This is a genomic window from Paenibacillus glycanilyticus NBRC 16618, assembly GCF_004000805.1.
Taxonomy (GTDB): Bacteria; Bacillota; Bacilli; order Paenibacillales; family Paenibacillaceae; genus Pristimantibacillus; species Pristimantibacillus glycanilyticus.
The window spans coordinates 1-57,472 of the sequence record NZ_BILY01000027.1 but is presented as its reverse complement, the minus strand read 5'-3'; the positions used below and the strand labels follow the sequence as shown (position 1 = coordinate 57,472).

The following is a 57,472-nucleotide window of genomic DNA, read 5'->3' as shown; positions in this document are numbered from 1 at the left end:
GAGCATTTACCGGTTCCGTCTGGCGGAGCCGAATTTGTTCATGAGCAAATACAAAAATTACGGCGCGCCCGGGGGTGACGGTCTTCGCATCGATCTGGCCCGCAACTTCCGGAGCCGTCTTGAAGTCGTTGACGGAGTAAATGACGTGTTCCGCGCTATCATGAGAGAAACGGTCGCGGAGATGGATTACGACAAGCGTGCCGAGCTGGTATGCGGGGCTTCCTATCCAGAACCTGACAGGCCCGGGCGATTTGCCGTCGAGCTTGCGGTTATCGACAAAGCGGGCTCTTCGGACGAGGAGGATGGGGCGGCTTCAGCCGCGGATTCCGACGAAGAATCCGAGCAAGGAGCCGAATCGGCGGAGGAGCTGCAGACGGCTCAGCTGGAGGCAAGGCTTATTGCCCGCCAGATCCGTTCCCTTCTTGACGGGGGCTTCCGGGTCTATGACGGCAAGAAGCGGGAAAGCCGCCCGATGGAATGGCGCGACATTGTCATTTTGCTGCGGGCTACGCAGGCTTGGTCTCCCGTCATTATCGAGGAGCTTCAAGGTGCGGGTATTCCCGCCTACGCGGAGCTGAGCAGCGGGTATTTCGACGCGACGGAAGTAGAGACGATCCTTTCCTTGCTGCGGGTCATTGATAATCCGTATCAGGATATCCCGCTCGCGGGCACTCTCCGATCGCCGATTTTTGGCTTGAATGCCGAAGAGCTGGCTCTTATCCGGATCGGAGCGATGCACGATACCTACTATGACGCGGTGCTGCAGGCGGCGGGCGATCTTCTTTTGCCCGATGAGCTGAGACGCAAGCTGTCGCTGTTTCTTGACCGGCTGGACAGATGGCGGAATGATGCCAGACAAGGCTCGCTGGCGGATTTGATCTGGAGCATTTACAGGGAGACCGGCTATTACGATTTTGCGGGGGGTCTTCCCGGAGGCGTGCAGCGTCAAGCGAATCTTAGGGCGCTTCATGACCGTGCCCGCCAGTATGAGGCTACCTCCTTCCGGGGCTTGTTCCGCTTCCTGCGCTTCGTTGAGCGGATGCGGGACAGCGGCGGTGATCTGGGTACGGCCAGGGCGCTTGGCGAACAGGAAAACGTCGTGCGCATTATGTCCATTCATAAGAGTAAAGGACTTGAATTTCCCGTCGTATTTGTGGCAGGCTTAGGCAAGAACTTCAATCAGCAGGATTTGCGCAGCGCATTTCTGAAGCATAAGCAGCTTGGGTTCGGTCCCAAATTTATCGACCCGGAGAAACGCGTCAGCTATCCGACTCTGCCGTTCCTCTCGATCAGGCGGCGTATGCGGATGGAAATGCTTGCCGAGGAAATGCGTATTCTATACGTTGCCTTAACCCGTCCAAAGGAGAAAATGTTCCTGGTCGGCACCGTGTCCGATGCCGCTGCCAAACAGCGCCGCTGGCAAACCGCCGCGGATGCCAAGGGATATATTCCGGATTTCCGGTTAAGCTCGGCGTCTACGTTTCTGGACTGGCTGGGTCCGCTCGCAGCCGCGGCCTTTAATCAGCTGCCGGATGAAACGGTGCCGGGACAGGAGGATTCAAGGCTGCTGCAATGGCGCGCGGGCGTGGTAGATGCCGCTATGCTGGGGCTTGAAGCGGCGATTGGCGTCGAGGAGCGTACGGAAGAGGATCAGGCCAGGGAGGACCGCCTGCAAGGGGTATTGTCATTAGCTCAGCTTGATCAGGTGGAGCGGGATGAAGAGCTTCGCAATCGGCTGGAGTGGCGTTACGGCTATCGCGCATCTACCCTTGTGGCAGCCAAAACGTCGGTTACGGAGATGAAACGGCTGCATTCGGAAGCGGTGGAAATGCCGGAGGACAGCGCAGCATTATACCCGGCCGATGCCTTAATCGAGAGCCAGCAAGAAGAAGGCAGGAAGAGCGGCAGCGGAGGCAGTTATACTTTCCGGTTAAGACGGCCGCGGTTCATGGAAGAGGCCGCGCTTACGGCTGCCGAGAAGGGAACGGTAAGCCATCTTCTGATGCAGCATTTGCCGCTAACGGGAGACGTGGACGTGGCCCGGCTGGAGTCGATTCTGAGCGATATGGTATCGCGCAAGCTGCTGACCGCAAGGCAAGCAGAGTCGATCGATCTTCCGGCCGTGGCAGCCTTTTTCGATACGGAGATCGGAAAGCGGCTTGTTCTTGCCAAATGGGTAAGGAGAGAGGTTCCGTTCAGCTGCATGTTCCCGGCGCAGCGCGTGTATCCGGGACTGGCATCCGATATGGCCGGCGAACCGGTTCTGATTCAGGGCGTTATTGACTGTCTCTTCGAAGACGAGAACGGCATTGTCCTGCTTGATTATAAAACCGACCGGATCTATATGAAGCAGTGGGAGCAGGCGGCGGAGCGACACAGATTCCAATTGGAGCTGTATGCGGAAGCTATCCAGTCGGTTATCGGCCAGCCGATTGCGGAAAGCCATGTATTCTTTTTTGATGGCGGCCAGGCAGTAAAGTTATAAAGACGTTAGGCTATCGCATTCTTTTCTGCGGGAGGGCAGCAATCCTGTCCTTCCGCGGAATAATGACTTCTGTTAACGACTTGGAAGGATGAACAAGAGATGGAACAGGATAAGGAACAATCAAAGAAACGGTCTTACGCAATGCCGATCACTTTATTGCTGCTTGTATTCAGCCTTACGGGCAACGTGTTTCTATACTCGCAATCGCTGCAGGGCGGCCAGGATGACAAGTACGAGAAAGGGTTGGATGTAATCGGAGCCGCTAAGAAAGCAACCTCTTATTATGAGGCTGTGCTTGATGATGCGGCTGCTATTCTGGAAGGGAAAACGTCAGAGGCGGGCACTGTGATCCGCGATGCGGCCGGCGTGAATGATTTCTTGCAGCTAGCGGGCAGCTTTGATGAGGATCATCCCTTTGATTCCGGCAAAATCTATGCTTATATGATCGACGTTGATCATTCCCTATCTTACATAAAAGAGCAGGACGGACCGCTTACAGCGCAGGAATCCGCGTACTTGAAAGCATTGCAGGATCTCTATTCGAAGCAGCTGGCGATCGTCAAGCAGTTTAACGTCGACGCGGACAAAACGCGCAGCGGAGCGATTCAGATTGGGGCGGGAATCGGATGGCTCGATATTGCCAAGCAGCTGGAGCAATCTATCGAAGAGCAATCTAGCATGAAATTGTCCGCCCAGTAGCCAAAAGCCCAGTTCTGCATACGATAGTAGCAGACGGGAGGCTGACAAGGATGGAGAAAAGCAAGAAGGAAAAAGGGAAATTGACAGAGGTGAAGCCGGCTGCGTCCAAGCCGGCTACGATTGCTCCAGCAAAGGCAGAGAATCAGGCACCGGCCGTGCAGGCGTCGGTAACGGCGCCGCAGACCCAATCGCTGAAGGATCACTGCTCCGCGCATACCCACCGCTATGTGCTCGCGCAGACACATGACGGATGGTGTATCGACGGCATCGTTGAATACGTGGATGACCAGTATATATGTCTGGCAGTCCCGTGCAGCGGGTCCATGGGCTGGGACAGCAGAGCATTTTTGCCGTACCCCGGTCTATATCCTTACCCTTACTACCCGAGAGGACGCTTCTACCGCCAGGTATTGCCGCTGGCCGGGCTCCTCGCATTGTCGCTATTGCCATTTTACTAAGAGTAAAGGGCTATATCCGGCTCAGGAGCGCGTTTGCGTTCCGGCCGGCATCCTCCGATTGGACGAGCATGCCATTTGTTTGTTATAATTATTGGCATAGTATGGAATGAAGGGAGGGGCATATTTGGACTGTATTTTTTGCAAAATTATCGAAGGCTCCATTCCTTCGACGAAAGTGTTTGAATCCGAGAACGTCATTGCGTTTAAAGATATTCAGCCCGCGGCTCCTGTACATATATTGATTATTCCCAAAAAGCATATTCCTACGATGAACGATGTTGCCGAAGAGGATGGACCGGTCATTGCGGAATTGTTTGCGGCTGCTCGGGAAATCGCGAAGCAGCAAGGAATTGCCGAGTCGGGTTACCGGCTGATTAATAATGTGAACAGCGACGGCGGACAGGTTGTTTATCATCTCCACATCCATTTATTGGGCGGGGAGAAGCTAGGTGCACTAGTAGGAAATAGTGTAAGTTGACACTTCATTTTGTTTTGTCTTATAATGAAGTGTGATAAACCGTGTTTATGTTTAATGCTCTGGACGGTCTGTTTCGGAGGGAGGGAAAACTGGTGTCTGAAACTAAAGTTCGCAAAAACGAAACTATTGATGCTGCGCTTCGCCGCTTTAAACGTTCCATCGCTAAAGATGGTGTTTTGGCAGAGGTGAAAAAACGCAAGCATTATGAAAAGCCAAGTGTAAAGCGCAAGAAGAAGTCCGAGGCTGCGCGTAAGAGAAAGTTTTAGGAGGATCCTTCCATAATGAACCTGAGCGATAGATTGAACGACGATATGAAGCAAGCCATGAAGAATCAGGACAAGTTCAAGCTGACTACGATTCGCATGATTCGTGCGGCTATAAAAAATTTGGAAATTGATTTGAAGCGTCCTCTCGAGGATGCTGAAGTGGTAGATATACTTAGTCGTGAAATCAAACAACGTAAAGATTCCCTCCAAGAATTTAGCAAAGCCGGCCGAGATGATCTGGTTACAGATCTTTCAGCAGAAATTGAAATTATTAGTCAATACCTTCCCGTACAGCTGACCGAAGAAGAGATAAAAGCGATTGTAACGCAGACCATCCAGGAACTCGGTGCTTCTTCCAAAGCCGAGATGGGAAAAGTCATGGGTGCGCTTTTGCCAAAAACAAAAGGGCGCGCTGATGGTAAACTAGTAAATCAATATGTACAACAATTTCTGCAATAACTATATGTTCGGACGAAAACACCCCTTTCGAGGGGTGTTTTTGCTTTATTTATGACAATTTTGAAACATAATGTTCATATAAGCGTATTAACGGTTACTGATTGAAAAGGAGGAGCGACACTTTGCAAACGAAACGATGGCGCATTGCAGCTGTCATTTGGCCTCTTCTGATGCTTGTTTCGATGCTGCTGGTTACGGCAGGAGGGCTGGCAACCGGCGGTAAAGCCGCGCATGGAGCGGAAGGGTCAGAGCTTGGTCCCGCGGTGTACGTTGTGCCGGTGAAGCAAACGGTGGAGTCCGGACTTAAATCGTTTTTGGAGCGGGCATACAAGGAAGCGGCCGAAGCAAAAGCGGAGAGAGTCATTCTGGTGATCAATACGTTTGGCGGAGAGGTAACCAGCGCCGAGGAGATTGGCGAGCTAATCCGCAAAAGCAGCGTTCCTACCACTGCTTACGTAGAAGGTAAAGCGGTTTCGGCAGGGACTTATATTGCGCTTAATGCGCAAAACATTGTAATGGAACCCGGGAGCACGATTGGCGCAGCGGCAGTCGTTAACGGCTCCGGCGAACTTATCGACAACCCGAAGGTCGTTTCCTTCTGGGTGAAGACGATGAGGGAGGCGGCTGAGCTAAACGGACGTGACCCGGATATTGCCGCCGCGATGGTGGATCCAGGCGCGACATTACCTCTTCCGGATTTGAAACAGGTGAAGCAGTCCGGCCAGATTCTGACCTTGACTGCCGATGAAGCGCTTAAAGTCGGCTATGCCGAATACAAAGCGGAGTCCGTGGATGACGCGATCAAATGGCTGGGGCTTGAAAACCGGGAGCGAATCGAGCTTAATCCTTCGATTGCGGAGAAGCTTGCTTCCTGGCTGGTAAATCCGATCGTCATGACCGTGTTATTTATCTTGGGCATTGCCGGTATTGCGATCGAGCTGTTCGTGCCGGGCTTTGGAGTTCCGGGCATTGTAGGCATATTGTCGTTCGGCCTGTATTTCTTCGGCCATTACATTGCGGGGTTTGCGGGGATGGAGTCCGTTGTGCTCTTCATTGTCGGCATTGCTCTGTTGTTGATCGAGGTCTTTGTGCCTAGCTGGGGAATTCTCGGCATTCTCGGCAGCGCCTCGCTGATCGCCGGCGTGTTGACAGCGGCTTCAAATCCGATGACGGCATTTATTTCGCTCGTTATCGCTTTGGTGGCAGCGGCCGTAATCCTGTACTTTGTAGTCCGCAAATACAAAGACCGGGGGATCTGGAACAAATTTATTTTGCGCGAGAAGCTGACGACCGAGCAAGGTTATTTATCCGCCGAAACCAAGGAGGATCTGCTAGGCCAAGAGGGGATTGCGATAACGCCGCTCCGCCCGGCAGGCACGATCCAGATTGGGGATAACCGGATTGACGTTGTGACTTCCGGCGAATTTATCGCTTCAGGCAAGACGGTAAAAGTAATAAAAACCGAAGGGACTTGGGTTGTGGTAAGAGAGGTCCTGTAGGATAATAAGAAAAAAATGACATGGAGGGTTATACCCAATGGACGGAATGGTATCTGTTTTAATTATTGTAGTGGTTGCGATTATTGCCCTATCGGTATTCCTCAGCTTCTTCCCGATTATGCTGTGGATTTCCGCTCTGGCATCGGGCGTACGGATCGGCATTATTACGCTTGTTGCAATGCGCCTTCGCCGCGTAACGCCTAGCCGGATCGTGAACCCGCTGATTAAGGCGACAAAGGCCGGTCTAGGGCTTACGATTAATCAGCTGGAGAGTCACTTTCTCGCCGGCGGTAATGTTGACCGTGTCGTTAACGCCTTGATTGCAGCACAGCGCGCGAACATTCCGCTTGTCTTCGAGCGCGCCGCAGCCATTGACCTCGCGGGCCGCGATGTACTGCAAGCCGTGCAAATGAGCGTAAATCCGCGCGTAATTGAGACGCCTATCGTAGCCGCGGTAGCAAAAGACGGCATCGAAGTGAAGGTTAAAGCCCGCGTGACGGTACGCGCTAATATCGAACGCCTCGTCGGCGGTGCCGGCGAAGAGACGATTATCGCCCGCGTCGGCGAAGGTATCGTTACGACGGTTGGTTCTTCCAATTCGCATAAAGACGTACTCGAAAACCCGGACATGATCTCCCGTACCGTGCTTGGCAAAGGTCTTGACGCAGGTACGGCCTTCGAAATCCTGTCCATCGATATCGCGGACGTAGACGTAGGCAAAAACATCGGCGCGCATCTGCAAACCGAGCAGGCTGAAGCAGACAAGCGGATTGCGCAGGCGAAAGCCGAAGAGCGCCGCGCGATGGCCGTAGCGCAGGAACAAGAGATGAAGGCCCGCGTCGTAGAGATGCGCGCGAAGGTCGTGGAATCCGAATCCCAAGTGCCGCTCGCGATGGCGGACGCTTTGAAATCCGGTAAAATCGGCGTAATGGATTACATGAACCTTAAGAATATTGAAGCCGATACCCAAATGAGAAATACGATTGGCAAGCCGGACACTCCTAACGATAAAGACAACTAAGGCGCTTAAGCCGTGTCTAGCAAGGAGGTGCTGGCGTGAAAATTATAAGTTTTCTTCTCGAGAACATCTATTGGGTGATCGTGGTGGGCGGGGTGCTCTTCTCGATGTTCGGGCGTTCGGGCGCCAAGAAGCGTACGAACCGGATGCCGAGCTTTGGAGGAAGCAACGAGCGCGAGCCGCATAGGCCGGAACGTCGTCAAGATCTGGTATGGGAAGAAGAGGATGAAGAGGAATATCAGCCTCAGAAGCCCGTAATGGCTGGCTCCCCCCTTCAAGGAGAAAGGGGAAGCTCTGGGGAAGTCAACAGGCCGCAAACGCTGGAGCGGGCGATTCAGGCGGCACCAAGCCGGCCGGCGGAACCGCCTCGAGCGCGGCTTGCAGCGGCTAACAAGCCTCAGGCGACAGCGGCTCCAGCTGCAACTAGCCATACCGAAACGCCGAATCCCAAAGCCGACGAGCTGCGCAAAGCGGTCGTATGGGCCGAAATTTTAGGTCCTCCGCGTTCCAAGCGCCCATTCGGCAAATAGAACTAAAAACCGTAACAGCCGGGTAACGATGCGATCATGCATCGCTGCCCGGCTGTTTTTTTATCGCAACGCTCCTCCATATATCTCATAAATCGTTCCAACGTCGCATATTTTGGTACAGTACAATAATGTGCACTCGCGCGGCGGAGGGGGACAATGGATCAGCTATGGGCCGTATAAACCGTAAATTTCGAAAATGGACTGCCGATATATTGGATTTGCCGCAGGATGTGGTCTATGATCTGCCCCGCATGACGATGATCGGCGACCGGCAGCTTTATATCGAGAATCACCGCGGCGTGCTTCATTTCTCCAGCGATAAGCTGAGACTTGCCTTAAGCAAAGGCGAGCTGGAAGTAACGGGAACCTCGCTTGTCATACGTACGATCTGGACGGAAGAGGTATTCATAGAGGGTCAAATTAAAAGTATCGAAGTTAGGGATCAGGAGGGATAAGCATGGCGGGTCAATGGCTGCAGTGGGTACGCGGTGTCGTTACGGTGCATATCAGGGGCGGACAACCTGAACGGCTTGTGAACAGGGCTCTCGAAGGGGGGCTCGAGCTGTCTTCCATTCGTTGGACAAGCGGTGGGAAGCTGGAATTCGAGCTGTCGGTAGGCGATTTTTTCCGTCTTCGCCCGTTTCTGAAGGAAACAGGCTGCAGGGCGCATGTCGTCAAGCGGGAAGGGATGCCCTTCTGGCTGGTCCGCTTTGAGAAAAGAAAATTTTTCGCGATCGGGATCGGCCTGTTTTTTGTGGGCATCTATTTGCTTTCTTCCCTTGTCTGGTCCATTGAAGTGAAAGGGAATGTCAAGCTGACCGAGGAACAGATTCTGACCGCTGCCAAGAAGGAAGGAATCTTTCCGATGCAATGGTCGTTCAAGCTTAAGGATAAAGATCTGTTATCCAAGGAATTGGTAACCGATCTTCCTGGAACAACCTGGGTTGGCGTAGAGAAAAAAGGGACAAGGATCGTTATTCAGGTCGTGGAATCCACGGAAGCGGAAAAGGCAGAGCTTCAGAATCCGCGGCATTTGGTTGCTTCGAACGACGCGGTAATAACGGAAATCTATACAGAGAAGGGACGCCCCGTCGTCAAGAAAAACATGAAAGTCAAGAAGGGCCAGACCTTAATTTCGGGAACGATCGGAGGCGGTGCGTATACGCAGTCGGTTGTGGCGAAAGGCAAGGTGCGCGGCCTCGTATGGTATGAATTTAACGTGGCTTCCCCCCTGACGCAGGAGGTCAAAGTATACACGGGCGAGAAGAAAACGAAATGGTACGCGGTAATAGGAAGCCGTGCGCTGCAAGTGAGCGGGTACGGGAAAAATCCGTTTGATACATCCGAAAACGTTTTGGTGGAGGAACAGGCGACATGGCGCGGTTTGAAGCTGCCGTTCGGACGGCTTAAGAAAACGATTATGGAGGTCCGCACCGACGAGAGGGAGCTGACCGAAGAGGAAGCGAAAAACAACGGAATGCTCCAGGCGAAGGCCGATGTCATGCTGAAAGCAGGCAATGATGCGGTTATATTAAAGGAAATTGTTTTGCATGAAAAGACGGACAATGGTAAAGTTTATATGAAAGTTCTTTTTGAAGTGGAGCAATCAATCGTAGAAGAGATGCCACTAGTCCAGATGCAAGGAGAATGAGGTTGTTGCAGAGTGAAGCAAAAGTAGTCAAAATTCCGCTCCAAAATGCAGTAGAGGGCTTGGCCGTATTTGGTCCCCAAGATAAGTATCTAAAGCTAGTGCAGCAGCAGATGGAGGCGACTCTGTCGTCCCGAGACGCGGAGATTGTGATTTCCGGCCGGGCACAAGAGGTGGAATCGCTAGAGCAGTTGTATAACGTGCTGCTACAGCTTGTCCGCGGCGGATACACTCCGTCCGAGAGAGACATTACTTATGCGCTTGATCTTGCGCGCAGCATGCAAGCGGAAGAATTGCTCGATTTGCTTAAAGCTGAAATTACGACGACTTACAGAGGCAAGCCGATTCGCGTGAAGACGATCGGACAGCGGCACTACGTGAAGACAATCAAGAAGCAGGACATCGTATTCGGGATTGGCCCTGCCGGTACCGGCAAAACCTATCTTGCGGTTGTTCTCGCCGTAGCGGCGCTTAAGGAAGGCTCTGTTAAAAAAATAATGTTGACCCGTCCTGCGGTTGAAGCCGGCGAAAATCTGGGCTTCCTGCCAGGCGACCTGCAAGAAAAGGTAGATCCTTATTTGCGCCCGCTCTATGACGCTCTGCATGACGTATTGGGTCCTGATCAGACGACAAAGGCGTTTGAGCGCGGAACCATCGAGATCGCTCCGCTGGCTTACATGCGCGGACGCACGCTCGATGATTCGTTTATTATTTTGGACGAAGCGCAAAACACGACCCCGGAGCAAATGAAAATGTTCCTGACAAGGCTCGGCTTTGGCTCGAAAATGGTGATTACGGGCGACGTGACGCAGATTGATTTGCCGCGGGGCAAAAACTCCGGGCTTATCGAAGCGCAGCGCATTTTGAGAGATATTGAGGAAATTGGTTTTATTCATTTTTCCGAGCAGGACGTCGTTCGCCATTCCTTGGTTCAGAAAATAATCGTGGCATACAACTGGGACGCTGAAAACAAAGCATAGAGAGGAATGTCCGCTCGATGAATCAGACTCAGGCCGGAAAACAAATTAACCTTCAACAGACAAAATCGGCTGGCTGGAAGCAGAGCACAGCAGTGCGAGCCCTGCTCTTATTTTTGTTTGTGCTGCTGTTTTATTTCAGTCTGGCTCCCCATCTGGTACCCGAAACTTACGATATCCAGGTGGATGCCCCTAGCGACAAGGATATAGCAGCCCCGCATCAGATATTCGACAGCAAGGCTACGCTGGAAGCGCAGGAACAGGCTGCGAATAAGATCGATTCCATCTATTCCAATGTTGCTCTGCGCAACGAACAGCTGATCGATCAAATTTTTATTCGGATTGAGCAGCTGAATCTGGATGATCAGGTGACGGTACAGAACAAGGTTGAAATTTACCGGAATGAGATTCCCGGCAAATATGATGCGTTTGTCGATAATTTCGTCAAAATGAATATGGGCACCGGCAAGTACAACGACTCGCTACTCGAAGAGATGTCGAAGGTAATCAAGGAGCAGGTATATACGATTCCGGAAGAGACGTTCTACAAGCTCCCGAATCTGACCCTGGATCAGCTGGAGGAGATGCGCTCCGTCGGGCAGGATGTTGTGCGCAAGCTGATGAGCGAGCAGCTTCGCGATGCGGAAACGGCGCGCACGAAGGTTGCGGAGCTGGTGAACGCAAGCTCGCTGACCAACCGTACCAGCCGCGAAATTGTGCAGGAGCTGGCACGTTTTACGATAATGCCGAACCGGTTCCTCGACCAGCAGGCAACCGATGAAGCCAAAATTCTCGCGAAGCAGAACACGCCGCAGGTTGTCATCAAAGAAGGCGATCTCATCGTGAAAAAGGGCGAGATCATCACGCCCGAGATGTATGAGCTGCTGAAGGAATCCGAGCTTCTGCAGGACAAGCGCAATTATTGGCCGCAGCTTGGACTGCTGCTGATGTCCGTCATGATCGTGGTTGGCCTGTATACATATATACACCAATACGGAAGCAACGACACGACCAAGCCAAGCTACAGCAATACTCATCTGCTGATGCTGTGGCTCATTTATCTGATTAATATTATTACGATGCAGGTTATCTCCCTTACGCAGACCGATTCCGCGCCTTATGCCGGTTATTTGGCTCCGGCTGCGCTTGGCACGATGCTGATTACGCTGCTGCTGGATGTGCATCTGGCGCTGATCAGCTCTGTTTTGTTCGCGCTTTGCGGAAGTATTATACTAAATACGCAAACCGGTCAAATTTTCGACTACCAATACGGATTTGTTATTATCGTCGTTTCCCTGGCGGCAATATTCTCGATTCACCGGGCAAGCCAGCGGTCTACCATCCTTAAGGCGGGCATTATGGTCAGCTTGTTTGGTTCGCTGGCCGTATTGTCGCTGATGTTCCTGAAGGAGCAGTTAGAGCAGGGGCCGCTCGTGTATTCTCTTGCTTTTGCGTTCGCAAGCGGACTATTAACGGCGATTCTCGTTATCGGGCTTATGCCATTCTTTGAAATTACGTTTGGCATATTGTCCGCGCTGAAGCTCGTAGAGCTGTCCAATCCGAATCATCCGCTGCTGCGCAAGCTGCTTACGGAGACGCCGGGAACGTACCATCACAGCGTAATGGTAGGCAATCTTGCCGAAGCGGCTGCCGAATCTATCGGAGCAGACGGCCTGCTTTGCCGCGTAGGTTCTTATTATCACGATATCGGCAAGACGAAACGGCCAAGCTATTTTATCGAGAATCAGACGAATATGGAAAACCCGCACGATACCATCGAGCCTAAGCTGAGCAAGTCGATCATTGTCGCCCACGCCCGCGACGGCGTCGATATGCTGAAGGCGCAGAATATTCCGAAGCCGATCCGGGATATAGCGGAGCAGCATCATGGCACAACCTCCTTGAAGTTCTTCTACTTCAAAGCAATTAAGCAAGCGGAGGAGCAGGGGCTAACCGTGAATTTCACGGAGGATGACTACCGTTATCCGGGTCCGAAAGCGCAATCGAAGGAAGCGGCAATCGTTGGTCTTGCCGATTGCGTGGAGGCGGCTGTCCGCAGCCTGCGAAGCCCTACGGTCGAACAGGTGGAAGCGATGATCCAGAAGATTATTAAAAGCCGCGTAGATGACAATCAATATAATGAGTGCGACCTGACCATGAAGGAGCTCGACAAGATCGCCCATTCTTTGAAAGAGAGCGTTATTGGCATATTCCACTCGCGGATTGAATACCCGGAAGACGTAAAACCAAAGGAGCGTTAACGAAGCATGAGCTTGCAATTGGACTGGAGCAACGAACAAGACAAAATGGAGATTCCCGATCAATGGGTCGAGAGGCTGGAGCAGCTTCTGCAGATTGCCGGCGAAATGGAAGGGCTGACGGATGGCGAAGTGACGTTGACCTTTACCGACAACGAGCAGATTCACCAGCTTAACCGCGAATACCGCAATATCGACCGCCCTACGGATGTTTTGTCCTTCGCGATGCAGGATGACGGAACGGAAGAGCTCGATATTATTTTCGAGGTGGAGAGCGAGGATGAGATTGATCCCATCTCCGGCATGCTTGGCGATATCGTGATCTCGGTTGAGAAAGCGCAGGAGCAAAGCGAGGATTACGGCCACTCCCTGGAGCGGGAGATCGGCTTCCTCTTTGTGCATGGATTCCTTCATTTGCTCGGTTATGATCATATGGACGACGCGGGCGAAGCCGAAATGACGGCTAAACAGGAAGCCGTTCTGCAGAAGGCAGGTCTGTCGCGTTAATGCTGAAGTTTATCCGCAGCCTGTCCTTTGCTTGTTCGGGAATTGTCTTGGCTGTCCGGTCTCAGCGTCATATGAAGATTCACACGGCGGCAGCCGTTGCCGTGTGTCTGTTAGGGGCGTTCCTGCCCCTGACCCGGCTGGAATGGGCGGTGCTTCTGTTAACGATATCTGTTGTGTTCACGCTGGAAATGGTGAATACGGCGATCGAAAAAACCGTTGACCTGTCTAGTCCCGGCATTCACCCGCTTGCTAAAGCGGCAAAGGATATTGCTGCCGGTGCCGTGCTGGTTGCCGCATGCTGCGCGATAATGATTGGGCTGCTCATTCTTGGGCCGCCCTTATGGCATTTTCTCATGGATTAATAGAAAGAATAGGAGTTGAGGCTTATGGCATTCGAAGGATTATCGGAGCAGTATTCGAACTTGCTTGAAGCAGCGAAGGAGGCCATGTCGCGGGCATACGTGCCGTACTCCAATTTTCGCGTAGGCGCAGCGCTGCTGGATGAAAGCGGCCATGTCCACTCCGGCTGCAACGTGGAGAATGCCGCGTACAGCCCTTGCAATTGCGCCGAGAGAACGGCGTTGTTCCGCGCAATCGCCGATGGCAGGCGGCCTGGAGAATTCCAGGTCATAGCCGTCATGGGGGATACGGACGGACCCATTACCCCTTGCGGAGTATGCCGCCAGGTACTGGTGGAGCTATGCAAGCCGGATATGCCGGTTGTTATGGGCAATCTGCGCGGCGACTGGAACATTATGACGGTAAGCGAGCTGCTGCCGGGTGCATTTACACCGGCTTCATTAGAGAAAGGAAGTTAACTATTCACATGACTCAAACGAAATTCCGTTCCGGATTCGTGGCGATTATCGGTCGTCCGAATGTCGGCAAATCCACGCTAATGAATCATTTAATCGGGCAGAAAATCGCCATTATGTCGGACAAGCCCCAAACGACTCGGAATAAAATCCATGGCGTGTACACAACCGATACATCGCAGATCGTTTTCCTTGATACGCCCGGTATTCATAAACCGCAGTCCAAGCTTGGCGACTATATGATGAAAACCGCTGAAGGCGCTCTAAAAGAGGTTGAGGCCGTTCTCTTCCTGATTGACGTTGCAGACGGACTAGGCGGCGGTGACCGCTTTATCATCGAGCAGCTGAAAAAGGTGGATACGCCCGTACTTCTTGTCATGAACAAGATTGACAAGGTGCAGCCTGAGAAGCTTCTAGAAATTATCACCCAATACAAGGATCTGTATCCGTTTGCGGAAATAGTGCCGATTTCGGCGCTTCAAGGCAACAACGTCGAGACGCTGCTTACGCAGATCCAGAAATATTTGCCTGAAGGCCCGCAATATTATCCGGCCGATCAGGTCACCGACCATCCGGAGCAATTCGTCTGCGCGGAGCTTATCCGCGAGAAGATTTTGCATATGACCCGTGAAGAAATTCCGCACTCCATTGCTGTTGGCATCGAGGATATGAGAGTGCAGGAGAATGGCGTTGTTTATATCGGAGCGGTTATTTTCGTGGAGCGGGATTCCCAAAAGGGCATTATTATCGGCAAAAAGGGTGCTTTGCTGAAGGAAGTCGGCAAGCAGGCCCGCCGCGATATCGAAGCTTTGCTTGGATCCCGCACTTTCCTGGAGCTTTGGGTCAAGGTGAAGAAGGATTGGCGCAATCAGGAGCGCGTATTGAAGGACTTCGGCTTCCGGCATGATTAAGCCGGATTGACGAATTTTGTTAAGGATAGCATTCGGTAAAATGCCGTATCCTAATTACCGTCTGGGGCTTCATTTCCATGGCGGAAAGGGATGAATACGAATGCGAAATTTTTCGTGGAAGTATTTTACATTGACCGGTGATGTGGAGTCATACATGCTCTACAAGGAAATGGATCAACTTGGTCCAGAGAATCATCCTCAACATTTGCCGGGAGACAATGAGGAGCTTGCTGCTGAGTTCGAGGATTCGTCTGCCCTTTAATGGATTACCCTGCAGACTGCCTTGAATCAAGCATGGGGGAGAAGGTAGTATGCTATATCGTGTGGAGGGCATTGTCATCCGCAGCATGGATTATGGGGAAGGCAACAAAATAATTACGCTGCTTACGAAAACAAACGGAAAGCTTGGCGTAATGGTGCGCGGCGCGAAGAAGGTGAAGAGCAGGCATGCTTCTCTCGCGCAGCCATTTACATATGGTGAGTTCGTATTTTTCCGGAATAAAGGTTTAGGTACGCTTAATGCTGGTGAGATTCTTGAATCTCACCATCTTTTACGTGAAAAGCTCGATTTGGCGGCTTACGCCTCTTATTTGGCAGAACTGACGGACAAGATGCTACAGGAAGACGAATCCGGTGCCATGTTGTTCGAACAGCTGAAGGCGGGGTATGCCGCAATGGAGGAAGGCAAAGATCCGCAAATCGTATCGCATCTGTTCGAGATGCGCATATTAGAGGCTGCGGGTTATGCTCCGGAGCTGGAGATTTGCGTCAATTGCAGCAGCGAGCAGGGACCGTTCCGGTTAAGTCCTCACGCTGGCGGCGTATTGTGCCCCAGATGCGCAAGAAACGATGCCCAGGCGATCCCGATGGGGGAAGGGGCTTATAAGCTTCTGCGGCTGTTCAGCCGGATGGACTTGAGGCGTCTTGGGGCTATTCAGGTGAAACCGGAGACGAAAAAAGAACTGAAGAAGCTGATGCGGGAGCTTATGGACGTCCACATCGGCATTCCGCTGAAATCCAGAACATTTCTTGATCAAATGGACAAATATTCATTCGAATAAACAGCGTGATCGGTCCCCAGACCGAGCACGCCGTTTTTGTTTTCCTGTGAAATTAATCATGTTCAATTGGAAGGAAATGGGGGGGTCTCTACGCATGTCGAGAGCCCAGATTCCGCAGGATGTCATGGATAAAATCGTCGGCATGCTCTCAAGCTCGATTTCATTTGCGTTTATGCGTTCGATTATTCCTGCCGTGCTTACGCTTGAGAGCGTCTTGTTCATGGGGAAGGCCTCCATGAAGGATCTGATTGGTCATCCCGTAAAAGCGGAACTGAACGCTACGGAAGTGCCTGGGCATTAGTGCCTAATAACTGGTTTGACAACGGCATTAAAAATGTTTAATATATTTGAATATGAATATGGACAGTGATGGAGAAAGTAGCAGTTGATGCCTTGAGCTAGCGATCCGGGGATAGTGGAAGCCCGGGCAGGCTAAACATGCGAAAAGGCACTCCGGAGTCAATTAACGAAAAGAGGATTTTCGCACGCTGCCGGAATGAGCAGCGGCAAGCGGAAGTCAAGTAGGGTGGAACCGCGGGAGTCAGCTCTCGTCCCTACGTCTGGCAGCAGGCGTAGAGACGAGAGCTTTTTGTGTCTCGCCTTCGCCATACTAATGGATAAAGGAGCGGAAATTGTCATGAATTTTCAAAACATGATATTGACTCTGCAGCAGTTCTGGGCAGAGCAAAACTGTATTCTCGTACAGCCGTACGATGTCGAGAAGGGTGCGGGAACGATGAACCCGATGACCTTCCTCCGCACGATTGGCCCTGAGCCATGGAACGTAGCTTACGTCGAGCCTTCCCGCCGTCCTGCCGACGGCCGTTACGGCGAGAACCCGAACCGGTTGTACCAGCATCATCAATTCCAGGTTATCCTGAAGCCATCTCCGGACAACATCCAAGAGCTGTATCTGGAGAGCTTGAAGCGTCTTGGAATCGATCCGAAGCATCACGATATCCGCTTTGTTGAAGACAACTGGGAATCGCCGACTTTGGGCGCATGGGGCCTTGGCTGGGAAGTATGGCTGAACGGCATGGAAATTACCCAGTTTACGTACTTCCAGCAAGTCGGCGGCATCGATGCTAACCCGGTTGCGGTCGAAATTACGTACGGTATGGAGCGTCTGGCTTCGTACATTCAAGAAAAAGAGAATGTGTTTGATCTGGAATGGGTAGACGGCGTAACTTACGGAGACGTCTTCCTGCAGCCGGAGTTCGAGCATTCGAAATATACGTTTGAAACTTCCGATTCCGCGATGTTGTTCCAGCTGTTCAACATGTATGAGGAAGAAGCGAAAAAAACGATGGAGCATAACCTCGTATTCCCGGCTTACGATTACGTGCTGAAATGCTCCCATACGTTTAACCTGCTGGACGCACGCGGCGCGATCAGCGTAACGGAACGTACGGGCTACATTATGCGCGTCCGTAATCTGGCGCGCGCTTGCGCAGCGACTTATCTGGAGGAGCGGGAACGTCTCGGCTTCCCTCTGCTGAAGAAAGGAGTGGAGAACAATGGCTAAGGATTTATTGCTGGAGATCGGGCTTGAGGAAGTACCGGCGCGTTTCGTGCGCGGCGCCATGAACCAATTGAAGGAGAAAGCGGTCAAATGGTTCGACGATTCGCGTATTCCTTACGATTCGGTTGAAGTGTTCGCGACGCCTCGCCGTCTGGCCCTGTATGCAAAAGGCGTAGCCGAGAAACAGGAAGACGTAAACGAACAGGTTAAAGGTCCTTCGCGTAAAATCGCCCTTGATGATCAAGGCAACTGGAGCAAAGCGGCGCTTGGATTCGCGCGCAGCCAAGGCGTTGAGCCGGAGCAGTTCTTTTTCCAGGAGCTTGCCGGCGTAGAGTACGTGTATGCGAACAAAAGCAGCGTAGGCACGGAAACGGCGTCCGTATTGCCGGAAGGGCTGACAAACCTGATCACATCGATGTCCTTCCCGAAAAACATGCGCTGGGGCAGCTATGAACTGAAGTTCGTGCGTCCTATCAAATGGATTATCGCTTTGTTCGGCCAGGATATTATTCCGGTTGAGATTACGAACGTGAAGAGCGGCAACGTATCCCGCGGCCATCGCTTCCTTGGCGAAGAGACGGTAGTGGCCTCTCCCGCGGATTATAAAGAGCGTCTGCGCGAGCAGCATGTCATCGTTGACGTTGAAGAACGCGAGCAGTTGATCGTGGCTCAAATTGAAGAGCTGGCCAAAGAGAAGAACTGGGAAATCGCGATTAAAGAAGATTTGCTCGAAGAGGTCTTATTCCTGGTCGAGTATCCGAACGTATTATATGGGACATTTGATCCTGCATTCCTCAATATCCCGCAAGAGGTTCTTATCACGTCGATGCGCGAGCATCAGCGCTACTTCCCGGTATTGAATGCGGAAGGCCAGCTGCAGCCGTTCTTCGTAACGGTGCGCAACGGCGACCGGACTTCGATCGACAACGTTGCGAAGGGCAATGAGAAGGTTCTCCGCGCCCGTCTTTCCGACGCGAAATTCTTCTACGAGGAAGATCAGAAGCTTGCGATTAACGATGCGCTTGCGAAGCTTGAAAATATCGTTTATCACGAAGAGCTGGGTACGGTTGCGGACAAGGTTAGAAGAATCCGCGCGACAACCGATCTGATTGCCGCAAAACTTGGTGTAGACACAGACGCGGCTTCGGCAGCAAGCCGAGCGGCGGATATTTGCAAGTTCGACCTCGTTACTCAGATGGTATACGAATTCCCTGAGCTGCAAGGCATTATGGGCGAAGATTACGCCCGCAAGGCAGGAGAAAGCGAAGCGGTAGCGAAAGCGATCAATGAGCATTATCAACCTCGCTTTGCAGGCGACCGTGCGCCGGCATCCCTTGTAGGCGCCATCGTAAGCCTTGCCGACAAGATGGATACTATCGCGGGCTGTTTCTCCATCGGCATCATTCCGACAGGTTCGCAGGATCCTTATGCCCTGCGCCGTCAGGCATCGGGCATCGTTCAGATCATTCTGGCTCAAGGTCTCGATCTGAAGCTGACAGACCTGTTTGACGCAGCGCTCCAGGTGCATGAAGCACGCGGAATGAAACGCGGCGCGGACGAGATTCGTAAAGATTTGAACGACTTCTTTGCGCTTCGCGTGAAGAATGTTCTGTCGGAGCAAGCTAACCGTTATGACGTCGTTGATGCAGTTATGGCAACCGGCTTTAATGATTTGCGTATTACCGTTGAACGGGCGGCACTGATTAACGAACTGGCATCCGGCAATGAGCGCAGCGAGTTCAAGCTGACGATCGATGCCTTCAACCGGGTATGCAACCTGGCTTCCAAAGCGGAGTCGCGTGCAGTGGATCCGGCTCTGTTCGAAGTAGAGGCAGAGGGTGCTCTTTACGAGCAATGGCAAAAAGCCCATCCAGCGGTTGCGGCAGCTGTCGCCGAGGGAGATATTGCTTCCGCGCTTGCTAATTTGTCTTCGCTTAAGCAGGCGATCAACGCCTATTTCGATTCGGTAATGGTTATGGCCAAGGATGACGCCGTGCGCAGCAACCGTCTGGCAACCCTTTCGCTTATCGCGGACGACATTACGGCTATTGCCGACTTCTCGAAGCTGGTCTGGTAATCCAGGTTGCACTCGTCAATGTATCATTGTCGTCAATCCATAGAGGGAAGGGATGATGATTATGGCAGGTTCAGCTGAAGTGATTATTTACGTTGTATCCGACGCTGCGGGGGATACCGGAGAACTCGTCGTAAGGGCTGCGGTAGCGCAGTTCCATCCGGTTCAGACGGACATTCGCCGCGCGCCGTTTGTCATGGACGTGCCCACTCTGGAGCGGTTTGTTCTGCAAGCCAAGCTGTCGGGCGCCATCGTTCTCTATACGCTGGTCATCCCGCATTTGCGGGAAGCGATGAAGAACCTGGCCAGGGAGCATCAAGTGGAAGCCATTGATCTGCTTGGCTCGCTGATCGAAAGCCTCGAGCGGCAGACCGGACGTCATTCGCGTCAGGAGCCTGGCCTTAACCATGTTCTTGACGCGGATTACTTCCGCAAGGTGGATGCCGTTGAATTTGCGGTGCGTTACGATGATGCCAAGGACCCTTCCGGCGTCCTGAAGGCGGATATCGTACTGATCGGCGTATCGCGGACGTCGAAGACGCCGCTGTCCATGTATCTGGCGCATCAAAAATACAAGGTAGCCAATATTCCGCTCGTTCCGGAAATCAAGCCGCCCAAGGAACTGTTCAATGTCCCGGCCGAAAGGATTATCGGCTTGACGATTGGCGTTCCGTACTTGAATACGATCCGGAAGGAAAGGCTCAAGGCGCTTGGTTTGCCGAACAGCGCGTCATATGCCGCGGAAGAACGGATTTTGAAGGAGCTTGAATACGCGGAAGCGATTATGAAACAAATCGGCTGCGTCGTCATCGATGTATCGCATCGCGCGGTGGAAGAAACGGCGAGTCTGATTATGGAGCATTTTCGCGGCGTTTAAGCCAAAATGCAGGATTTTTTTGAAGTATTGCCGTATATAATAGTACGGTAATTGAAATATACAACAATAAGCGGTGATGCGTGATGGAGCTTAATCAACCGACAGTCGTCGTTGACGGCGACGCTTGTCCCGTTAAGACCGAAATTGCTCGGACCGCACGCAGCTTCCGCGTCCCGGTTGTCATGGTATCTTCCTATGACCATCGGCTTGAGCCGCAGGAAGGTGTTTCGGTTGTGCAGGTCGACCGGAGCAGCCAATCGGTCGACTTGTATATCGTCAATCATATAGCCAAAGGCGATATCGTGATTACGCAGGATTTCGGTCTGGCATGTATTGCAATCGGAAAAGGGGCGGTCGTCTTGTCTCCGCGCGGCGAACAGTATTCGGACGAGAACATCGATTATTTGATGGAGCGGCGTCATGAATCTGCGAAAAGAAGGCGTGCCGGGGGTAAAACGAAAGGCCCAAAAGCCATGAATCATGAGGATCGGGAGCGTTTTCAACAAAAGTTGACAAAAGTTTTATCAAACTTGCAGGAGAAACATGACATTTAGCGAATATTATTTACGTGTCATTAGGATGAAGGTGATGGATAATGACCTACGGTAAAATACCGGATGACGTTATTGAGGCGGTACGCCGTCATCATGACATCGTAGATACGGTGAGCAAATACGTTCATCTCTCTAAGAACGGCAAGTATATGAAAGGGCTTTGTCCCTTCCACTCGGAGAAGACGCCTTCCTTCACCGTGACGCCGGAGCTGCAGATTTTTCACTGCTACGGCTGCGGCAAGACGGGCAACGTGATCCGGTTCGTGGAAGAGATTGAAAGCTACACCTTTCCAGAAGCGGTCCGAGTGCTTGCCGAAGAGGCAGGCATACCTGTTACCTGGGCCAATCCGGACGGCTCGAAGCCAACGGCGGCCGATACGGAACGCAGCGCTGTTCTTGAAGCGCATGAGCTGACTGCAAAGCTGTACAACTATCTGTTGAACAATACGCAGCATGGCCGTGCCGCCAAAGATTATTTGCGCGATCGCGGGCTTGGCGACAAACTGATCAATCATTTTATGATCGGTTACGCGCCGGAACAGTGGGATACGCTAAGCCGGTTCTTGACAGCCAGAAATTTCGATCCCTCCTTAATGGAGAAAGGCGGGCTGCTATCCGCGAAATCAGACGGAAGCGGATATGTGGACCGGTTTCGGGGACGAATCATGTTTCCGATTTGGGATCGGGACGGCAAAGTAACGGCGTTTGCGGGACGAATAATCGGTGAAGGCCAGCCGAAATATTTGAACTCACCGGAAACGATGCTGTTTACGAAAAGCCGCACGATTTACAATCTGCATCATGCGCGACCTGCCATCCGCAAGAGCAAGCAAGTTGTTTTATTCGAAGGGTATATGGATGTCATTAAATCTTGGAGTGCGGGCGTAAAGAACGGGATTGCCACAATGGGAACGGCCTTGACGGAGGAGCATTGCAGCATTCTTGCAAGGCAGGCTGAAGAAATTGTGATCTGTTACGACGGTGATGACGCCGGACAAGCAGCCGCCATGAAGTCTATTCCGATGCTCGAAGGAGCAGGGCTTAGAGTGATGGTGGCCATGCTTCCGAAAGGAAAGGATCCGGATGAATATATTACCGAATACGGTCCGGATGATTTTCTTCGGGAAGTCATTGATCAGCCTGTCACAACTACAAAATTTAAGCTTATATATTCAAGAAAAAACCATATACTGCTAAAAGAAGAAGGTCGGAAAAATTACTTGCTTGAAGCCGCCGGAATTGTGGCAGAGCTTGATTCGGCTATTGAACGCGAGGTTTACCTGCAAGAGCTTTCGCGCGAATTTAATTTCCCATTAGAGGTATTAAAGCAGGATTGTCACTTAAAGCATCAAGAATTGCAAAAAAAGAAACCCGGAAGGGATAATAACGACAATTCGTGGAATAATGGTAGGAATGAAAATCGCCGAAGATCGGGGCCTCCCGTGCTAATGCCTGCTTATACGTATGTAGAGCGGAGGCTGCTTCATGTGATGATGCGCGACAGGGATGTGGCGCAGACCGTCCATGAAAAGCTGGGAGACGCGTTCAATATTGAGGATCACGCAGCGCTTGCTGCTTATTTATACGCATTTTATGCGCAGGGCTATGATCCGGATGCCGGGAGGTTTATCGCCTCGCTCCAAGACGAACGTCTGGAGAGAACGGCTGCAGCCATTCTGATGATGGACGGAGATTTTCCTTTTGACGATGCAATTTTGGAAGCCGATATTCAGGACATTATCAAAGTACCTAGGTTCCGGGAGATCGACCGAAAAAAAGAGGAAATGATGCAGGCGGAACGCGCCGGAGATCATCTGCTCGCCGCGCAAATGTTAAGTGAGATTATAACCCTAGAGAGACAGCTAAAAGGAACGACTTGACGATCGGTTCTAGGGAGGAGGGAGTCGGAATATGGCGAATGATCAGCATACTGAACTAGATGCCGAACAAAAATTGGATTTAGTGAAGGAACAATTGATTGAACAGGGGAAGAAGAGAGCCTCCTTAACTTATAAAGAGATTATGGAGAAATTATCGCCGTTTGATCAGGATCCGGAGCAAATCGATGAGTTTTTCGAACAGCTTGACGATTTAGGAATTGAGGTATTAAACGAAAGAGACGAGGATCGTGATCCGCTTAACCGCGGTGAGGACTCGGATCGCGAGCAGGATGATTTCAACTTCGACGATGACTTGGCTCTGCCACCAGGGATCAAAATTAATGACCCTGTACGCATGTATTTGAAAGAAATCGGCCGTGTTCCGCTCCTGTCGGCGGATGATGAAATCGAACTGGCAAGACGGATCGAAAACGGGGATGAGGAAGCGAAGCGCAGACTTGCGGAAGCGAACCTTCGTCTCGTTGTCAGTATCGCGAAACGCTACGTTGGCCGCGGCATGCTGTTCCTTGATTTGATTCAGGAAGGCAACATGGGTCTGATTAAAGCGGTAGAGAAGTTCGACCATCAAAAAGGCTTTAAGTTCAGTACGTACGCAACCTGGTGGATTCGCCAAGCGATTACGCGCGCCATTGCGGACCAAGCGCGTACCATTCGGATTCCGGTTCATATGGTCGAAACGATCAACAAGCTGATCCGGGTCTCGAGACAGCTCCTTCAAGAGCTTGGGCGCGAACCGACCCCGGAAGAAATCGCTGCGGAGATGGAACTCAGTACCGATAAAGTAAGGGAAATTATGAAGATTGCTCAAGAGCCGGTATCGCTCGAAACACCGATCGGTGAAGAAGACGATTCGCATCTTGGCGATTTTATTGAGGATCAAGAAGCACTTGCACCTGCTGACGCGGCGGCTTACGAGCTACTTAAGGAGCAGTTGGAAGATGTGCTTGATACATTGACAGAGCGTGAGGAAAATGTACTCCGTCTGCGTTTTGGACTTGACGACGGCCGCACTCGCACCCTCGAAGAGGTTGGCAAAGTATTCGGCGTAACCCGTGAACGGATTCGTCAGATCGAAGCGAAAGCACTCCGCAAGCTCCGTCACCCAAGCCGCAGCAAACGGCTTAAAGATTTCCTAGAATAAGATAGCATTAACCGATAAGGACCTTTCTGCTCTTGCAGCAAGGTCTTTTTTTCCAATTGAACCTATCGTCATTCTACCTGAGAGGATAACATAAGGCATATGAATGAAGAGCGACGCCAGATTATCGTCAGAGAAATTGAGCACTGGAGCAGGAGCAAATTGCTGCCGGATCAATATTGTGATTTTCTGCTTAACTTGTATATGGATCATGATCAGGAAGTAAGGCGTGAATCCAATCATTCGATAGCCAAGGCGGTAATGGCCGTTCAACAGGCTTCAGGCAAACATTGGCTCCTTACATTTGGTTTTTTTACCTTTATTTCCTTTGTTGTGCTTTATTTTAACGTTTTTCACCCTCTATTGCAAATTGGGGTTTCGGCCGTTGGCGTCATTGGTCTGCTGTGGTTTGGCGCCCGTTTGAGAAGACGCCATGAGTCAGCCGGGCTTGCTGTAACCGGCGCGGGTATGCTGTTAATGCTTGGCGCCGGCCTATACATATTGGATTTGCACGAGATGACGGAATGGGGCTGGAAGGCAGGGATGCTTGGTTTTTGCGCGCTGTTCTGGGTGGTGTACGGAATCGCGGCAAGAATCCAGCTGCTGCATCTTTGCGGCTGGCTTGCGGGAATAATGGTATATGCATGGCTGCTAGCCAAGTTTACGAGCGCGCCGGAGTGGTATGAATCGCAGCTCTATTGGATGCCGCTTTCGGTTCTGTTCGGCTGGGCAAGCTGGTTTGTCCACCGTTGGTCCAAGCAGGCTGCTATGGTTTTATTCGCGGCATGCGCGATTTTATGGTTTGTGCCGGAGTTATACGAAATGATTGTATGGAAAGAACCGGTTATGCTGCAGCTGCAGCTTCAATTGCTCTTGAAGATTGCTGTGGGCGGCGGGCTGTTGTTCTTTATGCGAAAACAATGGATGGTGTGGGTTGCTTAATGTTGAAATTATCGAGACGTCTGCAAAGAATCGCAGACTTTGTAACGCCGGGCTCGCGCATAGCGGATATCGGTTCCGACCACGCGCTGCTTCCGGTTTATTTGATCCAATCCGGCCGAGTTCCCTCTGCCATTGCGGGAGAGCTAAATCCCGGTCCGTTTGAGGCGGCGCGTAAGCAAGCCGCGGATGCGGGCCTTACCGGCAAGCTTCAAGTCCGCCGCGGGGACGGGTTGTCCGTCCTGCAGCCTGGGGAGACCGATACGGTAACGATTGCGGGCATGGGCGGCAGCTTAATGAGCAGCATTTTGGAAGAAGGTTATTTAGCCGGAAAGCTGGATGGGGTAAAGGAATTGATTCTCCAGCCTAATGTCGGCGAAGAGTTTGTGCGAGGCTGGTTATTGAAGCGCGATTGGTTCCTTGCGGAGGAGTCCATTCTGGAGGAAGACGATAAAATTTACGAAGTGCTGCATGCCTTCAAATATGATGAGGCCAAATCGAGGAAGCGAAATTCCGAAGTTTACGACCCCTCTTTCCTTGCACTGCCTGCTTATCAAGAGAAAGGTGCTGCGATTCTGGAAAGGATGGGGCCGCATCTGCTTCGTGCGCCGCAGGATGTCTTCTTCAAAAAGTGGCGTCTTGAGCTCGATAAGCTTGGCAAGATTGTAGCTCAGATGTCCCAATCCGATCTCGAGCAAGCGGAGCAGAAGAAGCAGCAATTCCGTGAGGAAATGAATGTAATCGAGGAGGTGCTTCAATGTTTGCAAACGGGCAGACCGTCATCCAACTAATGGAGCAGCTTGCACCAAAGCATTATGCGGTCGAGAATGATAAAATCGGACTGCAGCTTGGAACGTTGAACAAGGAAATCCGGAAAATCATTGTAGCGCTGGATGTGACGGATGAAGTTGTCGATGAGGCCATCGCTGCCGGAGCGGAGCTTATTATCGCGCATCATGCCATCATATACCGTCCTTTGGCGAAGCTGGATACCTCAACTCCGGCAGGAAGGCTGTACGAGAAGCTGATCAAAAATGATATCGCGGTCTATATCTCGCACACCAATCTGGATGTGGCTGACGGCGGCATTAACGATTGGATGGCAGACCTGGTTGGCATTAAGGCGGAAGGCCGCCAATGTCTCGAAGAGGTGCACACGGATAAGCTCTATAAGCTGGTTGTTTTTGTTCCGGAGGAGCAGCATGAAAAGGTGCTTCAAGCAATGTTCCAGGCGGGAGCCGGCCATATCGGCGATTACAGCCACTGCAGCTTTAATATCGAAGGGACGGGAACTTTCCTTCCCGGAGAAGGCACGAATCCGTTTATAGGCAAGCAAGGACAATTGGAAAAAGCGAAGGAAATTCGCATTGAAACGATTGTTCCGCACAGCGTTCACCGCAAGGTGGTGCAGGCCATGCTGAAGGCGCATCCTTACGAAGAAGTAGCCTATGACCTGTACTCGGTTGATCTGAAGGGCAGATCCTTTGGCCTTGGCCGCAGCGGAAAGCTGGAGCAGCCTGTCACCCTTGGCGAACTGGTCGAAAAGGTAAAGGAAGTGTTCGAGGTGCCGTATGTTAGACTTGTTGGCGACCCGAACCGAGTCATTAAGAAAGCAGCCGTTTTAGGCGGCTCAGGCGGGCGTTACACCCGTCATGCGCAATTTGCCGGAGCGGATGTGCTCATCACGGGGGACGTCGATTATCATACCGCTCATGACGCGCTTGCGGACGGTCTTTCCATTATTGATCCAGGTCATAATGTCGAGAAAATCATGAAGCAGCGTGTGGCCGACTGGCTGAATCAACAGCTGTCGGAACGGAAATATGAGACAAAAGCTGTTCATTCCTCCATAAATACGGAGCCTTTCCGGTTCGTGTAGCATTTGGGACGATAAAACAGGTTGAGGTTTTGTAAAATACCCTGTATACTTATTCGTGCATCGGAAAGTTTGACAGACAATCGCTGGCGGCCTTGTTGCCGCGAGAGGAAAGTCCGGGCTCCACAGGGCAGGGTGCTGGATAACGTCCAGTCAGCGCGAGCTGAAGGATAGTGCCACAGAAATGGACCGCCGATGGCTGGTTTACGCCGGCACAGGCAAGGGTGGAACCGTGGTGTAAGAGACCACGAGGAGTATGGGTGACTATATTCCTGGTAAACCCCACTTGGAGCAAGACCGAGAGAACGTAGCAGCCTAGAGCTGCAGCCTTAGCCCGAGGCTCGTTCGGGTTGGTTGCTTGAGCTGTTTAGCAATAAACAGCCTAGATAGATGATTGTCGCTTCGCCCGTGGGAGGGTCGTTCCCGTTATGACCACTAGAAGCACAGAACCCGGCTTACGGCAAACTTTCCGCAACGGACAACAAATTACGCCTCCTGGCATTCGCCGGGAGGCTTTTTTGTTGCTTATTGCGGAAAATTTAGGTGGTTGGCCGTTGGATCGTCGGGGCTGGAGTAGCTCTTTCGACCGCTATTGTCTACGGCGGACGCTTCGCTTCTCAAGAGTACTCCTTTCCCTCCTTTATCGCCAGCCCTTGTCCTGCACGACAACAAATAAGCTCCACTTGCTTATTCCAAGGGAGCTTACGCTTATTTACCTCAAACCGAAGGTTGCCTCGCAAGGCTTCACCGCTAGGTATAGCTAATTACATAATGGCAGCCAGGCTACGTCGCATAAAATACAGGATATTACAGGGTAGCAACAAGAGAAGGGGAGATACACTGCAATAAATGCAGGATATCTTCGCGCAATGACTTAAAAATAGCTGGCTTGGCGAAATATACTGTATTTCATACAACATAATTCCTAATACAAGCCTAAACGAGCTAATTATACTGTATTTCGTGCAAGGTGAGCAGCAGGTTAAAAGTAAAAGCATCCTCGGCGAAAAGCCAGAGGATGCTTCCATTTTTATATATAAATTGAACGGCGGGTGTCGAGGGTAAGGGCAAGTATGTTTCCAATCAGGAAGAACATACTGCCCATCCCGAGCAATCCGCTGTGAGCTTCATACTTTCCATCCCGAGCAATCTGCTGTGAGCTTCATACTTTCCATCCCGAGCGAACTGCCGTTCTTAGCTGCCAGCGCTATACCGCCGGCTAATCGCTTCCAGGCGACGTTCGGTTTGACTTGGGAAGTTCTGCAGGGCAGTGGTGTAGTTTGATGCTGCCTTCAGAGCTTTGTCGACGTCAATCAGACCGTAGCCGAAATAGTTGTCTTTACCCTTGTTGCCAAGGTCAATAGCCGATTTGCGCATAATGTCCATAACCTCTTCATTGTTGAGGTCAGGGTTAATGGAGCGAATCAAGCCGGCTAATGCCGCTACGTGCGGGCTGGCCATAGAGGTGCCAGACAACGCCGCATATTGGCTGCCCGGATAAGTGCTGGCGATGCTGTCGCCAGGCGCTGCTACGTCAATGTAATCGCCGAAATTCGAGAACGAAGCTTTGTTTTTCGACGCATCCGTTGCCGCAACGGCAAAAACTTCCGGATATGCGGCCGGGTAACCAGGCCGGTCGGTATTGTCATTGCCGCTTGCCGCAACCATCACGACGTCATGATCGTAGGCATACTTAATCGCATCATGCAGGAATTCGGCCTGCGCATAGTTGCCAAGACTCATATTAATAACTTTGGCGCCATGGTCGGTAGCCCATATGATCCCTTGCGCAACCGAATAGGTAGAGCCTGCGCCGCTGCTGTCGAGCACTTTAACCGGCATAATTTTGTTATACCAGGAGATGCCCGCAACACCTTCGCCATTGTTGACGGTTGCGCCAATAATACCTGCCACATGGGTACCATGACCAACATCGTCATTCGGAGCGGCATTTGTATCCACAATGTTTGTGCCATTGAGCAGCTTGCCCTTCAAATCCGGATGATCGGCTTGGACGCCGGTATCCAGAATAGCAACGATAACCTTGTCATTGCCTTTGGATAAGCCCCAGCCTTTTTCGGTTTCGATGGAAGGCAGATTCCACTGGTATTGGGAATATAGGGCATCGTTAGGAGTGATGATGTCGGCTGTGTTATCGGACGCGGCCGTTTCATTCGTCAGGTACAGATAATGAGGCTCCACGTATTCGGTTTTCCAAGATTTTTGGAAATAATGAACCATTCTATCGGCATCCATGTTCTTGGAACGGAATACATAGGTATCGCCAACGCGCTGAATTTTCTCGGCATTGATTTTTTGTTTGATTTGTTCTAATTGCTGGTTTGTCAGCTTATCCTGGAAATGTACAACCACATCCTTGACATGATAATGGCTGGCATTGCCGTTGTCTTCGCCATCCCGTACAGTCGTTTCGCGGTTGGTATTAGGTTCCACCGATTCGACTCGGTAGTTGCCTTCAGCAGGATAAGGAACAAGCCGTAAATTCCGTTTTTGATGGCGCTCGACCTGCATCACGATATCCTGATTGATGACGCCTACGACACCAATGCCGTTATTTTTCCCGCTAGGCACTCCAAGCACCATGTACCGGCTGCCGGTTTCGCTCATAAACGGCTTGGAGTGATAAGGCTGGCTGGCTTTTACCTTAGCCTTGGCTTCTTCCACATATTGCGCCGCTGTTTTGTCCGGGAGAGCGCCGCGGTCTACGCTTCGATTTCCGTTGATCCAGCTGATGTAGACCATATGCTTATGCATGTTCATCAAATGGGCTACTTTATCCGACTGCGCCTTCATTACGCCCTTTTTGGTGTCGCTGTTCATTAGCTTGCGGAATTCCTTGCTGCATTCCGTCGTACAGAGAAGAGCGGTAGCGTCCATATCCTTGTTTAAAGTTTTCACTTTCAATGTTTTTTCCTGATGCGCCGAGAAATTTCTTACTTCGGATTCAGGAGCTTTCCGGTCATTGAAAATATATCGCGTACCGGGTACAACAATGGCTACCAGTGCTATAATGGCACAAAGACCAACCCATTTTCTCGCATTCATTGTTTCTTTCGTCCCTTCATCGCTTTGCCAGCTTAGTTGCAACGCTAATGGATAGGTTGCGCATCGCATGGCCGAAAATATGCGCCGAACAATGTCTGAACCGCCAGTACCAAACGAATGTAATTTGTGGTATCATGTTGTTGATGCCTTAGTTTTTTTGTTGTAGTAGAAGAAAGGGGAACTACCTATGCCATCGACCAATGCGAAGTCGCTTAGTGAAACATCGCGTACAAAGTTAAAAGATGCAATTAATCAATTGGAAACGTTTCTTAACCAGTATTCGCTGAACCAATTAATCGGCGAAGAGACTGGAGATGAAGCACAAACGTTCTACAAAGGCCTCTTGTCTGATTTGAGACATCTGTTGGTCTTCTCTGAAGTCTCGGTTGAGAAACTTGGAGTACTGCTCAGACGGCCAAATTTCGATAACGATTTTGCTGAACGCGCCTTGTACGATGTTTATCATCAGTGCGTGAATGCCTTCTTCTATCCGAAGAATGAATGTTATTCGGAAGACGGCCGTTATGCTTACACCGGACAAGACGCCATCCGTTTCCGGTTCAAGCCTATCCGCGAAGCGCGTAACATCGTCCTGAGCGTTTCGAAAATTTACGAAGAGCTCCGCGACGAGCTGGCTTATTATGAGAATGATTACATGACCCAGCGCCGTATGCAGGGGCAAAAATAGGACGGAATGAATCACTTTCGATCAGGGAAACTTGATATCGGAGGTGATTTTTTTATGCCGAAAGGTGTAACCTGCAGCGTGTCCAATTGCGCCTTCTGGAAAGAGGGCAACAATTGCAATGCTGATGCCATTTCCATCGATATTGATCAGCATGCAGACTTCAACGAAGAATTCGCAGCTGATGATCTTGGGCTTTACCATCAGGATCAAGCTACAGAATCATCCGCTACCTGCTGCCACACTTTTAAACCGAAGGAGTGACGGGGAATGGATCAACGAGGCGTAAAAATCACGGATCGTCACAAGAACGATTATCCGCAATACGAAGTGTCTGCGCCAAATGCAATGCCTGACTTAAACGGCGGTAAAGTGGAAGAATGGGCTAACGAGAACAACGTGGGCAACGTCCACGAAGAGATGGCAGCGGATTTCGCTGTGGGCAGTCCAGTCTCCTATGTACCGAGAGAACAGAAAATCGAAGAAGCGGCAGATGCTGTGGAGTCCGGGGGAACAGCCCTTGGCTGGGTAGCGCTTGTATTTGCGGCAGCATCCTGGTTCCTGTGGCCGGTGGTGCTGGGCATCACTTCAGCCGTACTGGGCTTTATTGCTTTCCGTCAGGGAGCAAGGGCGCTTGGGGGCTGGGCGATGGCAATTGGTCTTATCGCTGTATTGCTTTCATTAGTTATCGTTCCATTTTATTATGCGGTCACCTGAAGAATTGGCCTTGGCAGCAATTGCTGCCAGGCCTTTTTTATGTTCTCCAATCGTACATACGGAAAAGTATTAATGGACTGTCAATAACTTTGGATTGCCGCTCTGCCCGATTTTACCTATAATTTATAGATGTATGGGAGGGAACAACCGATGGTTATTGATATTCAGCAGGCTAGCTGGGAACGTGGGGACAAGCAGGTCCTTCGCGATATTAATTGGAAGGTTCAGCCAAACGAGCATTGGTGCTTGCTGGGCTTGAACGGATCCGGGAAAACAACACTTCTCAATATGATTAACGGCTATATTTGGCCAACGAGCGGACAGCTTTCGGTGCTTGGCAAAAAATTCGGGGAATACGATTTACGCGAGCTGCGCAAAAGCATCGGCTGGGTAAGTACCTCGCTTCAGCAAAAGCTGTACGGCAGCGAAAATGCCATTAAAATTGTGTTAAGCGGAAAGTTCGCCACGATTGGTCTTTACGATCATACAAATGAAGCCGATCGAGACCAGGCGTTGGCTTTGCTGACGAGTCTGGGCTGCGCTTATTTGGCTGAACGCACTTACGATACGATGTCGCAAGGCGAGCGGCAGCGCGTCCTGATCGCAAGGGCATTAATGGCAAAACCGAAGCTGCTTATCCTGGACGAGCCATGCACGGGACTTGACGTTTTTGCGCGCGAGCAGCTATTGTCCATGATTCATAAGGTGGCGAAAGACGGCCCTACCATTATATACGTCACGCATCATGTGGAAGAAATATTGCCTTGTTTCAGTCATACGCTGTTGATTAAGCAAGGTGAAGTTTTTGCTGCGGGAGCGACTAACGATGTTTTAACCTCAGAGCGAATGAGCCGTTTCTTTGATGTTCCGGTAGAGATTGAACGCCGTGACGGCCGGAACTGGCTATTCGTCAAGCAATCGGAGTCGCTATGGAACTCGAATTAGTTCAATCGCATTTGCAGCCGGAACCGGAACCGCGAAGAAAGAGATTTCTTAGTTGGCTTCGCGCCCGAATAGGGAACCGGCTCGAATACGATGGTCCGCTCTGGCGATCCGGGGCGGCGGGACTCCTGTTATTCGGATCCGCAGCAATCATAACCGTCGCATTAGGCATGCCGACCGGATTTGGGACGGCTATCGACATCGGGGCGTTTGTGCTTGCGAATGCAGTGGCTTTACTGATCGCTTCCCAGCTTATTTCCATTATCTTATCGTTGCTGTATGTGCCGATACCGCGTTTATTCGCCGGTTTTCTGATTTACGTCGGCTTCGAGTGCTATTATATTTTGCATTATTCGGATTTCGAGATTTGGAATTCGATTCTATGCGCCGTTATCTATACGATAATAGGCGCTGTTGCCGGGGTATTGATCGGCTGGTTCAGCCGAAGCCGCATACGGTTGATATCCGGCATTGTGATTGCCGCCATGTCGGTGACCGGTGTATTTATATGGATGAAAGAGCCTTACGGCGGCGGGCATGCGGCAGCCGTATTCGCCGGGGCGGAGGAGATAGGAGCTTCCGAAGTAGCTGCTATCGACGCCGATAACCCTAGCGAGCCTGGCAGCTACAGCTATCGTTTTTTCACGTATGGAAGCGGAACGGACAAGCAGCGCAAGGAGTATGGAAAAGGCGTTGAGCTGATCTCCGAATCAGTGGATGCTTCCAATTACATTAAGAACTGGTATTGGATGAAGGAAAGGTTCTGGGGCTTTGACGAAGAAAAGCTGCCGCTAAATGGCCGGGTATGGATGCCCGACGGGGATGGCCCGTTTCCACTCGTCCTAATGGTGCATGGCAATCATCTGATGGAAGATTTTTCGGATGCCGGTTACGATTATTTGGGCAAGCTGCTTGCTAGCCGTGGATACATCGCTATTTCGGCAGATGAGAATTTCTTGAATTATTCGGCTTGGTCGGGTATTCCGGATAATGATTTTAAAGTCAGAGCTTGGATGCTGCTTAAGCATATTCAACAGATTCAAGCGTTTAGCGAAAAATCGGATAGTGCTTTTTATAATAAGGTGGATTTTTCCAATATTGCGCTCATCGGGCATTCTCGCGGCGGTCAAGCCGTAGCAATGGCAGCCGACCGGGGTACCTGGTTTGCCGGCGATCGGAGTCTGGACAGTCTCGATAAGGAACAGGTTCATATTCAAACGGTAATTGCCCTCGCACCCACGGATAAAGCAATCGATAACAAGTCGGCTAATCTTGCCGATGTGAACTATCTAGTCCTGCAAGGGGCTCGAGACGGAGATGTAAATGACTTTTACGGAGACCGGCAATATATTCGGACTAGCTTTTCTCCGGGTTCCGGTTATAGGAAAGCTTCCGTTTATTTATCCGAGGCGAATCACAGCCGGTTTAATACCGAGTGGGGAACGATGGACGAACGTCCTCCGGGCGGTCTTTTCCTGAGTCAACGCGGAATGATGGAGCCCTTAGAGCAGCAGCTGGCCGCTCAAGTCTATGTGTCGGCCTTCCTTGAAGCAACGCTCCGCCATCAGGCGGAATACATCCCGCTGCTGCAGGATTACCGCACCGGCCTCGACTGGCTGCCTGATTCCACCGCTTACGTATCCAGATACGAGGACTCGAGCTTTGATACGATTGCAAGATACGACGAGGACCGGAACAAAACAACGCTGCCGGCAGGCGGAAAGCTTGAAGAGGATAATCTGAAATCCTGGGATGAGCTGGACGTGAAGGACCGGGATCACAATAATAAAGGAACGGTTGGTGCGCAGGTGGAGTGGCTGGAGGACAGCTCTTATACCTTATCTTTAGCTGAGCCATTCTCGCTTGCAAGCGCGGCTGACGCGAATCGGATGTTCACCTTCTCTCTCGCCAATCTGGCGTCGCAGCTGGATCCCGCCCATCAGGAATCCGCGCCCCAGATTCAAATTGAGTTAATGTCAACGGCTGGAGATACCATTATTTTACCGCTGAGTGCCTATATGCCGGTTCAGCAGCCGTTCGTTACGACGTACACCATTATTCCTTGGCTTGAGAAGACCATTAAAAGCGGGAAGTACAAGCATGACACGGAGTCGGTATTCCAGACATTCCGGGTACCGCTCAATGATTTTGCCGAGGCGGTTGACAACAAGGACTTATCCATCAATCAGATCACTTTCCGCTTTATTGGCGGTCCAGGCAAAATCATGCTTGATGATATTGGATTATCCAATTGAATTCTCCAAAAAAGAGCTCCCTGATCCGGGAGCTCTTTTTCTTGTTTCATTAAAATTAAGGCTATTCTTCCTTAAACGTAAACCGCCTTGCCGCATACAGGAACGGAGTAGAACATAGGGATACGATAAATTTAATGACATAGGTCGAAAGAAAGACCGAGACCCATACGCTTCCTTCCAGCGTGCCGGCAAATGCGATGGTGCAAAAGATAAGGGTATCAACAAATTGACTGATAACCGTACTGCCGTTATTGCGGATCCAGAGTTGTCCGAGAGCCGGGAATACCCGCTTAAGAACGGAATAGATCCTCACGTCGAGAAACTGGCTGACGAAATACGCGCACAAGCTTCCGAGCGCAATTTGCGGCATCAGCCCAAAGATCATGTGCAGGGCATCATTGGTGTCATGGGCAAGCCCGGAGCTGTCCGGGTGGAAGACAAGCGCCATCTGCATAATGATCGTTGAGGCAATTAGCGTAAAGAAGCCGAACCATACCGCTTTTTTGGCAGCACGCTCTCCGTACTTTTCGTTAAGCAGATCGGATGCGAGATAAATGGTGCCATACATCGTATTGCCAAGCGTAATGACGATATCAAAAGGCATTTCCACGGTTTTGACTACCTGTACATTCGCCAGTACGGTTGCCATGCCGATCCAGGCGTAAATGCCGACGCGCCCAAATAACCGGTAAGAGATCAGAAATAAGGTAAAATGGACGAGCATAAATAGCGCGCCAAACCACAAATTAAACATATTGCCTCCCTGTAGGTCTCGAATAAAGTAAGCGATGCGCAGAACTTGCAGCAGGGCATCGCAAGGTGTATGATAGATTTTCTGCCTTTGACATTATAATCGCTTGTTATCGGGGGATCAATACTCCCGCCAAAGGATGGAGAAACCGGTTCACCTTGACAGGCAGATTTTGTTACAATGGTAAACGAACTTTTAATCGTATTTCGCGTAATTACGCTTGAAGGAGAGGATCAATCATGCAGGACGAGCAGCGAATCGAGGAGCAGAAGCGAGTGGACCGTGTGATGCGGCTGATTCGCGAGCAGCTGGGCAAGCTGCTGCAAAACTCAAGCGGTATGCGGGAAGATATCGTGGACATCCGGAAAAATTTCTGGGACGATGTTACGCTGAATTTCGAGGATGCGTCGGAAGCGGCGGAGTCCGCTGCGAGCCTGAAGCAGCAGGCTGAGGTGCTTGCGGAGCGGGAGCACAGCCACAGGCATGCATCGCAGCAGGTGAAGCTATTGCGGAAGCTGGAGCAGACCCCGTACTTCGGGCGCGTTGATTTTATAGAAAATGGCAGCTCCGAGGAAGAGCGGATCTATCTTGGAGTTGGCTCCATGCTGGATGAAAGCGGGTCGAATTATTTGATTTACGACTGGCGAGCGCCAGTCTCGAGTCTCTACTATGATTATTCGCCGGGCCCGGCTTCCTATGTAACTCCTGCGGGATCGATAGAGGGGCGGATGACGCTTAAACGCCAATATGTTATTCGCCGCGGGCAAATCGACGGTATGTTCGATACCGGTGTCACCATCGGCGACGAGCTGCTGCAAGAGGTGCTTGGCAAGCATTCGGATGCCCAGATGAAGAGCATTGTAGCTACGATTCAGCGGGAACAAAACCAGATTATCCGCAATGAACGCGCAAGGCTTCTGATTGTTCAAGGTGCGGCCGGAAGCGGTAAAACCTCTGCGGCGCTGCAGCGCGTAGCCTATCTGCTATACCGTTACAGGGGATCGCTGCAAGCCGATCAAATCGTCTTGTTCTCGCCAAACCCGATGTTTAACAGCTATGTTGCAACGGTTCTTCCGGAGCTTGGCGAACAGAATATGCAGCAAACAACTTACCAGCAATACCTCGAGCATCGTATTGGGCAATCGTTTGCGCTGGAGGACCCGTTTGCTCAGATGGAGTATACGCTTGGAAGCATGGAGGATCCGGATTACGAAACGCGCATCGCCTCTATTCGACATAAATCTGGCGCATCCTTCATGAAAGTGATTGAGCGTTATGTCGATACGCTTGGTGAATCGGGTTTATTGTTTAAAGCGATCAAGTTCCGGGGACGCAAGCTTATTGCGGCAGAAGCTATCGAAGAGCATTTTTACAGCTTGGACAAAAGCTTCACGATTCCGAACCGGTTCAAGATGACAGCCGATTGGCTGCTTAAGGAGCTGACCAGGCTAAGCAAGGAAGAACGGAAGAAACAGTGGGTAGAAGACGAGATGGAGCTGCTGGATAAAGAAGCATACATTCATGCGTTTAATGAGTTAAACCGCAAGGAGCGCTATACCTCGGACTCCTTTGATGATTTTGACCGCGAAAAAGATGTGCTGGCTACCATGATCGTCCAGGAAAGGTTCAAACGTTTGCGGAGCCGCGTGAAGAAACTAAGATTTGTCGACACGCAGACCTTATACCTTCGATTATACGAAAGCGAACAGGCTCCATGGCTTGTCGAAGAAAGTCGGCTTGAATGGGAGGCGATCCGCAAGCTTACCGTGGAACAGCTTAAGCATGGAATACTTACTTATGAAGACGCAACGCCTTACTTATATATGAAGGATTTAATTGAAGGCTTCCAGACCAACACATCGGTAAGGCATCTGTTTATCGATGAAGCGCAGGATTATTCGCCATTCCAGTTCTATTATTTGAAGAGAGTTTTCCCCATGGCTAAGATGACGGCGCTCGGCGACCTGAACCAATCGATATTCGCGCATGCCGCTTTGGGGAATGGATTCGATCCGCTGGGAGAGCTTTACAGCAAGGAAGAGACTGAGACAATAGTGCTGACTCGCAGTTATCGTTCGACAAAACCGATTGTCGAATTTACGAGCAGGATGATCGAGGGCGGAAGTCGAATCGTGCCGTTTAATCGTAACGGTGACGAGCCGACGGTAACGGCTGTTGCGAATGAATCGGAGCTGCACGGAATGATTGCGGAGCGAATCCGACGCCTGCAAGAGGAAGGCGCAAATTCCATTGCGGTCATTTGCAAGACTGCGGAGGAAAGCCTGACAGCTTATGAGGCATTGGAACAGAACTGTCCCGGAATGAGGCTGATTGAGAAGGAGACGGTAACCTTCGAGAACGGCACCGTCGTCATTCCGTCTTATTTGGCCAAAGGCGTGGAGTTTGATGCCGTTATTCTGTACAACGCTTCAAGCGACGTTTATGGCAGGGAGAGCGAGCGCAAGCTGTTCTATACCGCATGCACCCGCGCCATGCATGAGCTGCATCTGTACTATCTCTCGGAACCGACACCGTTCCTTACGGAGGCCATATCCAAAAAATAAGTCAGCGATTACCGGCCGTTACGTACTTCAGGCCAGATATCGCTGACTGCAACCTGCAGTTCTCCTGCAATAAGCTCAGCCGTTAACCGGTTGGGCTTTTGTATATGTCCATTTCGAAGCTTGGAGATGGTCTGCAAGGAAATATTCGTCGCGGCAGCCATCTGGTTGGCGCTTATATCCCGCTTGGCCATCCACATCTTAAGCCGTTTGGAAGAGTCATAGACTTGCTTGATTGCCGTTAACGGCTCTTCTCGCGCATGTTCGCTCTTGTTTCCGAAGATGATCAGCGCGTATCTGGCTTCATCCTGATCGGATATAGTCAAAGCCCGGAATTCAAGATGCACGGCAATCTCGTCTTGTTTGGCGGATGTCAAGATTGTCTCCTGCGTGAAATGCAGGCTGCTGTCGCACGGCAAATAATGGGCTATAAGCAGATCGATCGACATTCCCTTCAGCTGCTCCTGTTTATATCCGGAAAGCCTGCAGAAGGCTTCATTTGTTTCATGTATCGTTGTTGACGCCCTTGATACTCGGATAAGTATCATCGGCTGGTCAAGTATTTGGAAGATTTGGTAAAATGCAATCAAAATTGGTCCTCCTTAATTCCAAGCGCGCCAATGCACAAAATCGAGTATAAGCTTTACGCTTGTACTATACAATAGCTTTACTATATTTAACAAAATCGTCAAGAATAAATGCAGTTTGGTTTAATAAATTAAACTTGCTGGCATGAAACGGTTCAATCATGCGGAAGCTGTCATTTCTATGACAAAATGATAGGGTGTTCAGCTACCAGCGAGTTTTGTATGAATCTATGTTCTCGGGTAATATTAGGAAACGCAGGTTTGAAACTTAGGGGGAAATAGACAACATGAAAACATGCGGGATCGATAATTGCTCCAAACCGGTCAAGGCAAGAGACCTGTGCTCCATGCACCATCAACGCCTGATGAGACATGGCGATCCGAATACCGTTATGCCGCGCAGGACAAAGAAGCTGGTCGATTGCAGCTGGATCAATTGTTCAAGTCAAGCCGTATCGAAAGGACTGTGTGTCAAGCATTATTACATCAATCGAGTTTTAAAGAAAAATGAACAAATTGATGTAAGGTAACTTTACATCCATTTTCTGAAAATGGGGTGTTTATTTTCATTAAAATATGTATAATGGAGGTAACTCCCTATTTACCAGAGAATGAATCCTTTAACGCTGCGGTACCATTGTAACCAAATGGAGGCGATTGTCGGAAATGATTCAAACGGCACCATACGGCCTTCTGATGAGCGATTTGTATCTGTTCAACAAAGGCAGCTCTCACCACAGTTACCGGTTCATGGGCGCACATGTCATGGACTGGGACGGTAAAGATGGCGTCAGGTTTGCAGTGTGGGCTCCGCACGCCAGGGAGGTTCGGCTTGTTGGCCAGCATAACAACTGGGATGGTTCCGGTTCGTTGATGGAACGCGTTTCTTCGACAGGGGTCTGGGTTCTCTTCGTACCGGGACTTGGCGAAGGCGCTATTTACAAGTACGAGATTGTGACCTCAACAGGTCAGCGGCTGCTCAAGGCAGATCCTTACGCTTTCCTCGCCGAAAGGCGTCCTCAAACCGCCTCCGTAGTGTCTGATCTATACGGATTCCCGTGGCGGGACAAGAAATGGATGGATTCCAGGCATAAGCGGCCCGCTTATTCCAATCCGCTCACGCTTTACGAAGTGCACGCCGGCTCCTGGCAGCTGAAAGGGGAGGAGAATTTCCTCACCTACGAAGAACTTGCCGATCAGCTTGTTCCTTACGTAGCCAAGATGGGATATACCCATATCGAGCTGATGCCAATCAATGAACATCCTTTTGACCAATCCTGGGGTTATCAGATTACCGGTTATTACGCGCCGTCCAGCCGTTACGGCAAGCCTAAGCAGCTGATGAAGTTTATCGACCGCTGCCACGCGTACGGCATAGGCGTTATTCTCGACTGGGTTCCCGGTCACTTCTGCAAGGATGAACATGGATTGCGTCGCTTTGACGGTACTCCGATCTTTGAAGGAAATGACGAGCGGCTTGCCGAAAAGCCTTTATGGGGAACACTGGCCTTCGATTTCAAACGAAACGAAGTGATCAGCTTCCTGATCTCCAATGCCATCTACTGGATGGAAATGTTCCACTTCGACGGTCTTCGGATTGATGCCGTCGCCAGCATGATCAATCTCCACATGGATAAACCGCCCGAGCTCTTCACCTGGAACGAGTATGGCGGCACCGACAATCTAGACGCTCTCCGCTTCATGAAACGGCTTAACGAAACCGTATTTCACTACTACCCAGACGCACTAATGATCGCAGAAGATTCTTCCGCTTGGCCTGCAGTCACCTCACCTACCTACTTAGGCGGGCTGGGATTTAACTTTAAATGGAATATGGGCTGGATGAACGACGTGCTCAAATACATGTCGATGGATCCTGCCGACCGCTCACACCACCACCACCTACTTACTTTCTCACTTTTGTACGCTTTCTCTGAAAACTACGTTTTACCGTTCTCGCATGACGAGGTTGTACACGGCAAACGTTCCTTGCTGAACAAGATGCCTGGCACCTACGAGGAAAAATTCGCTCAATTACGTTTGTTATACGGCTATTGGATCGCTCATCCGGGCAAGAAGCTGCTGTTTATGGGCAGCGAATGGGGACAGTTCGACGAATGGAAGGACCGCGAACCGCTTGATTGGATGCTGCTCGATTACGATCTTCACGGCAAGATGCACGGCTATGTCAAAGCTTTGAACCAGGTTTATACCCATGAACCGTCGCTATGGGAAAGAGATCAGGACGCTTACGCATTTCAATGGATTGATGTGAATAATGCTGAACAATCGATCATATCTTTCATTCGTTATGGCAAGCAGGGCTTCACTGTTACGGTTGCCAACTTCTCCAGAAACGGTTATACCCATTATCGATTAGGCGTGCCGCAGCCGGGCTGTTATCGCATGATCCTAAACAGCAATGAGGTACAGTTCGGAGGTTCCGATTCACAGTGTTTACAGAAGCATGACAGCGAGAAAGTGAGCTGGCACGGCTATAACCAAAGCATTTCCATCAATCTCCCCCCTCTATCCTTCCAATTATACAGCTTTGCGGGCGGAGACCACATTAAGAAGGGGTTGGTGTCATGGGTCGAAAAAAGGAAATGATTGCAATGCTGCTGGCAGGAGGAGAAGGCAAGCGACTGGGAGTTCTCACAAAGGATTTGGCGAAGCCGGCTGTCTATTTTGGGGGGAAGTACCGCATTATCGACTTTACTTTAAGCAATTGCACGCATTCCGGCATTGACACGGTTGGGGTTCTTACGCAATACCAGCCGCTCGAATTGAATCGGTATTTGGGCATCGGAAGCCCATGGGGGCTGGACCGCAGGGATGGCGGCATGTCCATTCTGCCTCCATTCGTCAAGCAAAAAGGCGGGGTATGGTATAAAGGAACGGCAAATGCAATCTATCAAAATATGGCGTTTATTGAATCTTATGACCCAAACTATGTTCTGGTCATCTCGGGTGACCATATTTATAAAATGGATTACGATCTGATGCTGCAGCATCACAAGAAAAGCGGGGCGGATATTACGATTGCCGGCATTGAAGTGCCGTGGAAGGAAGCAAGCCGTTTTGGCGTCATGCACGTGGATGACGAAGACCGGATTACGGCTTTCGAAGAAAAACCAAAAAATCCGACCAGCAATATCGCTTCGATGGGCGTCTATATTTTCACCTGGTCGGTATTGAAGAAGTATTTGATTCAAGACGAAGCCAGCCGCAATTCCAGTCATGACTTCGGCAAGGACGTAATTCCTTCCATGATGAGAGACGGTTTGCATCTGAGCACGTATGCTTTCCGCGGTTACTGGAAGGATGTCGGCACGATCGAAAGCTTATGGGAAGCCAATATGGATTTATTAGATGATAAGCCTTCGCTTGATCTTGCCGATAAAGATTGGCGAATTTTCTCCGTCAGCCCTAACCGTCCGGCCCAATACGTGGCTTGCGGGGCGAGCGTATCCTCCTCTATGGTGACGGAAGGCTGCATTGTGGAAGGCGATGTCGAGCGATCCATTCTGTTCTTTGGCGTTACGACGGGCAAAAACAGTATCGTTAGCGAATCGGTCATTATGCCGAATGTGAAAATTGGCGAAGGAGCCCGCGTCTACCGGGCGATAATTGGTGAAGGTGCTGTAATCGAAGACGGCGTATGCATCGGCAGTCCCGACGATGATGCGATTACCGTTGTTGCCGTAGGCGAGTTTGTATCCAATGAACCGATGCTGCTGGAGGTGGAGCCGTCATGAAACATCAAGTTATGGGCGTTATCAATCTGATTCACGAAAACGACGATATGGAGCGGCTGACGCAAAACCGCTGCCTTGCTACCGTGCCGTTTGGCGCAAGATACCGGCTTATCGATTTCATTCTCTCAAGCATGGTTAACTCCGGAATTAATAAAGTAGCCGTATTCGCACATACGAAATACCGTTCCCTCATGGATCACGTCGGTTCCGGCGACCATTGGGACTTAAATAACCGTCAGAGCGGCTTGTTCCTGCTTCCTCCGGCAACGGACGACATTCAGGAAGTCAGCCGCGGGGACTTATATCATTTCTACCAGCACCGCGACTATTTCAACCGCTCCACGCTGGAATATGTCGTAATTGCCCGCAGTCATATGGTGTGCAACATCGATTTCGAACCGATTATCGAAGCGCATAAGGAACGCGAAGCGGATATTACGGTCGTGTGCAAGCGGGATGCCGATCTGATGGGCGGCAAAGCCCGCAAGATGAAGATGGATCCGGATGGCCGCGTCACGGCTATGCAGGACCATTACGGAAGAATGAACAGCGATATCTCTTCCATGGAAATGTACGTAATGCGCAAGGATCTCCTGATGGAACTCGTCGAGACATCCCTTGCCCAAGGGCAGGACCACTTGGTCCGCCACGCGATTTTCTCGAGAATCGATAAGCTTCGCGTCTACGGCTATTTGCACGAGGGTTATCTGGCTGTCGTGAATACTCTGTCGAGCTTCTACCAGAGCAACATGAGCCTGCTTCGCCCCGACGTGTGGCGCGAGCTGTTCTTCCAGCCGGGCATGGTATTCACGAAAGGCAAGGATGAACCGCCGGCCCGCTATTTGGGAACATCCAAAGTGACCGATTCCCTTATCGCTAACGGCTGCCGAATTGAAGGAACGGTCGAGAACAGCATTCTGTTCCGCGGAGTTCATGTCCGCAAAGGGGCCGTTGTCCGCAATAGCATTATTATGCAAAACGGCGACATCGGCGAGAACAGCCTGGTTCAGCACTGCATTCTCGATAAGGATGTACGCGTTCAGTATGACCGCGATATCCGCGGTTCTTCCGAAAATCCGTTTCTGGCAGGCAAGCGTAAGATTATATAAATAGCAATTAAATTATGGATAGGGTATGAGGTGATCAGGCGTGAATATATTAATGGCCGCTTCAGAAGCAACTCCGCTCGCCAAATCGGGCGGACTGGCTGACGTTGCAGGAGCTTTGCCTAAGGCGCTTAAGCAACGTGGAGCCGATGTTCGTATTATTATGCCCAAGTATGAGCAGATCCCAGATTATTATATTCAGAATTTTGAGCGAATTGCAGAATTTTATGTAAATTTTGGTTGGAGAAGTCAATATTGCGGCTTGTTCCGTGCGGAAATCGACGGTGTAGTCTTCTATCTGATTGATAATGAGTTTTATTTCGGGCGCAGAGGGCTGTACGGTTATAACGACGATGCCGAGCGGTTTGTCTTCTATTCCGTTGCGGTAATGGAGGCTGTGCGGTACCTGGATTACAAGCCGGATATTGTTCACTGCCATGATTGGCAGGCCGGTCTAATTCCGGTTCTGCTCCGCACCCGTTATTCGAATGATCCAGCCTGGGACGGCGTGAAGTCGGTATTCACGATCCATAACCTGATGTATCAAGGGTTGTTCGGCATTGATCTATTGAAGGAGCTTCTGGGAGCGGGAGACGAGATGTTTACCGCCGACAAGCTGGAATTTCACGGTGCCGCAAGCTGCCTGAAAGGGGGGCTTGTCTATGCGGACAAGCTGACAACGGTCAGTGAATCCTATGCGCGGGAAATCCAGAGCTGGGAGCATGGCGAGAAGCTTGACGGTCTGCTAAGCAGCCGTTCCGGCGATCTTACAGGCATTATCAACGGGATTGATACCGAGCTATACGATCCGATGAACGATGATGCCCTACATACGCCTTACCGTTCCTCTATCTCCCGTAAGCGCAAGAACAAGCTGAGCTTGCAGGCGGAGCTGGGTCTTCCCGAATCGGAGGAAACCCCGCTGATCGGCATTATCAGCCGTCTGGTGGAGTCGAAAGGGATGGACCTCATTACCTGGAAGCTTGACGAGCTTATGCAGGAGGATGTACAGCTTGTTGTTCTGGGAGCGGGAGATTGGCATTACGAGAATGCCGTGAATCATCTGGTCGCCCGTTATCCGAATAAAGCCGCGGTATGGCTTGGTTATAACGACCGCCTGGCAAGAAGGATCTATGCAGGCTCGGATATTTTCCTTATGCCATCCCGTTTTGAGCCTTGCGGCTTAAGCCAGCTGCTTGCTCTTCGTTACCGTTCCATTCCCGTAGTCCGGGAAACTGGCGGTCTAAAGGATACGGTCTTCTCCTATAATGAAGAGACCGGGGAAGGCAACGGCTTCAGCTTCACGCACTATAACGCGGACGATTTCATGTATACGGTGAGACGGGCGCTGCACTTCTACCGCGATGATGCCGTATGGCGCCGCATCGTAGACAACGCCGGCAAGGAAGATTACAGCTGGAGCCGCTCGGCAAAAGCTTATATAGCCTTGTACGATCAACTTCTTGCTTCTCGAAAGGGGACTGAAAGATGGCCCGTCACCTTGTAATCGGCAATGGTAAGTTGCTGCTCAATTTGGATCAACATTGTTTTATTCGGGATATTTATTTTCCGTATGTCGGACAGCTAAACCATGTGGGCGGTCACTATTGCCGGTTCGGGATCTGGATCGGAGGCGCATTTTCTTGGCTGGATGAGAAGGAATGGGAATTCGAGCTCAACTATATCGAGGATTCCCTTGTGACGAACATTATTGCGAGGCATGAGGGATTAGGCGTAGAGTTGCAAATGAACGATGGCATTCATCAGCGCGAATGCATCTACATTAAACGGGTTGTCGTGCGCAACAAGAGGAATGAAAGCCGGGAAGCCCGGCTTTTCTTCCATCAGGATTTGATGATTGAAGGTTCGGAGGTAGGAGATACGGCTGCTTATTATCCGGAAAATAACACGATGTTCCACTACAAGCGCTCGAACTACTTCATGTTCAGCGGATGCACGGATGAAGGCGGCATTATGCAATATTCTACCGGTATTAAAAGGTTTCACTCCGCCGAGGGAACCTGGCGCGACGCGGAAGACGGCGTGCTCATGGGCAATACGATTGCCCAAGGCTCGGTTGACAGTACGATTGGCCTTCGCACAACGGTGCCGGGCAACGGAGAAAAGACGTTGTATTACTGGATGTCCGTTGGCAAAAATCTCGAGGAAGTCAAAACCCTTCATAAATACGTGAAGGATAATCATCCCGAGAAGCTGCTCAGCCGGATCGTCATTTACTGGAAGCATTGGCTGCAGCGTGCCGAGTCCGATCTAGGGGATTTGCCCAAAGAGGTCACCCGAATGTTCAAGCATAGTCTGCTGCTTGTCCGGACGCAGGTCGATGAGCGCGGCGCTATTCTGGCCGCGAATGATACGGATATTTTGCAGTACAACCGCGATCATTACAGTTATATGTGGCCGCGCGACGGCGCGCTGATCGCCGAGGCGATGTCGCTGGCTGGCTATCAGAGCGTCATTTCGCCGTTTTTCTATTTCTGTGCGAACGCCTTGTCACCGGAAGGTTATTTGTATCATAAGTACAATCCGGACGGCACGGTAGGCTCCAGTTGGCATCCCTATATTGTGAAGGGGAGCCAGAGAATTCCGATCCAGGAAGACGAGACCGCGCTTGTTCTGTTTGCCTTGTGGCAGGACTACTCGCGGAATCAGGTTATCGAGCTGCCTCAATCCCTCTACAGCAACTTGATCCGGAAGGCCGCTTCCTTTCTCAGCGAATATATCGAGCCGGAGCTGTCGCTTCCGAAGCCAAGCTATGATCTGTGGGAGGAACGGTACGGGATCTGGACGTATACCGCCGCTTCCGTTTATGCCGGTTTAATGGCAGGAGCCTTCTTCACCGAGCTCTTCGGGGATTATGAGCGGAGCGACCACTACCGCAATATGGCCCATACCGTCAAAACCGGGATATTGACCCATCTCTGGGATGAAGAATCCGGCCGTTTCGCCCGCGGGCTTGTACAACGGGATAACCGGTGGGTGAAGGATATGACGCTGGAGAGCAGCATATTCGGATTATGGGAATTTGGCGTCTTGTCCGTTCATGATGAACGCGTGCAGAAGACGATGAATGCGATAAAAGAAGGGCTTCGCGTAAGGACTCATATTGGCGGTATCGCCAGATATACCAATGATTATTACTTCCAGCAATCCGGAGAAATCGACCAGGTTCCAGGCAATCCGTGGATCATCTGCACGTTGTGGGTGGCTAATTACGAGATTGAATCCGCGCTTACGCTGGCAGACCTGGAAGGTCCGCTCAGGACGTTGGAATGGGTCGTCGATCACGCCTTGTCGAGCGGGCTGCTGCCGGAGCAGCTTAATCCGTACGACGGCTCGCCGCTGTCCGTGGCACCGCTCACCTGGTCGCATGCGACCTTTGTTCAAAGCGTAAGCAAATACGCTGCGAAGTATAAAGAACTCCAAGGCGCAAAGAATTAAATCCATGAAGTAAAGCCGCTTAGCAGACTGCTAAGCGGCTTTGTTTTGATCCGTAGCGCTTCTTAGAAGAAGCTGCAGGTACGGATAATGATAACCAGCAATACGAATAAAACAAGAATATAGGCCGCGCTATTATTCCAGACTCCTTGAACCGGTGCACAGCCCATATTAGCTCCTGCTACAGGGTAACCCATTGTTCATTCCTCCCGAGTCGTTGTGGTGATCCCAATCACAAGACCAATATATGAGGGGAGTGGGTACGGAAATTGGACATTTGTACCTGTGCAGATGCTTTTGATGATTTCGCCTAGGTGATAGGAATCAGCGTTTTCTCGTACTGCCTGATATGCTTGATTCTAGATTCTGCAATTGTTCGCATCGCATTGCCCGCAAGCAGGCTTGAAGTGGAGCCCACGCCAACCACGCTTATGCAGCCTACGTTAATCCTAGGGCAGTGGTTAACCCTTTTGATCCGTACATCTTCTCCGGCGTCCGCTACCGGGTCGATCAGCTTGGGGAGCGGACGATCGAAAATCGGGTAAGACTCGAAATAAACGCTTCCTGCCTTCGTATGATCAACCGCTCGTTGAACGGCAAGGGCATTCAGCTTAGGCGAACCTTCGGCGCGGTCCCCGAATTGGATAATAGCCCCGATCGAAACATCAACAACGGACACCAGACCAATCTGGGATACTCTTATGGGATAAGATTCTTCCATTCGTACGGTTCCCCCTAACCGGCCATCGGGGATTCGCCAACCGCTTCCTCTTCGCCTTCCGGCGTGGGGAGCGGGGCTATCGGCCCAACAATGACGGATTCGGGCGGGGTATCAAACATCGAATACAAGGTGACGTAGTCGGAGTCGCCGATCTGGAGCATGGAAGCTGCCGATACACCTAGTATTTCAATATTGCCAACGGTTAAACCGCAATTATGCACTGTAAAATTCACCATTGCCTAACCTCTCCTGTCAGCTGCCATTGCCGCTTTTTAGCGACTGGATATATTTTTGCATGGCGGCATCCGCATCCCGGATCGTTTTGGATAAAATCATTTCTTTTTTTTCCTGCTCGGTTTGCGGATTTTGTTCTTGTCCGCCGGTTCCTGTTTCAGCCTCGCCCGGCTTCAGCTGCATATAGAAATGAATGCGGGTTGGAAGCTGCTTGCGGATATCCTCAAGAACCATGCGGCGATGATACGGATCAAGGTCGACCCCGTATTCGGTTTCGAGTGCAATGAGCCTTTGCGTACCGTGCTGGCTCAAAAAACGATCCACTTCCGCCCGCAAGCCCGCATATGGCTCGGACGGCGGGGTTATGCCGGAGGCTGCTGCCGGGTATACGTTAGGCTTATGCTGCTGTACCGCAAGCTGATCGATATCACCGTCACCGCCGGGCATGCCCGGCGGAGTCATGCCGATATTTAAAGTGCCTTCAAGCTTCTCTACTTTTAATTGGTCGAAATGATATTCCAGCTTCTCGATATTATAGGTTGGCTTGTTCTCCAATTGCTTCAGCTGCTCGCTTAGAACAGCGAGCTGCTGCTCCAAGGAATAAATCTGGCTCTGCTGCGCTCTTAATTTGGTTTGAAGCTCAAGCGACCAGGCTTGCCATGGAGACAGCCCATTGCCGGGCGGCTGCTGCTGCATGATAAAAGCCTCCTCTCTAATTAAACGTTAAGCGGGATCCGGAAGCGGGACCAGCGATAGCGGGCTTTCTTCCCCGAGCTGCGGCGCGGGTTGGGTAAATCCTCCCGTATTGTACATTTGGGATAAAGACCGGATGGATCCCGCGCTTCCGACTTGCAGGACAGAGCTGTTCGATACGCTGTTTACTCGAAGCTGCTGTATAGTGATCGTCTGATAAATAGTCCAGTTCATACCTTACACCACGGTTTCAAGATTGTTTTGAGAATTGTCTTGAACGTCCGGATCAAGCGTGTTGGTCGCGCTGACCGCATTGTTTGAATTTGCCAGGCTTCCTGTCAGGAACGAGCCGGAGCCGGCATAGGTTTTCGTCTGGCTGGAGGGCGATACTTGAACCGCGTCTCCGAATTGAACGACGGCACTGGAGCCGACGCTTACGACTTTTACAAATCCAACGATAGAAGGCATTCGTACTCACCCTTTTCCCTTAAAGCGTCTCGTATATTATCGTATGCGGCATACGCCTAGAGGTTCCGCGGCCCGTGTGGATAAGTGCCCAGCGAACGGAAAGAAGTAGCCGCACCGCCCAGCTTCGCATATGCTAACAAGGAATGGCTGGAGGTGAACGGGATCGTGGAAAACAAATGGGATGAGCTTGAGAGATGGCTGGACGGACAACGTTTGCCAAAAGGCTTCGATGTGATGAAAGAGCCGGATTGGGTGGAGAAATTCGTCAGGAAGATGATGACGAAATCACTGCCTTCTGCAGCAAATTCCATCTTGGATCAAGCGGATGAGAACGAGGGGATTTCTTTCTTTGAGACTCATCAAGACTTACTTGTGAAGTTCCACCTTCCGCGTGAAGTAAGCCGGGAAAATCTTCGGTTGTACGTGCGGGACGACCGATTGCGGATTGAAGGGCTTCCTAATCAACAGAAGGAAATCATTAAGCTGCCTAAGCTTGTAAAGCCGACTATTTGCCAAGCGGTTGTGAAAAATTATGTTTTGCAAGTTAAGCTGCGCAAAAGACCTCGGGCTGGCTCTTATTACGAAACGGATATACGATGGTTGAAAGGTCGCTAATCTAGGGCCTATTGGCCGTCGTTTTCTTTAGGTTAGTAACGTTTTGAACCTATGGGTGGTGAAAGCCGTTTCATTTTGTCACCTTTTCTTACGGATTGTGGTTGGCGAACGGAGGGACAATCCCTTATAATGCTAATTGTGTACTTGCATTATTACATAGGGGAGTGTATGCAGTGACTTTAGTCGATGTCAGTGACATCTCTACTTCGTTATTTATTATCGGGGTCGTCTTTTTATTGCTCATATTCGGATTATTAAGTCTTGGCATTCTTCGTATGTTCCAGCAGCGCTTCCGTTACGGATGGGTTTGTTTTGCGGGAGCTGTCGTCAGCTTCATCGCCTTGATGATTATTTTGAACAAATGGTATTTATAGCGGGTTTCTGCAAATAAATAGGGAGGGTGCCCGTTATGATGTGGACGGCGATCTGGTTTGTTATTAACATGTTTTTTGTTGCATCCGTCATTACGCTGTTGTTCATGCACCGATCCGTTACGGAAGCGGCACTTGATCCATCAGGCGGCGAACGCCTGGCAGCGGCGAAGACAAGACGCAAATGGGTGTCGATCGTAAGTATGGTGTTATTTTTGGGTATGTGTGCAAGTTTTCTAATAAACATGCGGCTGAACGGGTGATAAAGGCCGCGGCTTAAGAGAGGCTCTCATTGACGAGAGTCTTTTTTTTCGGCATTATGAATAGAAAGACACTTTATTTTCGGAGGTCCTTTCATTGCATACCATAGATGAAATCATACAAAGAATGACCGGACAAGGACTGCGCATTACGGATCAGCGCAAATCGCTGGCTAAATTGTTTGCGGAGACTCCGGGATACCTGGCACCTAAGGAAGTTTACGAATATATGGGCAAGTCATACTCGGGCTTGAGCTTTGATACCGTATACCGCAATTTGCGCGTGATGGAGGAGCTTGGGGTCATCGAGCAGGTTATCTTTGAGGATGGCGTTAAATTCAAGCTTCATTGCAGGGAAAATGACCACCACCATCATATGATCTGTTTGCAATGCGGGCACACGTATCCGATTACGTTTTGTCCGATGGAGCAGACGGTCGTGCCGGATGATTTCCGGGTAGTAAAGCATAAATTCGAAGTGTTCGGCTACTGCAAAGACTGCATTCAAGAAGAGTCTGCTGCCGGGGCAAACTGATGACACGCAGCCGAACAGCCGTTAGAGTGCTGAAGGCACCGGTCCTTTTTTACCGCAAAGTGATATCTCCGCTTACGCCGCCGACCTGCCGTTATTATCCGACCTGTTCGGCGTACGCCCTGGAAGCGCTTGAGAAGCACGGAGCAGCTAAGGGCTCATGGCTTGCCGCGAAGCGGATCGCAAGATGCCATCCGTTCCATCCGGGGGGCTATGATCCTGTTCCTCCTGTCCCGGGAGAGCAGGAGAGTGACGCGGGCGGAACGGCTGCTCCTTGACAATGGAGCGTTTAATTGGTTATATTTTGTCATATAAGCATATTTCCAATATTCGATGAACGGATAAGTACGATGAAGATGCCATAACAGAGAGCCGGGCAGGACGCTGGAAGCCGGTATGGATAAGCATCCGAAGATGGTCCCGGAGAATCTGTTTCCGAGCCTCAAATACGAGGTAAGGGGATGGCGTGAAGCTGGCGTTAACGGCTCTGCCGCCCATTGAATGGCGGCAACACGAAGCTGCTGTGCGGTGGTTGAATCATGAAAGCGCAGCGGGAATTTGGGTGGTACCGCGTGAGTGAACTTGAACTCTCGTCCCATGTTGGACGGGAGTTTTTTGCGTTCTCTCGCTTTATTTTGATCATAACGGAGGAATGACAAATGGGTAACGATAAAAAATCCTTTTATATTACGACACCGATCTATTATCCGAGCGATAAGCTCCACATCGGACATGCGTATACGACGGTAGCCGGCGATGCGATGGCAAGATACAAGCGGCTTCGCGGGTATGATGTCTGGTATTTGACCGGCACGGACGAGCATGGTCAGAAGATTGAACGCAATGCGAAGGACAAAAACAAATCGCCGCAGCAGTTTGTAGACGATATTGTCGTTGGCATCAAAGAGCTCTGGTCGAAGCTGGAAATTTCGAACGATGATTTCATCCGTACGACGGAGCCTCGCCATAAAGAAGCGGTGGAGAAGATTTTCGCGCAATTGCTGAAGCAGGACGATATTTATAAAGGCGAATATGAAGGCTGGTACTGTACGCCATGCGAATCGTTCTTCCTCGAGCGCCAGCTGGTAAACGGCAACTGTCCGGACTGCGGACGTCCGGTGGAGCTCGTGAAGGAAGAAAGCTATTTCTTCCGGATGAGCAAATATGCCGACCGCCTCTTGAAGCATTACGAAGAGAACCCGGATTTCATTCAACCGGAATCGCGCAAGAACGAAATGATCAACAACTTCATTAAGCCCGGTCTTGAAGATCTTGCGGTATCCCGTACAACCTTCGATTGGGGCGTTAAAGTTCCTGGGGATCCGAAGCATGTCATCTATGTATGGATTGATGCGCTGTCGAACTACATTACAGCGCTTGGTTACGGCAAAGATGGAAGCAGCGATTTGTATGACCGCTTCTGGCCGGCAGACGTTCATCTGGTCGGTAAGGAAATCGTACGATTCCATACGATCTATTGGCCAATCATGCTGATGGCGCTTGGCCTGCCGCTTCCGAAGAAAGTTTTCGCGCATGGCTGGCTGTTGATGAAGGACGGCAAAATGTCGAAGTCGAAAGGGAACGTCGTTGACCCGGTAACCTTGATCGACCGTTACGGCCTGGATGCGGTTCGTTACTACCTGCTCCGCGAAGTGCCGTTTGGTTCCGACGGCACCTTCACCCCGGAAAACTTTGTTGACCGGATCAACTTCGATCTGGCTAACGACCTGGGCAACCTGCTCAACCGTACGGTAGCGATGATCGATAAATATTTCGATGGCGAAATTCCGGCTTACGGCGGCAATGTAACGGCATTTGACGAATCTCTTCAAGTGCTTGCGGCAGAAACCGTACGCCAGGTGGAAGCGTCTATGGAGACGATGGAATTCTCCGTTGCTCTGTCGGCGATCTGGCAGTTTGTCAGCCGTACCAACAAATATATTGACGAGACATCTCCTTGGGCGCTTGCGAAGGATGAAGCGAAGAAGAACGAACTGGCTTCCGTCATGTATCATTTGGCGGAATCGCTCCGCATTATCTCGATTCTGCTTCAGCCTTACCTGACGCATGCTCCTCGCGAGCTGTGGCGCCAGCTTGGTCTGGAAGAAGGCGAATTGACCGCTTGGGAAAGCACGAAGCGCTTCGGACAGCTGCCTGGCGGCACGCGCGTGAGCAAGGGAGCGCCTGTCTTCCCTCGTCTGGATGCAGCCGAAGAAGTTGCTTATATTGCTGCTGCAATGGGCGGCGGAGCTGCGGCTAAAACGGAAGCAGCCGCGCCGGCAGCAGACAACGCTGCTCAAGCCGCTTCACCGGCGGTCGAAGCGAAGGAAGAGATAGGGATCGAAGATTTCGGCAAGGTCGAGCTTCGCGTCGCGCAGGTTATTGCAGCCGAGCCGGTGCAAAAGGCCGACAAGCTGCTTAAGCTGCAGCTGGATCTTGGCTATGAGCAGCGTCAGGTTGTATCCGGAATCGCGAAGTTCTACACGCCGGAGCAGATGGTTGGCCGCAAAGTGATTTGCGTAACGAACCTCAAGCCGGTTAAGCTTCGCGGAGAGCTGTCGCAAGGAATGATCCTTGCAGCTTCGCATGGGGATCAATTGACGCTTGCTACGGTACCGGATGACATGCCAAACGGCGCAATCGTGAAATAATTCAGAGGTGTTGAGAACCGCCCGGATGTTGAATCCGAGGCGGTTCTCTTGCTTATTAACGTATGCAGAGGTACAAGCATGTAAATAGTAGTTAATAGTTTATGGTTGACAGGGTGTAAGCCCGCTCGTATAATCTAGAACGTAATAGTAACGATTACTAAAAAGAGAGTTGAAATGGAGATTATTACGAATGCGTTCTTTTAAACATATGAGTGTGCTGCTGATTGTCATGACCGTTTTGCTCTCCGCATGCGGCGCGAATTCGGGTAAAACGCTAGTTGAAGGCAAGACCAACGTGGTTACGAGCTTTTATCCGCTTTATTATTTGGCTTCCGAGATTGGCGGCGACAACGTGAATGTCGTCAACCTTATTCCCGCTGGCGTAGAGCCTCATGATTGGACGCCTAAAAGCCAGGATTTGACCATCGCGTCCAAGGCACAGCTGTTCCTGTATAACGGTGCCGGTCTAGAGGGCTGGACGGATGATTTCCTGAAAGGTCTGCCGAAGAATGGTGGTCTGATCACGGCCGAAATGAGCAAGGGAATTGCACTCATTCATGGAAATCCGGAAGAAGAGGAAGGTCACGATCATGGCGATCATGACCACGACCTTGACGTCGATCCGCATACTTGGGTGAGTCCGAAGTCTGCTATGGTTATGGCTGCAAACGTGAAAGACAGTCTCATTCAGGCAGATCCTGCCCATAAGGAAGCGTTCGAAGCGAACTATCAAACGCTTGTAGGCAAGCTGGAAGCACTGAACGAAGAGTTTGAATCGAAATTAGCGGCAGCGCCTCATAAATCAATTGTAGTGTCGCATCAAGCTTTTGGTTATTTGGCCAGAGATTACGGGCTGACGCAGATCGCGATTACGGGTCTGTCTCCCGATGCCGAGCCTCGCGCCCAGGATTTGCTCAAGGTTGCGAAGTTTGTGAAATCGGAGGGCATCAAATATATTTATTTCGAAGAGATGGTATCGCCGGATCTGGCAAAAACGATCGCAAGCGAAACGCATACCAAGCTGCTTGTGCTTAATCCGATCGAAGGTCTTACGCCGAAGCAGGAAAAGGCTGGAGAGGATTATCTTAGCCTGATGGAGAAAAATCTGCAAAATTTATTGACCGGCTTACAGAAATAATAGGATAGATATAGCGAAAGTGAGGTGGGGAACGATGCAAAATATAAATTGTCATCAAGATATAATAACGCTTGAGGATGTATCCTTTTCCTATCAGAGTCAAACAGTTCATAAAGGACTTAATTTCTCGGTAAAAGAACGGGATTTCATCGGACTTATCGGATCAAACGGCGCTGGAAAAACAACTCTGCTGCGCATGATTGTCGGGCTGCTCAAGCCGGAGAGCGGAACGATCCGCCTGTTCGGACAGCCGGTCTCCCAATTCAAGGATTGGGACCGGATCGGCTACGTCCCGCAAAAAAATTCGTTTAATCCGCTATTCCCGGCTACCGTCCGCGAGGTTGTATTATCGGGTCTGTACAGCCGGAATAAACTTTTCCGCAAAATTACGAAAGCCGATCAGAAGAAATGCGAGGACGCCCTTCATGCCATGAATATTGAAGATTTGGCTATGAAGCGGATCGGGGAGCTGTCCGGCGGACAACAGCAGCGGGTATTTCTTGCAAGAGCGTTAATCAACAATCCGTCGCTGCTGATTTTAGACGAACCAACGGTTGGCATCGATTCGGAGACGCAGGAAGGCTTCTTCCATATGATCAAGCATATGCACCAACATCATAATATTACGTTTCTCATGGTATCGCATGACATGGAGATGATCCGGTCCTATTTAGGCCAGCAGCCTGCGGCGGAAAGCGGCAAGCTGAAATTTTACAAGAAGCATTCGCATGATCTGCAGAATTGCGTAGAGAACGATTTGACGCATAGCTTGAAGGAGCTTCGTCAACAAATGGAGAGCAGGAGAGAGGTCGTTACGGTTGGAGATCTTAGCTAGTGAGTTTTTTCAGCGGGCGTTAATCGGAGGCGTATTGATCGGGATCACGGCACCGCTTATGGGGATATTCCTTGTGCTGCGCCGCTTATCGATGATTGGCGACACTTTGTCCCACGTATCGATTGCGGGGGTCGCTCTAGGATTCCTGATTGGCGTATATCCGGTAGCGGTTGGCCTGGTGTTCGCGATTATTGCTTCTTTCTTTATCGAGAAGCTTCGGAAAACGTACAAAACCTACGCGGAATTGTCCATTGCCATTATCATGTCCGGCGGCGTTGCATTGGCGTCAATCCTGTTCACGATGGGCAGAGGCTTTAATATTAATGTGAACGGCTATTTGTTCGGCAGTATTTTTACCCTCGACAACGTGGATCTCATTACGATTGCCGTCGTTACGGTTGTGGTATTGGTAGCGATCCGCACGCAGTTGAAGGAGCTGTTCCTGCTTACGTTCGACGAGGATGCGGCTGCCGTAAGCGGCTTGCCCGTTCGGTTCTATAATGTTATGATTAGCGTGCTTACTGCACTTGTCATTAGCGCGTCTATTAAAATCGTGGGAGCGTTGCTTGTTTCGGCACTGCTTACCATTCCGGCGGCCTGCAGCTTGATTATTGCCCGCAGCTTCCGTCAAAGCGTCATTACGGTTGTTATCATCGGGGAGCTTGCCGTTGTAGCCGGACTGATGATGGCAGGCGTATGGAATCTAGCGCCGGGCGGTACGATCGTTTTGTTATTGATTGCGATTATGCTTGTTCTTCTGCTGCTGAAGCGCGGCATGAAGATGGGAAGTTAACTTCGACTGAGGTGTTTAACTTTGGATAACATTAACGTATGGCTGGCGTTTGGCGCCGGCTTTGCTTCATTTATCTCGCCTTGCTGCCTGCCTTTATATCCTTCGTATTTATCTTACATAACCGGCATTTCCGTTAGCGATTTGAAGAATAATAATCATACTTCCCAGATGAGAATGAGGACGATGTCGCATACCTTGTTTTTCATACTGGGATTTTGTACGGTTTATTACACGCTTGGCTATGGCTCCAACGTATTCGCGGAGTTTTTTAGCCAATATGAGGATTTGATCCGCAAGCTGTCGGCTATTCTGATCGTGCTTATGGGCCTATTCCTCGCGGGTATTTTTCAGCCGCAGGTGCTCATGAAGGAACGCCGCTTCCACTTTGACCCGACAAAAAAGACCGGCTATCTCGGTTCCTTTATTTTTGGCGTCGGTTTCTCGGCAGGCTGGACGCCTTGTATCGGACCGGCATTAACCGCCATTCTGGCTTTGGCTGCTTCGAAGCCGGGGACGTGGTTCGAGCTGACGACCGCGTATGCGTTAGGGTTTGCCATTCCGTTTTTCCTGCTGGCCTTTTTCCTTGGGTCGGCACGCTGGCTGCTTAAATATTCGTCCGTTGTTATGCGAATCGGCGGAGGCGTTATGGTGCTGATGGGGATTCTTCTGTTCACGGATCAGATGACCAAAATTACGATTTGGCTGAATCAAGTAACGCCTGCTTTTATGAAGTTTTAATGGGGATGCGTAAGCAAATCGGCTTGCAGTAGCATTAAAAATAGTTGTATGATACTAAGAGTAACGCCATGAGACAAGGTGTAGAATGCAGGGTTAGGGGGTTCTTCATTGCCGACTCCGAGCATGGAAGACTACTTGGAACGTATTTATAAGCTTATTGATGAAAAGGGCTATGCGCGCGTATCGGATATAGCCGAAGGGCTTGAGGTGCATCCTTCATCTGTCACCAAGATGATTCAGAAGCTGGACAAAGACAATTACTTGATTTACGAGAAATACCGCGGGCTTGTTCTGACAAGCAAAGGGAAAAAGATGGGCAAGAGGCTTGTTGACCGCCATCATTTACTCGAGTCATTCCTGACGATTATCGGCGTGCAGGAAGAGAACATTTACCGCGATGTGGAAGGCATCGAGCATCATCTAAGCTGGGATTCAATTACATGTATCGAGACATTGGTTGAATTCTTTAACCGTGAGCCGTCTCGCTTGGACGAGCTGAGAGGGATACGGACTGAACTAGAAACGGAATGAAAAGCTCGCCGCTTGCGGCGGGCTTTTTTAGTTGCCCTTGGGAGGCGGCCGGATCTGG

Annotated in this window: 60 protein-coding genes and 1 other RNA gene (1 of these 61 cut by a window edge); 52 read left to right on the top strand and 9 right to left on the bottom strand. The window is 50.7% G+C overall.

Translation table 11 applies throughout. The features are described 5' to 3' along the window. The 30 genes from addA to rnpB form a co-directional block, all read left to right on the top strand. Positions 1-2,485, top strand: partial view of a helicase-exonuclease AddAB subunit AddA gene (gene addA, locus PGL01S_RS20325; protein WP_127496404.1) — the 3' portion only. Its footprint begins 1,337 nt before the window's first position; 2,485 of the gene's 3,822 nt are visible here — the last part of the coding sequence; its start codon lies beyond the left edge, outside the window; it ends in the stop codon at positions 2,483-2,485. A 99-nt stretch (positions 2,486-2,584) separates the two neighbouring features. Then, entirely contained in the window at positions 2,585-3,184 is a 600-nt protein-coding gene (locus PGL01S_RS20320) for a hypothetical protein (RefSeq protein ID WP_127496403.1), read from the top strand. Positions 3,185-3,234: 50 nt separating this feature from the next. After that, the gene (locus PGL01S_RS20315; protein ID WP_244935676.1) at positions 3,235-3,642 is read left to right on the top strand and encodes a hypothetical protein; all 408 of its coding nucleotides are present in this window, start codon (positions 3,235-3,237) and stop codon (positions 3,640-3,642) included. A 124-nt stretch (positions 3,643-3,766) separates the two neighbouring features. Beyond that, entirely contained in the window at positions 3,767-4,120 is a 354-nt protein-coding gene (locus tag PGL01S_RS20310; protein ID WP_127496402.1) for a histidine triad nucleotide-binding protein, read from the top strand. Between the two features lie 92 nt (positions 4,121-4,212). Next, positions 4,213-4,386, top strand: a complete 174-nt coding sequence (gene rpsU, locus PGL01S_RS20305) for a 30S ribosomal protein S21 (protein ID WP_005547957.1) — start codon at positions 4,213-4,215, stop codon at positions 4,384-4,386. Between the two features lie 15 nt (positions 4,387-4,401). Then, complete coding sequence (locus tag PGL01S_RS20300) at positions 4,402-4,845, top strand: GatB/YqeY domain-containing protein (protein ID WP_127496401.1); 444 nt, start codon at positions 4,402-4,404, stop codon at positions 4,843-4,845. 122 nt (positions 4,846-4,967) lie between these two features. After that, the gene (locus PGL01S_RS20295) at positions 4,968-6,344 is read left to right on the top strand and encodes an NfeD family protein (RefSeq protein ID WP_127496400.1); all 1,377 of its coding nucleotides are present in this window, start codon (positions 4,968-4,970) and stop codon (positions 6,342-6,344) included. 37 nt (positions 6,345-6,381) lie between these two features. Next, complete coding sequence (gene floA, locus PGL01S_RS20290) at positions 6,382-7,365, top strand: flotillin-like protein FloA (protein ID WP_127496399.1); 984 nt, start codon at positions 6,382-6,384, stop codon at positions 7,363-7,365. A gap of 35 nt (positions 7,366-7,400) precedes the next feature. Next, positions 7,401-7,892 (top strand): YqfB family membrane protein, encoded by a 492-nt coding sequence (locus PGL01S_RS20285; RefSeq protein WP_127496398.1) that lies wholly within the window; start codon positions 7,401-7,403, stop codon positions 7,890-7,892. A gap of 167 nt (positions 7,893-8,059) precedes the next feature. After that, complete coding sequence (yqfC, locus tag PGL01S_RS20280; RefSeq protein WP_015843829.1) at positions 8,060-8,347, top strand: sporulation protein YqfC; 288 nt, start codon at positions 8,060-8,062, stop codon at positions 8,345-8,347. A gap of 2 nt (positions 8,348-8,349) precedes the next feature. After that, positions 8,350-9,543 carry a sporulation protein YqfD gene (gene yqfD / locus PGL01S_RS20275; protein WP_127496397.1) on the top strand — a complete coding sequence of 398 codons (1,194 nt, stop codon included), beginning with the start codon at positions 8,350-8,352 and terminating at the stop codon, positions 9,541-9,543. Continuing rightward, complete coding sequence (locus tag PGL01S_RS20270; protein WP_127496396.1) at positions 9,540-10,520, top strand: PhoH family protein; 981 nt, start codon at positions 9,540-9,542, stop codon at positions 10,518-10,520. The genes yqfD and PGL01S_RS20270 overlap by 4 nt, the downstream gene beginning before the upstream one ends. Positions 10,521-10,537: 17 nt before the next feature. Next, positions 10,538-12,778 (top strand): HD family phosphohydrolase, encoded by a 2,241-nt coding sequence (locus PGL01S_RS20265; protein WP_127496395.1) that lies wholly within the window; start codon positions 10,538-10,540, stop codon positions 12,776-12,778. A gap of 6 nt (positions 12,779-12,784) precedes the next feature. Then, positions 12,785-13,282: an rRNA maturation RNase YbeY gene (gene ybeY, locus PGL01S_RS20260; RefSeq protein WP_127496394.1), complete on the top strand. Its 498-nt coding sequence runs from the start codon at positions 12,785-12,787 to the stop codon at positions 13,280-13,282. Next, on the top strand, positions 13,282-13,644 hold the full coding sequence (locus tag PGL01S_RS20255; protein ID WP_127496393.1) for a diacylglycerol kinase family protein: 363 nt from the start codon (positions 13,282-13,284) through the stop codon (positions 13,642-13,644). The genes ybeY and PGL01S_RS20255 overlap by 1 nt, the downstream gene beginning before the upstream one ends. A gap of 24 nt (positions 13,645-13,668) precedes the next feature. Continuing rightward, positions 13,669-14,100 (top strand): cytidine deaminase, encoded by a 432-nt coding sequence (gene cdd / locus PGL01S_RS20250; RefSeq protein ID WP_127496392.1) that lies wholly within the window; start codon positions 13,669-13,671, stop codon positions 14,098-14,100. A gap of 8 nt (positions 14,101-14,108) precedes the next feature. Next, a complete protein-coding gene (era, locus tag PGL01S_RS20245; protein WP_127496391.1) occupies positions 14,109-15,008 on the top strand; it encodes a GTPase Era in 900 nt (299 codons plus the stop codon). A gap of 100 nt (positions 15,009-15,108) precedes the next feature. Then, the gene (locus tag PGL01S_RS20240; RefSeq protein WP_091188858.1) at positions 15,109-15,270 is read left to right on the top strand and encodes a YqzL family protein; all 162 of its coding nucleotides are present in this window, start codon (positions 15,109-15,111) and stop codon (positions 15,268-15,270) included. Positions 15,271-15,319: 49 nt separating this feature from the next. Further along, on the top strand, positions 15,320-16,069 hold the full coding sequence (gene recO / locus PGL01S_RS20235; protein WP_127496390.1) for a DNA repair protein RecO: 750 nt from the start codon (positions 15,320-15,322) through the stop codon (positions 16,067-16,069). 94 nt (positions 16,070-16,163) lie between these two features. Further along, on the top strand, positions 16,164-16,370 hold the full coding sequence (locus tag PGL01S_RS20230; protein WP_127496389.1) for a hypothetical protein: 207 nt from the start codon (positions 16,164-16,166) through the stop codon (positions 16,368-16,370). A 336-nt stretch (positions 16,371-16,706) separates the two neighbouring features. Then, entirely contained in the window at positions 16,707-17,594 is an 888-nt protein-coding gene (gene glyQ, locus PGL01S_RS20225; RefSeq protein ID WP_127496388.1) for a glycine--tRNA ligase subunit alpha, read from the top strand. Continuing rightward, entirely contained in the window at positions 17,587-19,668 is a 2,082-nt protein-coding gene (gene glyS / locus PGL01S_RS20220) for a glycine--tRNA ligase subunit beta (RefSeq protein ID WP_127496387.1), read from the top strand. The genes glyQ and glyS overlap by 8 nt, the downstream gene beginning before the upstream one ends. A gap of 61 nt (positions 19,669-19,729) precedes the next feature. After that, positions 19,730-20,542: a pyruvate, water dikinase regulatory protein gene (locus PGL01S_RS20215; protein WP_127496386.1), complete on the top strand. Its 813-nt coding sequence runs from the start codon at positions 19,730-19,732 to the stop codon at positions 20,540-20,542. Positions 20,543-20,625: 83 nt separating this feature from the next. Further along, positions 20,626-21,096: a YaiI/YqxD family protein gene (locus tag PGL01S_RS20210; RefSeq protein WP_127496385.1), complete on the top strand. Its 471-nt coding sequence runs from the start codon at positions 20,626-20,628 to the stop codon at positions 21,094-21,096. Positions 21,097-21,137: 41 nt separating this feature from the next. Continuing rightward, positions 21,138-22,976, top strand: coding sequence for a DNA primase (gene dnaG / locus PGL01S_RS20205; protein ID WP_127496384.1), 1,839 nt, complete (start codon positions 21,138-21,140; stop codon positions 22,974-22,976). 31 nt (positions 22,977-23,007) lie between these two features. Beyond that, positions 23,008-24,138, top strand: coding sequence for an RNA polymerase sigma factor RpoD (rpoD, locus tag PGL01S_RS20200; RefSeq protein WP_127496383.1), 1,131 nt, complete (start codon positions 23,008-23,010; stop codon positions 24,136-24,138). A gap of 99 nt (positions 24,139-24,237) precedes the next feature. Continuing rightward, positions 24,238-25,077 carry a hypothetical protein gene (locus PGL01S_RS20195; protein WP_127496382.1) on the top strand — a complete coding sequence of 280 codons (840 nt, stop codon included), beginning with the start codon at positions 24,238-24,240 and terminating at the stop codon, positions 25,075-25,077. Beyond that, positions 25,077-25,865, top strand: coding sequence for a tRNA (adenine(22)-N(1))-methyltransferase (locus PGL01S_RS20190; RefSeq protein ID WP_127496381.1), 789 nt, complete (start codon positions 25,077-25,079; stop codon positions 25,863-25,865). The genes PGL01S_RS20195 and PGL01S_RS20190 overlap by 1 nt, the downstream gene beginning before the upstream one ends. Beyond that, positions 25,832-26,953: a Nif3-like dinuclear metal center hexameric protein gene (locus PGL01S_RS20185; protein WP_127496380.1), complete on the top strand. Its 1,122-nt coding sequence runs from the start codon at positions 25,832-25,834 to the stop codon at positions 26,951-26,953. The genes PGL01S_RS20190 and PGL01S_RS20185 overlap by 34 nt, the downstream gene beginning before the upstream one ends. 64 nt (positions 26,954-27,017) lie before the next feature. Further along, positions 27,018-27,423: RNase P RNA component class A (gene rnpB / locus PGL01S_RS20180), an RNA gene on the top strand. A 721-nt stretch (positions 27,424-28,144) separates the two neighbouring features. Here the strand turns inward: rnpB and PGL01S_RS20175 are convergent. Then, on the bottom strand, positions 28,145-30,016 hold the full coding sequence (locus PGL01S_RS20175) for a S8 family peptidase (RefSeq protein WP_127496379.1): 1,872 nt from the start codon (positions 30,014-30,016) through the stop codon (positions 28,145-28,147). A gap of 187 nt (positions 30,017-30,203) precedes the next feature. Between PGL01S_RS20175 and PGL01S_RS20170 the strand changes: the two genes are divergently transcribed. The 5 genes from PGL01S_RS20170 to PGL01S_RS20150 all read left to right on the top strand — a co-directional run bounded on the left by PGL01S_RS20170 (position 30,204) and on the right by PGL01S_RS20150 (position 34,615). Continuing rightward, positions 30,204-30,704 carry a YpuI family protein gene (locus PGL01S_RS20170; protein ID WP_127496378.1) on the top strand — a complete coding sequence of 167 codons (501 nt, stop codon included), beginning with the start codon at positions 30,204-30,206 and terminating at the stop codon, positions 30,702-30,704. 54 nt (positions 30,705-30,758) lie between these two features. Continuing rightward, a complete protein-coding gene (locus tag PGL01S_RS20165) occupies positions 30,759-30,965 on the top strand; it encodes a DUF1540 domain-containing protein (RefSeq protein WP_127496377.1) in 207 nt (68 codons plus the stop codon). Positions 30,966-30,971: 6 nt separating this feature from the next. Continuing rightward, a complete protein-coding gene (locus PGL01S_RS20160) occupies positions 30,972-31,418 on the top strand; it encodes a DUF4190 domain-containing protein (RefSeq protein ID WP_127496376.1) in 447 nt (148 codons plus the stop codon). Between the two features lie 150 nt (positions 31,419-31,568). Beyond that, complete coding sequence (locus PGL01S_RS20155) at positions 31,569-32,363, top strand: ABC transporter ATP-binding protein (RefSeq protein WP_127496375.1); 795 nt, start codon at positions 31,569-31,571, stop codon at positions 32,361-32,363. Then, the gene (locus PGL01S_RS20150; protein WP_127496374.1) at positions 32,348-34,615 is read left to right on the top strand and encodes an alpha/beta hydrolase family protein; all 2,268 of its coding nucleotides are present in this window, start codon (positions 32,348-32,350) and stop codon (positions 34,613-34,615) included. Before PGL01S_RS20155 ends, PGL01S_RS20150 begins: the two co-directional genes overlap by 16 nt. Positions 34,616-34,676: 61 nt before the next feature. Here the strand turns inward: PGL01S_RS20150 and PGL01S_RS20145 are convergent, their stop codons facing one another. After that, on the bottom strand, positions 34,677-35,369 hold the full coding sequence (locus PGL01S_RS20145; RefSeq protein ID WP_127496373.1) for a queuosine precursor transporter: 693 nt from the start codon (positions 35,367-35,369) through the stop codon (positions 34,677-34,679). A 236-nt stretch (positions 35,370-35,605) separates the two neighbouring features. On the opposite strand from PGL01S_RS20145, the gene helD reads away from it, so the two are divergent. Beyond that, positions 35,606-37,930 carry an RNA polymerase recycling motor HelD gene (gene helD / locus PGL01S_RS20140; protein ID WP_127496372.1) on the top strand — a complete coding sequence of 775 codons (2,325 nt, stop codon included), beginning with the start codon at positions 35,606-35,608 and terminating at the stop codon, positions 37,928-37,930. Between the two features lie 8 nt (positions 37,931-37,938). Here the strand turns inward: helD and PGL01S_RS20135 are convergent, their stop codons facing one another. Beyond that, positions 37,939-38,517 (bottom strand): helix-turn-helix domain-containing protein, encoded by a 579-nt coding sequence (locus tag PGL01S_RS20135; protein WP_127496371.1) that lies wholly within the window; start codon positions 38,515-38,517, stop codon positions 37,939-37,941. 663 nt (positions 38,518-39,180) lie between these two features. Here PGL01S_RS20135 and glgB point away from each other — a divergent pair. Genes glgB through PGL01S_RS20105 form a run of 5 tightly spaced genes read left to right on the top strand, consistent with a single transcriptional unit; the run spans position 39,181 to position 46,837 of the window. Further along, the gene (gene glgB / locus PGL01S_RS20125) at positions 39,181-41,124 is read left to right on the top strand and encodes a 1,4-alpha-glucan branching protein GlgB (RefSeq protein WP_127496369.1); all 1,944 of its coding nucleotides are present in this window, start codon (positions 39,181-39,183) and stop codon (positions 41,122-41,124) included. Then, entirely contained in the window at positions 41,103-42,272 is a 1,170-nt protein-coding gene (locus PGL01S_RS20120; RefSeq protein WP_127496368.1) for a glucose-1-phosphate adenylyltransferase, read from the top strand. Before glgB ends, PGL01S_RS20120 begins: the two co-directional genes overlap by 22 nt. Continuing rightward, the gene (glgD, locus tag PGL01S_RS20115; RefSeq protein WP_127496367.1) at positions 42,269-43,381 is read left to right on the top strand and encodes a glucose-1-phosphate adenylyltransferase subunit GlgD; all 1,113 of its coding nucleotides are present in this window, start codon (positions 42,269-42,271) and stop codon (positions 43,379-43,381) included. Before PGL01S_RS20120 ends, glgD begins: the two co-directional genes overlap by 4 nt. A 40-nt stretch (positions 43,382-43,421) precedes the next feature. Next, positions 43,422-44,885: a glycogen synthase GlgA gene (glgA, locus tag PGL01S_RS20110; protein WP_127496366.1), complete on the top strand. Its 1,464-nt coding sequence runs from the start codon at positions 43,422-43,424 to the stop codon at positions 44,883-44,885. Beyond that, the gene (locus PGL01S_RS20105; RefSeq protein ID WP_127496365.1) at positions 44,867-46,837 is read left to right on the top strand and encodes a glycoside hydrolase family 15 protein; all 1,971 of its coding nucleotides are present in this window, start codon (positions 44,867-44,869) and stop codon (positions 46,835-46,837) included. The genes glgA and PGL01S_RS20105 overlap by 19 nt, the downstream gene beginning before the upstream one ends. A gap of 62 nt (positions 46,838-46,899) precedes the next feature. On the opposite strand, the gene PGL01S_RS20100 is transcribed toward PGL01S_RS20105, so the two are convergent. From PGL01S_RS20100 to PGL01S_RS20075, 6 genes are all read right to left on the bottom strand, one after another. Continuing rightward, positions 46,900-47,031 carry a sporulation protein YjcZ gene (locus PGL01S_RS20100; RefSeq protein ID WP_127496364.1) on the bottom strand — a complete coding sequence of 44 codons (132 nt, stop codon included), beginning with the start codon at positions 47,029-47,031 and terminating at the stop codon, positions 46,900-46,902. A 113-nt stretch (positions 47,032-47,144) separates the two neighbouring features. After that, positions 47,145-47,555 (bottom strand): spore germination protein GerPE, encoded by a 411-nt coding sequence (locus PGL01S_RS20095; RefSeq protein WP_127496363.1) that lies wholly within the window; start codon positions 47,553-47,555, stop codon positions 47,145-47,147. A 14-nt stretch (positions 47,556-47,569) separates the two neighbouring features. Then, entirely contained in the window at positions 47,570-47,791 is a 222-nt protein-coding gene (locus PGL01S_RS20090; protein WP_127496362.1) for a spore germination protein GerPD, read from the bottom strand. 16 nt (positions 47,792-47,807) lie between these two features. After that, a complete protein-coding gene (locus tag PGL01S_RS20085; RefSeq protein ID WP_127496361.1) occupies positions 47,808-48,485 on the bottom strand; it encodes a spore germination protein GerPC in 678 nt (225 codons plus the stop codon). A 27-nt stretch (positions 48,486-48,512) separates the two neighbouring features. Continuing rightward, complete coding sequence (locus PGL01S_RS20080; protein WP_127496360.1) at positions 48,513-48,716, bottom strand: spore germination protein GerPB; 204 nt, start codon at positions 48,714-48,716, stop codon at positions 48,513-48,515. Positions 48,717-48,719: 3 nt separating this feature from the next. Then, positions 48,720-48,950 carry a spore germination protein gene (locus tag PGL01S_RS20075; RefSeq protein WP_015843867.1) on the bottom strand — a complete coding sequence of 77 codons (231 nt, stop codon included), beginning with the start codon at positions 48,948-48,950 and terminating at the stop codon, positions 48,720-48,722. Between the two features lie 165 nt (positions 48,951-49,115). Between PGL01S_RS20075 and PGL01S_RS20070 the strand changes: the two genes are divergently transcribed. The 11 genes from PGL01S_RS20070 to mntR all read left to right on the top strand — a co-directional run bounded on the left by PGL01S_RS20070 (position 49,116) and on the right by mntR (position 57,414). Next, complete coding sequence (locus PGL01S_RS20070; protein ID WP_127496359.1) at positions 49,116-49,565, top strand: Hsp20/alpha crystallin family protein; 450 nt, start codon at positions 49,116-49,118, stop codon at positions 49,563-49,565. A 173-nt stretch (positions 49,566-49,738) separates the two neighbouring features. Further along, positions 49,739-49,939: a hypothetical protein gene (locus PGL01S_RS20065; protein ID WP_127496358.1), complete on the top strand. Its 201-nt coding sequence runs from the start codon at positions 49,739-49,741 to the stop codon at positions 49,937-49,939. A 35-nt stretch (positions 49,940-49,974) separates the two neighbouring features. Further along, positions 49,975-50,199, top strand: a complete 225-nt coding sequence (locus PGL01S_RS20060) for a hypothetical protein (RefSeq protein WP_127496357.1) — start codon at positions 49,975-49,977, stop codon at positions 50,197-50,199. Positions 50,200-50,293: 94 nt separating this feature from the next. Beyond that, positions 50,294-50,731 (top strand): Fur family transcriptional regulator, encoded by a 438-nt coding sequence (locus tag PGL01S_RS20055; RefSeq protein WP_015843871.1) that lies wholly within the window; start codon positions 50,294-50,296, stop codon positions 50,729-50,731. Next, a complete protein-coding gene (gene yidD / locus PGL01S_RS20050; protein WP_127496356.1) occupies positions 50,731-51,006 on the top strand; it encodes a membrane protein insertion efficiency factor YidD in 276 nt (91 codons plus the stop codon). Before PGL01S_RS20055 ends, yidD begins: the two co-directional genes overlap by 1 nt. Before the next feature lie 381 nt (positions 51,007-51,387). Then, positions 51,388-53,379 carry a methionine--tRNA ligase gene (gene metG / locus PGL01S_RS20045; RefSeq protein ID WP_127496355.1) on the top strand — a complete coding sequence of 664 codons (1,992 nt, stop codon included), beginning with the start codon at positions 51,388-51,390 and terminating at the stop codon, positions 53,377-53,379. 190 nt (positions 53,380-53,569) lie between these two features. Beyond that, entirely contained in the window at positions 53,570-54,517 is a 948-nt protein-coding gene (locus PGL01S_RS20040; RefSeq protein ID WP_127496354.1) for a metal ABC transporter solute-binding protein, Zn/Mn family, read from the top strand. Between the two features lie 34 nt (positions 54,518-54,551). Further along, positions 54,552-55,352: a metal ABC transporter ATP-binding protein gene (locus PGL01S_RS20035; protein ID WP_127496353.1), complete on the top strand. Its 801-nt coding sequence runs from the start codon at positions 54,552-54,554 to the stop codon at positions 55,350-55,352. Next, complete coding sequence (locus PGL01S_RS20030; RefSeq protein ID WP_127496352.1) at positions 55,336-56,145, top strand: metal ABC transporter permease; 810 nt, start codon at positions 55,336-55,338, stop codon at positions 56,143-56,145. Before PGL01S_RS20035 ends, PGL01S_RS20030 begins: the two co-directional genes overlap by 17 nt. 21 nt (positions 56,146-56,166) lie before the next feature. After that, complete coding sequence (locus PGL01S_RS20025) at positions 56,167-56,883, top strand: cytochrome c biogenesis CcdA family protein (protein WP_127496351.1); 717 nt, start codon at positions 56,167-56,169, stop codon at positions 56,881-56,883. Positions 56,884-56,991: 108 nt separating this feature from the next. Then, entirely contained in the window at positions 56,992-57,414 is a 423-nt protein-coding gene (gene mntR / locus PGL01S_RS20020) for a transcriptional regulator MntR (RefSeq protein WP_015843878.1), read from the top strand. Positions 57,415-57,472 lie beyond the last annotated feature (58 nt).

Excerpts from the sequence above, each read along its gene's own strand:
- PGL01S_RS20215 (WP_127496386.1), top strand. The coding sequence starts at position 19,730 with ATGGCAGGTTCAGCTGAAGTGATTATTTACGTTGTATCCGACGCTGCG.
- PGL01S_RS20040 (WP_127496354.1), top strand. The coding sequence starts at position 53,570 with ATGCGTTCTTTTAAACATATGAGTGTGCTGCTGATTGTCATGACCGTT.
- PGL01S_RS20230 (WP_127496389.1), top strand. The coding sequence starts at position 16,164 with ATGTCGAGAGCCCAGATTCCGCAGGATGTCATGGATAAAATCGTCGGC.
- PGL01S_RS20190 (WP_127496381.1), top strand. The coding sequence starts at position 25,077 with ATGTTGAAATTATCGAGACGTCTGCAAAGAATCGCAGACTTTGTAACG.
- PGL01S_RS20315 (WP_244935676.1), top strand. The coding sequence starts at position 3,235 with ATGGAGAAAAGCAAGAAGGAAAAAGGGAAATTGACAGAGGTGAAGCCG.
- PGL01S_RS20035 (WP_127496353.1), top strand. The coding sequence starts at position 54,552 with ATGCAAAATATAAATTGTCATCAAGATATAATAACGCTTGAGGATGTA.
- PGL01S_RS20175 (WP_127496379.1), bottom strand. The coding sequence starts at position 30,016 with ATGAATGCGAGAAAATGGGTTGGTCTTTGTGCCATTATAGCACTGGTA.
- PGL01S_RS20080 (WP_127496360.1), bottom strand. The coding sequence starts at position 48,716 with ATGAACTGGACTATTTATCAGACGATCACTATACAGCAGCTTCGAGTA.
- PGL01S_RS20195 (WP_127496382.1), top strand. The coding sequence starts at position 24,238 with ATGAATGAAGAGCGACGCCAGATTATCGTCAGAGAAATTGAGCACTGG.
- PGL01S_RS20160 (WP_127496376.1), top strand. The coding sequence starts at position 30,972 with ATGGATCAACGAGGCGTAAAAATCACGGATCGTCACAAGAACGATTAT.
- PGL01S_RS20145 (WP_127496373.1), bottom strand. The coding sequence starts at position 35,369 with ATGTTTAATTTGTGGTTTGGCGCGCTATTTATGCTCGTCCATTTTACC.
- ybeY (WP_127496394.1), top strand. The coding sequence starts at position 12,785 with ATGAGCTTGCAATTGGACTGGAGCAACGAACAAGACAAAATGGAGATT.
- metG (WP_127496355.1), top strand. The coding sequence starts at position 51,388 with ATGGGTAACGATAAAAAATCCTTTTATATTACGACACCGATCTATTAT.
- glgD (WP_127496367.1), top strand. The coding sequence starts at position 42,269 with ATGAAACATCAAGTTATGGGCGTTATCAATCTGATTCACGAAAACGAC.
- PGL01S_RS20210 (WP_127496385.1), top strand. The coding sequence starts at position 20,626 with ATGGAGCTTAATCAACCGACAGTCGTCGTTGACGGCGACGCTTGTCCC.
- PGL01S_RS20240 (WP_091188858.1), top strand. The coding sequence starts at position 15,109 with ATGCGAAATTTTTCGTGGAAGTATTTTACATTGACCGGTGATGTGGAG.
- PGL01S_RS20105 (WP_127496365.1), top strand. The coding sequence starts at position 44,867 with ATGGCCCGTCACCTTGTAATCGGCAATGGTAAGTTGCTGCTCAATTTG.
- PGL01S_RS20165 (WP_127496377.1), top strand. The coding sequence starts at position 30,759 with ATGCCGAAAGGTGTAACCTGCAGCGTGTCCAATTGCGCCTTCTGGAAA.
- glyS (WP_127496387.1), top strand. The coding sequence starts at position 17,587 with ATGGCTAAGGATTTATTGCTGGAGATCGGGCTTGAGGAAGTACCGGCG.
- yidD (WP_127496356.1), top strand. The coding sequence starts at position 50,731 with ATGACACGCAGCCGAACAGCCGTTAGAGTGCTGAAGGCACCGGTCCTT.
- PGL01S_RS20075 (WP_015843867.1), bottom strand. The coding sequence starts at position 48,950 with ATGCCTTCTATCGTTGGATTTGTAAAAGTCGTAAGCGTCGGCTCCAGT.
- floA (WP_127496399.1), top strand. The coding sequence starts at position 6,382 with ATGGACGGAATGGTATCTGTTTTAATTATTGTAGTGGTTGCGATTATT.
- PGL01S_RS20060 (WP_127496357.1), top strand. The coding sequence starts at position 49,975 with ATGATGTGGACGGCGATCTGGTTTGTTATTAACATGTTTTTTGTTGCA.
- dnaG (WP_127496384.1), top strand. The coding sequence starts at position 21,138 with ATGACCTACGGTAAAATACCGGATGACGTTATTGAGGCGGTACGCCGT.
- PGL01S_RS20085 (WP_127496361.1), bottom strand. The coding sequence starts at position 48,485 with ATGCAGCAGCAGCCGCCCGGCAATGGGCTGTCTCCATGGCAAGCCTGG.
- PGL01S_RS20150 (WP_127496374.1), top strand. The coding sequence starts at position 32,348 with ATGGAACTCGAATTAGTTCAATCGCATTTGCAGCCGGAACCGGAACCG.
- yqfC (WP_015843829.1), top strand. The coding sequence starts at position 8,060 with ATGGGCCGTATAAACCGTAAATTTCGAAAATGGACTGCCGATATATTG.
- PGL01S_RS20090 (WP_127496362.1), bottom strand. The coding sequence starts at position 47,791 with ATGGTGAATTTTACAGTGCATAATTGCGGTTTAACCGTTGGCAATATT.
- PGL01S_RS20120 (WP_127496368.1), top strand. The coding sequence starts at position 41,103 with ATGGGTCGAAAAAAGGAAATGATTGCAATGCTGCTGGCAGGAGGAGAA.
- PGL01S_RS20270 (WP_127496396.1), top strand. The coding sequence starts at position 9,540 with ATGAGGTTGTTGCAGAGTGAAGCAAAAGTAGTCAAAATTCCGCTCCAA.
- glgB (WP_127496369.1), top strand. The coding sequence starts at position 39,181 with ATGATTCAAACGGCACCATACGGCCTTCTGATGAGCGATTTGTATCTG.
- era (WP_127496391.1), top strand. The coding sequence starts at position 14,109 with ATGACTCAAACGAAATTCCGTTCCGGATTCGTGGCGATTATCGGTCGT.
- PGL01S_RS20155 (WP_127496375.1), top strand. The coding sequence starts at position 31,569 with ATGGTTATTGATATTCAGCAGGCTAGCTGGGAACGTGGGGACAAGCAG.
- helD (WP_127496372.1), top strand. The coding sequence starts at position 35,606 with ATGCAGGACGAGCAGCGAATCGAGGAGCAGAAGCGAGTGGACCGTGTG.
- rpoD (WP_127496383.1), top strand. The coding sequence starts at position 23,008 with ATGGCGAATGATCAGCATACTGAACTAGATGCCGAACAAAAATTGGAT.
- PGL01S_RS20185 (WP_127496380.1), top strand. The coding sequence starts at position 25,832 with ATGTTTGCAAACGGGCAGACCGTCATCCAACTAATGGAGCAGCTTGCA.
- PGL01S_RS20320 (WP_127496403.1), top strand. The coding sequence starts at position 2,585 with ATGGAACAGGATAAGGAACAATCAAAGAAACGGTCTTACGCAATGCCG.
- PGL01S_RS20265 (WP_127496395.1), top strand. The coding sequence starts at position 10,538 with ATGAATCAGACTCAGGCCGGAAAACAAATTAACCTTCAACAGACAAAA.
- recO (WP_127496390.1), top strand. The coding sequence starts at position 15,320 with ATGCTATATCGTGTGGAGGGCATTGTCATCCGCAGCATGGATTATGGG.
- PGL01S_RS20255 (WP_127496393.1), top strand. The coding sequence starts at position 13,282 with ATGCTGAAGTTTATCCGCAGCCTGTCCTTTGCTTGTTCGGGAATTGTC.
- cdd (WP_127496392.1), top strand. The coding sequence starts at position 13,669 with ATGGCATTCGAAGGATTATCGGAGCAGTATTCGAACTTGCTTGAAGCA.
- glyQ (WP_127496388.1), top strand. The coding sequence starts at position 16,707 with ATGAATTTTCAAAACATGATATTGACTCTGCAGCAGTTCTGGGCAGAG.
- PGL01S_RS20300 (WP_127496401.1), top strand. The coding sequence starts at position 4,402 with ATGAACCTGAGCGATAGATTGAACGACGATATGAAGCAAGCCATGAAG.
- PGL01S_RS20170 (WP_127496378.1), top strand. The coding sequence starts at position 30,204 with ATGCCATCGACCAATGCGAAGTCGCTTAGTGAAACATCGCGTACAAAG.
- PGL01S_RS20100 (WP_127496364.1), bottom strand. The coding sequence starts at position 47,031 with ATGGGTTACCCTGTAGCAGGAGCTAATATGGGCTGTGCACCGGTTCAA.
- yqfD (WP_127496397.1), top strand. The coding sequence starts at position 8,350 with ATGGCGGGTCAATGGCTGCAGTGGGTACGCGGTGTCGTTACGGTGCAT.
- PGL01S_RS20095 (WP_127496363.1), bottom strand. The coding sequence starts at position 47,555 with ATGGAAGAATCTTATCCCATAAGAGTATCCCAGATTGGTCTGGTGTCC.